We start from the raw sequence: 54132 nt of genomic DNA, 5'->3' as shown, positions 1-54132 counted from the left end.
CTACACGCGCATCCCGCCCTTCATCGCCACGCTCGGCATGATGGTGACCGCGCGCGGCATCGCCAAATGGTGGTCGAAGGGCCAGCCGATCTCGTTCCCGACGGACAGTTTCGCCGCCATCGGCAAGGGCCTGATGCCCGTCATCATCTTCCTGTCGCTGGCCGTGCTGTTCCAGCTGATCATGACCTACACCAGATATGGCAAGCACTGCTACGCGATCGGCTCCAACGAGGACGCCGCGCGCATGTCTGGCATCAAGATCGCCAACCACAAGATCCTCGTCTATGTCATCGCCGGCATTCTCGCCGCGCTCGCCGCCGTCGTGCTCTCCTCCAAGAACCTCACCGCCCAGGCCGGCATGGGCGTCATGTACGAACTCGATGCCATCGCCATGGCGGTCATCGGCGGGGTCTCGCTGTCGGGCGGCCGCGGCTCCATCATCGGCACGGTGATCGGCGCGCTGATCTTCGGCGTCATCATCTCCGGCTTCACCTTCCTGCGCCTCGACGCCTACTACCAGGAGATGGTCAAGGGCGTGATCATCGTCGGCGCGGTCGTTCTCGACCAGTGGCGCCAACGCATGCGGGCATTGAGGGCTTGACCATGCCAGATATCTCCACGACAGACATCGTCCTGAAGACCGAAAACCTGACCAAGCGCTATGGCGGCGTGCATGCGCTTGAAGGCGCCAATTTCGAGCTGCGCAAGGGCGAGCATGTCGCCATCATGGGTGACAACGGCGCCGGCAAGTCGACCTTCGTGCGCCAGATCACCGCCGTCGAGCAGCGGACCAGCGGCCAGGTCTGGTTCGATGGCAAGGAAGTGAATTTCGCCGGACCGATCGAGGCCCGCGAGGCGGGCATCGAGACGGTGTTCCAGAACCTGGCGCTGGCCGACGACCTCGACGTGCCGTCGAACCTGTTCCTCGGCCGTGAAAAGGTGCTGTTCAATCTCGGGCCATTCTCGATCCTCGACCGCAAATACATGCGCAAGGCAACCGAGGCGGCGCTGGTCCGCACCGCGGTCAAGATCCCCAACCTCTCCAACACCATCCGCCATATGTCGGGCGGCCAGCGGCAGTGCGTGGCGATCGCCAGGACGGCGACCTTTGCCTCCAAGCTGATCATCATGGACGAGCCCACGGCGGCCCTCGGCGTGCAGGAGACGGCGCAGGTCGAAAACATCATCCGCACGCTGAAGGACAATGGCGAGCCGCTGATCCTGATCAGCCACAACATGCGCCAGGTGTTCGACCTTTGCGACCGCATCGTGGTGTTCCGGCGCGGCCGCATCGTCGCCAATCTGCGCAAGGAAAATACCGACGGGCAGGACATCGTATCCTATATCACCGGCGCCAAGACCGGCGAGGCGGAACTCGCGGCCTAAGGGCCGGGCTCGGAGGCGATGGTCATCGCCTTCCCGTCGATTTGTCTTGACCGGAAAATCATTCAGCGCCCATGACCGGCGCCCCGCTTCGAACCATCCCCAGAGGAAAATACCCATGACTGTTCGCTTCGCCCTCCTTGGTGCCGGCCGCATCGGCAAGGTCCACGCCCGCGCCGTGGGTTCCAACCCCCAGGCAAAACTGGTCGCCGTGGCCGATGCCTTCGAGAAGGCGGCGAGCGAATTGGCTGTTGCCTATGGCGCCGAGGTGCGCAGCATCGACGAAATCGAGAAGTCCAAGGACATCGACGCGGTCGTCATCTGCACGCCGACCGACACCCATGCCGATTTGATCGAGCGCTTCGCCAAAGCCGGCAAGGCGATCTTCTGCGAGAAGCCGATCGACCTCGACGTCAAGCGGGTCGAGCAGTGCCTGGCCGTTGTCGACAAGGCCAAGGCGACGCTGATGGTCGGCTTCAACAGGCGTTTCGACCCGCATTTCGCCGCCGTGCGCAAGGCGATCGACGACGGAGCCATCGGCACCGTCGAGATGGTCACCATCACCTCGCGCGACCCCGGCGCTCCGCCGCTCGATTATATCAAGCGCTCGGGCGGCATTTTCCGCGACATGACCATCCATGATTTCGACATGGCGCGCTTCCTGCTCGGCGAGGAGCCTGTCGCGGTCAGCGCGCACGCCTCGGTGCTGGTCGACAAGAAAATCGGCGAAGCCGGCGATTTCGACTCGGTCAGCGTCATCCTCGAAACGGCTTCGGGCAAGCAGGCAGTCATCTCCAATTCGCGCCGCGCCACCTATGGCTACGACCAGCGCATAGAGGTGCACGGCTCGAAGGGCATGGTGGCGGCCGAGAACCAGCGGCCGGTGTCGATCGAGCTCGCCAACGAGAAGGGCTACACGCGCCCGCCGCTGCACGACTTCTTCATGACCCGCTACCTCGACGCCTATGCCCTCGAGATCGCCGCCTTCATCGCGGCGGCGACATCAGGCAAGAAGGCGGCGCCGAGCGGCGCTGATGGCCTCGTGGCGCTGAAGCTGGCCGATGCGGCGCTGAAGTCGGCGACCACGGGCAAGACCATTCGTCTCGACAAGTAAGAACCGGACCCAACGCACAGGAGCAGAGCGATGAGCGCATCCGCCGATCGCAATTCGAATACACGCGCCATCGTCACCGGCGGTGCGCAAGGCATAGGATTCGCGGTCGCCGAAGCGCTGGCCGACGAAGGCTGCCGGGCGCTGGCGCTCATCGGCCGCTCGCAGGAGAAGGGCGACAAGGCAGTCGCTCATTTCAAGAAATCAGGTGTCGACGCGATCTTCATCAGCGCCGACGTCTCCAAGGTTGCCGACTGCAAGCGCGCGGTCGCCACCGCGCTCTCGCATTTCGGTACGATCAACGCCCTGGTCAACGCCGCCGCCACCTCGGCGCGCGGCTCGCTGGTCGAGACCTCAGAAGAGCTGTTCGACCAGATCTTCGACACCAATGTGCGCGGCCCGTTTTTCCTGATGCAGGGCGTGGTGGCGCATCTCTTGGAGAAAAAGGCGCCCGGATCGATCGTCAACGTGCTGTCGATGTCGGCGCATACCGGGCAGTCTTTCCTGACGCCCTATTCGACCAGCAAGGGCGCGCTGATGACGCTGACCAAGAACGTCGCCAACGCCTATCGCTTCAACCGCATCCGCTGCAACGCCGTGCTGCCCGGCTGGATGGATACCGAGGGCGAGGACATCGTGCAGAAGAAATGGCACGATGCGCCCGACGACTGGCTGGCGAAGGCCGAAGCCGCGCAGCCGATGGGCCAATTGGTCAAGCCGGACCAGCTCGCGCGGCTGATCAGCTACATGGTCAGCCCGCAATCGGGCGTCATGACCGGATCGCTGGTCGACTACGATCAGAGTGTCGCCGGGTCGTCGCCGGAGTAGGTTCATGCGAGCGATCTGCGTGGCGCACCTTGAACCTATCCTATGTCTGTCTTTGTGAAATCCTGACCGGTGTAGAGCAAAGCCAAATTATATGCCTTGCAACAGGCGTAGGAAAAGCAATCGCCCATATTGAGCTGCGCCGGCGAATCGACACCCTTGCCGTAACTGCGTGCGGCTTCGATGGCGAGCCGCCCGACTTCGGCCGAAATGAGGACCTCGCTGATTCCCAAATCCTGCACGAAACGGTCCACCGCCGCATTCGCCTTTGCGACTGCCGCCGGTTGGATGGGTGAAGGCAGGGGGGTCTTTGAACGCGCCAAGGCCATTGCGGTCTCGAAACGAACGATCGCCGAAATGAAGAAAGGCCCGCCATGGGCATCCATCCGGGCGGCGAGTTCTCCTGCCGTGGACTCCGGACGCAACAGAGCGACGACCGCCGAAGCGTCAATGAACAAGCTCATAGCCCCCCTGAAAGCTCGTCCGAATAGGCTCTCATGTCGAAGTCAGGATTATCCGCTCCGATTTCGCCAGCCATTCTGACTGCCTCCGCCAAGCGTTCCGACACAGTTTGGGCACTGCGGGCGCGCTCAATTTCATGCGTCAGGGCCCGGCGAACCGCCTCGGCTTTGCTCGGCGCCTTCGTGAGGCGCTGCACCTCAAGTACCAGCCGGTCGACTTCCCGGTCCTTCACATAAAGCGGCATTGGAGCATATCCTTTTTGGAATATCCAACATATACCTTCTTACATATTCAAACAAGGTCGCTATCAGGTGCGTGACATTCAACGCAAGTTCAGCTATAGCCGACGCATGATCAACCTGACCGCCACGTATTGGTACTTTAGGAGCTCGCTGGCGGCGGGAGGATTGCGCTCGATCTGAAGATTGCAGCAACAAGATCCGAACAGCCGCCAGACCTGGCGGCTTTTTTGTTTCAGCCGGCAGGTTCCCAAACAGGAGCAGAAAGCCGTGTTGACCACCACAGACGACCTCCGGGTCAAGGAACTGAGACTGCTGAGCACGCCGGACGAGGTGATGCGCGAGATACCGCGCTCACTCACGGCGACACGCACCGTTGCCGCCTCGCGCAACGCCATTCACTCCATCCTCACCGGGGCCGACGATCGGCTTGTTGTCATCGTGGGCCCTTGTTCCATCCACGATCCGGTCGCGGCCGTTGATTATGCCAGCCGTCTGGCGGCGCTGCGCGAGGCTCTGTCCGACCGGCTCGAGATCGTCATGCGCGTCTATTTCGAGAAGCCGCGCACCACGGTCGGCTGGAAAGGCCTGATCAACGATCCCGACCTGGATGGCAGCTTCAACATCGACAAGGGGTTGCGGATGGCACGCAACGTGCTTTCCGCCGTCAACAATCTCGGCCTGCCGGCGGCGACCGAATTCCTCGATATGACCACGCCGCAATACATTGCCGACCTCGTCGCCTGGGGCGCGATTGGCGCGCGCACGACCGAGAGTCAGATCCATCGCGAGCTGGCCTCGGGTCTCTCCTGCCCGGTCGGCTTCAAGAACGGCACCGACGGCAATCTCAGGATCGCCGGCGAGGCGGTGAAGTCGGCCGCCCAGCCGCATCATTTCATGGCGGTGACCAAAGGCGGACGCAGCGCCATCGCGGCGACCACCGGCAATGAGGATTGCCATGTCATCCTGCGTGGTGGCGTTCAGCCCAACTACGATGCGGCACGCGTCGAAGCCGCATCGGTCGAACTCGTCCGCATCGGTATCGCCCCCCGTCTGATGATCGACGTCAGCCATGCCAACTCAGCCAAGAAGCCGGAGAACCAGCCCAAGGTCGCGGCCGATGTCGCGGGCCAAGTGGCGGCTGGCGACGAGCGCATCATCGGCGTCATGATCGAGAGCAATCTCGTCGCCGGCCGGCAGGATGTCGTGCCCGGCAAGCCACTGGTCTACGGCCAGAGCATCACCGATGGCTGCATCGACTGGGCGACCACGGAGACGGTGCTGCACGGCCTTGCCGGCGCCGTGGAATGGCGCCGGTCGGCGCGCCGCAACTTGCTGGACAGCCGGCAAGGCGCCGCCTGATCTGGGGGAGCATAAGGGCGGCGCTTCCAGTTTCAGTCCAGGACCATGCCGCTCCTAGGCCCCGCAGCGCTCACCTCCTTGCATGTCACCGATCCGCGTGTTACATACTGAACCAAATGGTTCAGTATTCTCCTGCCCGCCTGGATGCCTCGTTCGCCGCGCTTTCGGACGCCACCCGACGCGGCGTTTTGGAGCAGCTCGGCCGTGCGGATGCCTCGATCACGGACTTGGCCCAGAAATTCCATATGACCCTCACGGGCATGAAGAAGCATGTCGGCGTTCTGGAGCAGGCAGGCCTCGTCACGACGCGGAAGGTCGGACGCGTGCGGACCTGCAAGCTCGGCCTGCGCCGCCTGGAGGAGGAGACGGCATGGATCGAGAGATACCGCCAGCTCTGGGCCGCACGCTTCGACGAGCTGGACAAGGTTGTCGAGGAAATGAAACGGAAGGAGGAAGCCGATGGACGAAACAAGAGCGAATGAGCCCACCCCCATGCAGAACCGCACGACGGTGGAACGGAAGTCCGACCGCGAGCTGGTCGTCACGCGAAGCTTCGACGCGCCGGCCCGCATCGTGTTCGAGGCCTGGACAAAGCCCGAGCTGTTCAAGCAGTGGTGGACGCCGAAATCGATGGGCATGTTCCTGCGTTCCTGTGAGATGGATGTTCGTGTGGGAGGCGGGTACCGCTTGGTGTTCGGGCATGATGACTCGCACCCCGCCGAGTTCTTCGGCAGGTATCTCGAAGTGACACCGCCCTCTCGCCTCGTCTGGACCAATGACGAAGGTGGTGACGGTGGACCCGTGACCACAGTGACCTTCGAGGAAAAAGGCGGCAAGACGCTGCTGGTCATGCACGAGGTCTATCCCTCGAAGGAGGCCCTCGACGCCGCCGGTACCGGGGCGGCGGATGCGATGGCCGAGACGTTCGGGCAGTTGGACGAGCTTCTCGCCACGCTGCGGCACGGCGCCGCCTGATCCGGCAGGCGCCAGAAGGCGGCGGTTCGGTTCAGCCCGAGACTACGCCGCCCTCAGCCCTTCCCATGCGGTGAACACGGAGACCGCGAAGAGCAGCAGCCCGGCCGCCCGGCCGGCAAGGATGGTCACCCGTGGATTGGCGATCAGAAGCTTGCGGCTGCGGCCGGCCGATATTGCGAGCCCGCCATAGACCGCGGCCTGCGTCAGCACGGTCAGCAGGCCCATGATCGTCGCCTGCATCCAGATCGGGCCGTAGTCCGGTTTCAGGAACTGCGGATAGACGGCGAGCACGAAGAGGTAGGCCTTCGGGTTGATCAGGCAGGTCACCAAGCCCTGGCGAAACGCCTTCCATGCCGAGCGGCTGCCGGCGGGGCTCTCGTTGCCGACGGTGATGGAGCTGCGCATCAGCGTGATGCCGATGAAGGCCATGTAGGCGGCGCCCGCTAACAGCAGCGGCTTGAACAGGATCGGCAAGAAATGCATCAGCAGGCCGACGCCGATAGCGCCGTTCAGCGTGTGCACCATGCCGCCGACCATGATGCCGCCGGTCGCGGCAAGACCCCTGTCGCGGCCGCCGGTCAACGCATTGGCAAGCACGAACAGCATGTCCATGCCTGGAACGGCGATGATGCCGAACAGGAGGATAAAGAACAGCCAGAGATTTTCAGCATAGCCCATGTCAGTTGCCTGTTGTCCCGCTCGGCCAGCCTCGGCGGAACCTGTTGATTTTCAAATCGATAGGCAGTCTTATAGGCAGGCCCAACTGACGATGGTGTGTCAGTTGTGATCGGTACCAGGTCAGAAAAATGCGCAAGGCCTCGCGCCTGTTCGAGATCATCCAGATCCTGCGGCTGGCGCGGCAGCCGGTGACGGCGGCAATGATCGCCGGGCAACTGGAAGTGACGATCCGCTCGATCTATCGCGACATCGCAGCGCTTCAGGCGATGCGCGTGCCGATCGAGGGCGGCCGCGGCATCGGCTATGTCCTGCGCCCCGGCTTCGACTTGCCGCCACTGATGTTTTCGATCGAGGAAATGGAGGCGATCGTCCTGTCGCTGGCGCTGCTGGAGCGCACGGGCGACGACGAGCTCAAGCAGGCGGCCAAGCGCGTCGGCGCCAAGATCGCCGGCGCGGTGCCGCCGCCCTTGCGCCAGACGCTCGACGCCAATGCGCTGCACGCCTGGGGCTTCGCCGCGCCCTCCGCAGGTGCGATCGACCTGGCGCTGGTGCGCCGCGCCATACGCGACGAGGAGAAGCTCGAGCTCTCCTACCGCGACGAGCTCGGCCGCGCTTCCGAGCGCCTCGTCCGCCCGATCGCTCTGATCTATTACGCCGAGACCGCCAACATCGTCGCCTGGTGCGAGCTGCGCCAGGCGATCCGCAATTTCCGCAGCGACCGCATCGAGGATTGCCAGCCGACCGGCCTAGGCTTCAAGGGCGAAGGCGATCGTTTGCGGCAGGTCTGGGTCAATGGGTGGGAAGTCGATGCAGCGGCCGCCGGCTAAAGCGACCAGCGCAGCGAATCCTACCTTACATCCACCCAGCGCTTCTCCTCGAAGGAGCGCGCCATGGCGTGCACGGTGCGCTCGATCTCCAGTCCTTCGGCGAACTCGATGAGCCGGGCCGGCTTGCCGGCAAGCCGGGTCAGCAATTCGTGGCATTCGATGATCTTGAGATCGTTGAAGCCGAGGCTGTGGCCGGGCGCCGGCACGAAGAGGTCATAGGGCCTGTGCTGCGGCGCCACCAGAATGGTGCGGTAGCCCTGTTCGGTGGGTCGGTCGGACGTCAGGTAGAGCTGGAATTCGTTCATCCGCTCCTGGTCGAACAGGATCGATCCCTTGGACCCGAAGATCTGGATGGCGATGCGGCCCTTGCGGCCCCAGGCCGAGCGGTTGACCTGCAGCGTGCCGGCAATGCCGTTCTCCAGATGCATGAGCACGCTGGCAATGTCGTAGGTCTCCACCGCGCGCCGGCCGCCTGAAGCCAGCTTGCGGTCGGCATAGGGCTTGGCCATGTCGCAGATGACGCGGCCGACGCGGCCGAACAGCGCCGAGACCAGCGACAGCGGATGCACGGCGAAATCGTCGAGCGCGCCATAGCCGGAAGTCGCCTCGTGCTTCCAGAAGAACAGCGCCTCGGGATCGGCCATGAAGTCCTCGTCCATCTCGATGCGCAGGTGGTTGACCTCGCCGATGATCTTCTCGTCGAGCAGCGCGCCGATGTGACGGATGGCCGGGCTCTGGATGTAGTTGTAGCCAAGCGCGGCGACCTTGCCTGATTTCTCCGCCGCGCCCGCCATCGCCTCGGCTTCGGCAAAGCTCGGCGCCATCGGTTTTTCGCACCACAGATGCTTGCCGGCTTCGAGGACAGCGATGGCCATTTCCGGATGGAACTGATTGGGGGTTGTCAGCGACACTATATCGACCTCCGGGTCGTCGACGACGGCGCGCCAGTCGCCGGTGGCTCTGGCGAAACCGAACTCGCCTGCCTTGCGCCTGGCGAGATCCTCATTGACCTCGCCCAGATGGACGAGCCGTGGCTTGGCCGCATCGGGGAAGACGGCCCCGACGGCGCTCCACGCGATGGCGTGGCATTTGCCCATGAAACCCGTGCCGATAAGACCGACGCCGACCATTTTTCGTCCTCCGCTGCCATAGAAGCTGAGTGGATGAATTAGTCCATTTTTCCCAGGAATGGAATGTCTGCCTCATTTTTTATGGCGTTCTTGCGCAGGCTCGCTATGATGGGGCAGAGAGGGTGTCCAGACAGGCTTGGGCAGAGGGACGATGGACGAACAGGTACCTCGCGACTTCGAGACGCTGCGTGCCACGATTCTGGACCGGCGCGAGAGCCTGCCCAAGCGCATCGCCCAGATCGCCGCCTACGCGCTCGACAATCCCGACGACATCGCCTTTGGTACCGCCGCCAGCATCGCCGCTTCGGCCGGCGTGCAGCCCTCGACCCTGATCCGTTTTGCCCAGCAACTCGGCTTCGACGGTTTTACCAGCCTGCAGCAGGTGTTCCGCGAGCGGCTGCGCGAGCGCAACTCTTCCTATGACGAGCGGCTGCAGGCGCTGCGCGCCAAGGCCGAGGGCGGTGCCGGCCACCGGGCGATCTTCGACGGCTTCATCGCCGCCGCCAGCACCTCCCTCAACGACATTTCCCGCACGCTGGACGATGCGCATCTGGAAGACGCGATTTCGCTGCTGGCGAAGGCGCAGACCATCTATGTCTTGGCCAAGCGACGCTCCTATCCAGTGGCTTCCTACATCGCCTATGCGCTCGGCAAGCTGAAGATCCGCAACCAACTGATCGAATCGGCCGCCGGCCTGAATGCCGAGATGGTCGGCTTCGCCACACCGGCGGACGCCGTCATCGCCATCAGCTTCTCGCCCTACGCGCCGGCCACGATCGAGGAGGCGCGCGCCATTTCCGAGCAGGGCGTGCCGATCGTCGCCATCACCGACAGCTCGTTCTCGCCGCTCGCCCAGTTCGCCAGGGTCTGGTTCGAGGTTGCCGAGGCGGATTTCGCCGGCTTCCGTTCGCTGTCGGCGACAATGGCGCTGGCCATGGCGCTGACCGTCGGCGTCGGCGAGAAGCGGCGCGACGCGAGCCGTAAGCGCAAAGCTTGATCAGGCGTCCCATCAAGGCAATTTTTTAGCCTAGGGAATGCTCATTCCATATTGACTATGGATTGGAATTATTATTTCATATTGCCGGCGCCACGCAGCCGCTCGCGCGTGTTACCCAAAACAATGTTGTCCATGACGACAAGACCGACGGGAGGTTCCAATGAGCGAAGCCGTGGACGCAAGACAGGTGCCGCTCGATGTCATCACCATCGGCCGCGCGTCCGTCGACCTCTATGGCCAGCAGATCGGCTCGCGGCTGGAGGACATCACCTCCTTCGCCAAGTCGGTCGGCGGCTGCCCGGCCAATATTTCCGTCGGCACGGCGCGGCTCGGGCTGCGCTCGGCTCTGCTGACGCGCGTCGGCGACGAGCAGATGGGCCGCTTCATCCGCGAGCAGCTGAAACGCGAAGGCGTCAACACCGACGGTCTGAAGACCGACAAGGAGCGGTTGACCGCTCTGGTTCTGCTTTCGGTCGAGAGCGAAGGCGTTTCGCCGATGATTTTCTACCGATCCGACTGTGCCGACATGGCGCTGGCCGAAGAGGACATCGATGAGGCGTTTATTGCCTCGGCCCGTTCGATCGTCGTCACCGGCACGCATTTTTCCCGCCCCAATAGCGATGCCGCCCAGCGCAAGGCGATCCGCATCATGAAGGCCAGGGGTGGCAAGGTCGTGTTCGATATCGACTATCGCCCGAATTTGTGGGGCCTTGCCGGCCACGCCGAAGGCTTTGAGCGCTATGTCAAATCCGACCGCGTCTCGGCCCAGTTGAAGACGGTGCTGCCCGATTGCGACCTCATCGTCGGCACCGAGGAAGAGATCATGATCGCGTCCGGCGCCGACGACTGCCTGAGCGCGCTGAAGACGATCCGCTCCCAGTCCTCGGCCACCATCGTCCTGAAGCGCGGCGCCATGGGCTGCATCGTCTATGACGGACCGATCAGCGACGATCTCGAGGACGGCGTCGTCGGCAAGGGTTTCCCGATCGAGATCTACAATGTGCTGGGCGCCGGTGACGCCTTCATGTCCGGTCTGCTGCGCGGCTGGCTCGGCGGTGAAAGCCTTGCCACGGCGGCGACCTGGGCCAATGCCTGCGGCGCCTTCGCCGTGTCGCGGCTGCTCTGCGCGCCGGAATATCCGACCTTCGAGGAGCTGCGGTTCTTCCTCGAGAACGGCAGCAAGCATCGCGCGCTGCGCAAGGACGAGGCGATCAATCACATCCATTGGGCGACGACACGCCGGCGCGACATCCCCTCGCTGATGGCGCTCGCCTGCGACCACCGTGTGCAGCTCGAGGATGTGGCGGCCAAGACCGGCGCCGATCCGGCGCGCATCCGCGATTTCAAGGTGCTGGCGGTCAAGGCAGCGGCCAAGGTCGCCGCCGGCCGCGACGGCTATGGCATGCTGATCGACGAGAAACATGGCCGCGAGGCGATGTTCGAATTCGCTCGCCACCCCTTCGCCTGGCTTGGACGCCCGGTGGAACTGCCGGGCTCGCGGCCGCTGCGCTTCGAATTCTCGCAGGACATCGGCTCGCAGCTTACCGAATGGCCCGTCGATCACTGCATCAAGTGCCTGTGCTTTTATCATCCCGACGATCCGGCGGAACTGAAGGAAGAACAGCAGCAGAAGCTGCGCGCGCTGTTCGAGGCCGCGCGCAAAGTTGGACGCGAACTTCTCATCGAGATCATCGCCGGCAAGCACGGCAAGCTCGACGACACGACGATCCCGCGCGCGCTGGAGGAACTCTATGCGCTCGGCATCAAGCCGGACTGGTGGAAGCTCGAACCGCAGGCGTCGAGCGGCGCGTGGGCCAAGATCGAGGCGGTGATCCTGAAGCACGATCCCTGGTGCCGGGGCATCGTGCTGCTTGGCCTGGAGGCGCCGCAGGACGAGTTGGAGGCCGCTTTTGCCGCCACGGCCAACGCGCCCATCGTCAAGGGCTTTGCCGTCGGGCGCACCATCTTCGTCCACGCAGCCGAACAATGGCTGGCCGGCAGGATGTCGGATGACGAGGCTGTCGCCGACATGGCGTCGCGCTTCGAACAGTTGACCGAAGCGTGGCTTGCCGCGCGCGGCCGCAAGGCGGCATAACAATACGCAACGGCGTAGGGACTGCGGAGGAAAACACCATGAGCCAGACAATCCGCCTGACGATGGCGCAGGCGCTGACCCGCTTCCTGTCCCGCCAGATGACCGAGATCGACGGGAAAAAAACGCCGATCTTCGGCGGCGTCTGGGCGATCTTCGGCCACGGCAATGTCGCCGGGATCGGCGAGGCGCTCTACCAGGTGCGCGACGAATTGCCGACCTTCCGCGCCCACAACGAGCAGGCGATGGCGCATGCGGCGATCGCCTATGGCAAGGCCAATTTCCGCCGCCGCTTCATGGCCGCGACCTCTTCGATCGGTCCCGGCGCGCTGAACATGGTGACGGCGGCGGCCCTTGCCCACGTAAACAGGTTGCCCGTCCTGTTTTTGCCAGGCGACGTCTTTGCCAACCGCATTCCTGATCCCGTGCTGCAGCAGGCCGAGGATTTTTCCGACGGCACGGCGACGGTCAACGACTGCTTCCGCCCGGTGTCGCGCTATTTCGACCGCATCACCCGGCCGGAGCAGATCATCCCGGCGCTGAGCCGCGCCATGCAGGTGCTGACCGATCCGGCCGAATGCGGCCCGGTGACTTTGTCGCTTTGCCAGGACGTGCAGGCCGAGGCCTATGACTATCCCGAGAGTTTCTTTGCCGAGCGGATCTGGCGCCAGCGCCGGCCGCGTCCGGACCGTGACGAACTGGCGGCGGCCGTGGCGGCGCTCAAGGGAGCCAGGAAGCCGCTGATCATCGCCGGCGGCGGCGTGCTCTACTCCCAGGCTTCCGACGAACTGGCCAAGTTCGCCCAAGCCGCCGGCATTCCGGTCTGCGAAACGCAAGGCGGCAAGTCCTCGCTGCCGGACGATCACCAGCTCAACATGGCAGCGGTCGGTGTTACCGGCACTTCGGCCGCCAACCGGCTGGCGGAAGAGGCCGACGTCGTGCTCGCCATCGGTACGCGGCTGCAGGATTTCACCACCGGCTCGTGGGCGCTGTTCAAGAATTCCGGCAAGACCATCATCGGGCTCAACGTGCAGCCCTTCGATGCCGGCAAGCACCGGGCGCTGCCGCTGGTCGCGGATGCCTGGGAAGGGCTGGCCGAGTTGGCAACCGCTCTGCAAGGCTGGAAGGCGCCCGCCGCCTGGACCGACAATGCGGCCGCCGGCAAGAAGGCTTGGCAGGCCGATGCGGCCAAGGTGACGGCCTCGACCAACGCTGCTTTCCCCTCGGATGCGCAGGTGATCGGCGCCGTGCAGCGCGCCATGGGCTCAGGCGTGACGCTGCTGCATGCGGCAGGCGGACTTCCCGGCGAACTGCACAAGCTCTGGCAGGCCGGTGCGCCGGGCTCCTACCACGCCGAATATGGCTTCTCGACGATGGGTTACGAGATCGCCGGCGGGCTCGGCACCAAGATGGCCAAGCCCGACGAGGAGGTCGTCGTCATGATCGGCGACGGCTCCTACTTGATGCTCAACTCCGAGATCGCCACCTCGGTGATGCTCGGCCTGAAGCTGACCGTGGTGCTGCTCGACAATAGGGGTTTTGGCTGCATCAACCGGCTGCAGATGGCGACCGGCGGCGCCAACTTCAACAATCTCTTGCAGGACTCGCGCCATGAAATCCTGCCCGACATCGACTTTGCCGCGCATGCGGCGAGCATGGGCGCGATATCAGAGAAAGTGCCGTCGATCGCCGAGCTGGAAAACGCGCTGCAAAAAGCCAAGAAGAACGACCGCACCACCGTGCTGGTCATCGACACCGATCCGCTGGTTTCGACCGATGCCGGCGGCCATTGGTGGGACGTAGCGGTGCCCGAGGTCTCGGCACGGCCTCAAGTGAACGCCGCGCGCAAGGCCTATGACGAGAAGCGGCGGATGCAGAGCGTCGGCGATTGACGCCAGCTCCCTTCTCCCCGTCACGATACGGGGAGAAGGTGCCGGCAGGCGGATGAGGGGCGGCGCTAGCGCCAAAAAATTGAACTGTCTAATCCCGGAGTGACGACTTGAAAGCCAAATTGGGCATGTCCCCCATCGCGTGGTGGAACGACGATCTTGCCGAACTGAGCGATGACGTGTCGCTGGAGGAATGTCTGCGCCAGTCGCGCTCTGCCGGCTTCACCGGCATGGAGATGGGCCGGCGCTTTCCCAACGACCCCGCCATCATGCTGCCGATCCTGAAGGCCGCCGACGTGACGCTGTGCGGCGGCTGGTTTTCCGGCACGCTGGTCGATGAGGAGATGGCTGCCAACAAGGACCGCATCCAGCCGATGATCGACCTGTTCAAGGCAGTCGACGCGCCCTGCATCGTCTATGGCGAGGTCGGCCGCTCGATCCAGGGCGACCGTTCCAAGCCGCTCGCCACCAAGCCGAAGCTCACTGGCGACGAGATGAAGGCCTACGCGCGGCGCCTGACCGAATTCGGCGAATGGTGCGCCGAGCAAGGCATGCCGCTGTCCTATCACCATCACATGGCGGCTGTGGTCGAGACCGAGCCGGAGCTCGATGCCTTCATGCGCCATTCCGGCGAAGGCATCCCACTGCTGCTCGATGCCGGACACCTCGCCTTTGCCGGCGGCGACGTGCTGCGCGCCATCGACAACCACCACAAGCGCATCAGCCACGTCCATGTGAAGGACGTGCGCATGGGCGTGATCGAGAAGCTCGACCGTACGAAGCAGTCCTTCCTCGATGCCGTGGCGCTCGGCGCCTTCACCGTGCCGGGCGACGGTTCGCTCGATTTCGGCGCCATCGTGCAGCGCTTCGCCGACCACGGCTATGAAGGCTGGTTCGTGGTCGAGGCCGAGCAGGACCCGAAGAAGAACCCGCCGCTGAAGATGGCGCAGGTTGGCCACAAGGAGCTGATGCGGGTGATGACATCAGCCGGTTACACGGTGGAGACGCAAGGGTTTCCGAATGCCTGATCGGGTTCTCGCCAGGCCGGGCTTGCTGTAGGCTGGCCAGATGAAAGATTCCGAGCACCCCTTCTTCCGGCCATTGTGGCGGCGTGTCGCCGTCGTCGCGGTCTGCCTCATCTGGTCGGTCATCGAGTTCGCCACCGGCACGCCGTTCTGGGGCGTCATCGCGCTCGGCTTTGCCGGCTACGGCGCCTGGCAATTTTTTTATCTTTATAAGCCGGCCGACGAGACGAAGCCTCCGGCCGATCCGAAGGAATAGGCGGTCCATGGCGCGAGCAGTTTTGTGGATTGGATACTGCGAGCGTAACGGATCGCACACGTCGGCGATTGGCCGAAACGCCCCTCGCTTCGTCATCCTAGGGTCTTCGCGACGGAGCTTCGCTCCTGCTCCGCCCCAGGATGACGAAGTTGGAAGGCTAGGATAGGAGAGACAAAATGTCGAAACTGCTCGTCAAGGCCGACAAGGGCCATGGCCGCGTCGCCCATGTGACGCCGAAAAGCGCCGGCTGGACCTATGTCGGTTTCGACCTGCATCGGCTGAAGCCGGGCGAAAGCGCCTCGGGAAAGACGGACGACCGCGAAGTCTGCCTGGTGTTCGTGACCGGCAAGGGTACCGCGAAAGCCGGCGGCAAGGATCTCGGCCTGCTCGGCGAGCGCATGTCGCCCTTCGATGGCAAGCCGTGGTCGGTCTACGTGCCGCAGGGATCGGACTGGTCTGTAACGGCCGATACCGAGCTGGAACTTGGCGTCTGCTCGGCGCCTGGTCTTGGCGGTGGCCTGCCGGTCCGGGTGATCGGACCGGACGATCTCGGCCAGGAGGTGCGCGGCAAGGGCACCAATACGCGTTACGTCACCAACATCCTGCCGGAAGGCCAGCCGGCCGACTCGTTGCTGGTCGTCGAGGTCATCACGCCCGGCGGTCACACGTCGAGCTACCCGCCGCACAAGCACGACCAGGACAATCTGCCTGCCGAATCCTATCTCGAGGAAACCTACTACCATCGCCTCAACCCGCCGCAGGGCTTTGCCTTCCAGCGCGTCTACACCGATGCCGACAAAAGCGGACATCGCGCGCTGGACGAAGCCATGGCGATCGAGGACGGCGATGTGGTGCTGGTGCCCAAGGGCTATCACCCCTGTGCCGCCTGCCACGGCTATGACCTCTATTATCTCAATGTGATGGCCGGACCGAAGCGGACCTGGAAATTCCACAATGCGCCCGAGCACGAATGGTTGATGAAGGCCTGACCGTCTCGCATTTCCGGCCGAACTTATTGGTCCAGCTGGGAAAAATCGTCGGCTAAGGACCCCAGGGGCCGATTTGCCTTCTAAAACCCGTCAAAGCTTCGTCAATCCGTCATGGAAATCACCTATGGCAACGGTTCTGACGAGGACTTCCCATGCGTTATGCGATTTATTTCACCCCCCGGCAGGACGAGCCGCTGGCGCGCATCGCCGCCGACTGGCTAGGCCGCGATCCCTTCGGTGCCGCGACCAGGCCGGTTGAGGCCGTTGCCGATCTGTCGGCGGCGGAAGTGGCCTTCCACACGGCCTCGGCACGCCGCTATGGCTTTCACGCGACGCTGAAGGCGCCCTTCCATCTGGCTGCCACGGAGACCGAGACCTCGCTGCGCGCGGCGCTGGATCATTTTGCCGAGGTTACGCCTGTCGTCACGATCCCGCGCCTTATCGTCAGCCAGATCGACAGCTTCTTCGCGCTGGTGCCGGAAGGGCCGCTGCCGCCGCTCAACCGCTTCGCCGACAATGTGGTACGCGATTTCGACCGGTTTCGCGCACCGCTGTCAGAGGCCGAGATCGAGCGGCGCAGCCCGGATTCGCTGAAGCCGGCCGAGTTTCGCAATCTCTGCCAATGGGGCTATCCCTATGTCTTCGAGACCTTCCGCTTCCACATGACCCTGTCCGGCCGGGCCGGCCCACAGGAAAGCCCTCGCCTGCGCGCCGCCATCGACAGCCTTTTCGCCGATGTGTTGCGCCAGCCCGTGCTGGTGGATGCGCTGACATTGTTCGTCGAACCCGAACCCGGCGCGCCATTCATGGTGCTTTCCCAGCACGCGCTCGGACGCCGCCCGGCCCGGAAAACCGCCTGAACGAAACCCGACTGCAAGAACCAAGGACTACCCGCAATGACCGCCGAAACTGTTCTTTCCAACGCCCGCATCGTTCTTGCCGACGAGATCGTCGAAGGGTCACTGGTGCTGCGCGATGGCTTGATCGCCGGCATCGATGGCGATGCTGCCCGAACCGGCGAGGACATGGGCGGCGACTTTATCATTCCAGGGCTGGTCGAACTCCACACCGACCATCTCGAGGGCCATTATGCGCCGCGGCCGAAAGTGCGCTGGAACCCGATCGCCGCGGTGCTCGCCCATGACGCGCAGGTGGCGACCGCCGGCATCACGACCGTGCTCGATGCCTTGCGCGTCGGCATGGACGAGGACGCCGACCTGACATTGGACGACATTCGCAAGCTGGCCGATGCGATCGAGGACAGCGTCGCGCGGGATCGTCTGCGGGCCGATCACTTCCTGCATCTTCGCTGCGAGGTTTCAGCACCGGATTGCCTCGATGCATTCGCCAATTTCGACGGTGACGAACGGGTCAAGCTGGCGTCGCTGATGGACCATGCGCCAGGCCAGCGCCAGTTCGTCAACCTTGAAACCTATGCCTACTACTACCAGCGTAAGCTGAAACTCTCGGATCGCGATTTCCAGAAATTCTGCGAGAAGCGGATGGCCGAATCGGCACGCAACTCTGGGCCGAACCGCGTCTTCATCGCCGCCGCCTGCCAGGAGCGCGGCATCGTGCTCGCCAGCCATGACGATGCGACGTCGGCTCATGTCGATGAGGCCATCGAGCAGGGCGTGCGGGTCGCCGAGTTCCCGACCACCGAGGAAGCGGCGCGGGCCTCGAAGGCCGCCGGGCTCGGCGTGCTTATGGGCGCGCCCAATGTCATGCGCGGCGCCTCGCATTCGGGCAATGTCTCGGCACGCACCTTGGCCAGCGATGGCCTGCTCGACATCCTGTCGTCCGACTACATTCCCTTCAGCCTGATCCAGTCGGCCTTCTTCCTGGGCGACATGGTGGAAGGCATTTCGCTGCCGCAGGCCGTCGCCATGGTTTCCAAAAACCCGGCGGAGGCAGTCGGCCTCGACGACCGCGGCGTCATCGAGCAGGGTCGTCGCGCCGATCTGGTGCGCGTGCGCGTCGACGATCATGTTCCGGTCGTGCGCACCGTCTGGCGGCAGGGGCGCCGGGTGGCATGATGGTGTCGGCCTCGATCGAGCGCGAACTGTCCGCCGAAACCTTTCCGATCCGTCACGGCGTCTTTGTCGCTGTCGTGGGCCCCAGCGGTGCCGGCAAGGACACGGTGATCGGCTATGCCAAGGCGCTCTTTGCCGACGAGACGCAGCTGGAGTTCGTGCGCCGCGTCATCACCAGGCCGAGCGATGCGGCGAGCGAAGACCACGATACGCTGGCCGACGCCGCCTTCGCCGAGGCCGATGCCGACGGCGCTTTCGCCGTCTCCTGGGAAGCGCATGGCCTGCGCTATGGCCTGCCTGCCGATGTCGACTGGTCTGTTTCCAATGGACATGTCGCCGTCGCCAACGTGTCGCGCGCGATCATCCCCACCTTGCGCGAGCGCTATGCCAATCTGGCGATCGTCGAGATCACCGCTTCGCCCGAGGTGCTGGCCGAGCGGCTGGCCATGCGCGGCCGCGAGTCGCGCGGCGAGGTGCTGGCGCGGCTGGCGCGCAGCGCCAATATGAGCTTGTCCGGCCCTGGCGTCACGTCGATCGACAACAGCGGTCCGCGCGAAGTGGCCGGCGAGCGTTTCGCCGAAGTGCTGCGCAAGGCCATGGCGTTTTCCGACATGTCGGGCCTGATCTGATCCGGACTTGTTTCACCCGCCTGCTTGCGCTGTCGCTGGAAATGCTCCGGGCTGCTGGCCGCATAGGGTGATTCTGGATTACGCTCCGGGAATTCGCCCCAGGAATCAGGGGCGAGCCAGACAGGAAGCTTCATGCAGACACTGACACCCATCCTCTCGACAGTCACGGCGGCATTTCTCGCCTCCCTGGTCGAGGTCGTCGAAGCTTTCACCATCGTGCTCGCGGTGGGGGTGACACGCAGCTGGCGCCCGGCATTGACCGGCGCCGCGCTGGCGCTGGCGGTGCTGGCGGCCCTGGTGCTGGCCTTCGGCCCGCTGCTGGCGCTGGTCCCGATCACCACCCTGCAGTTCGTCGTCGGGGTGCTGCTCATCCTGTTCGGCATGCGCTGGCTGCGAAAAGCCATCCTGCGCAGCGTCGGCGTCATTGCCCTGCATGACGAGGGAGCGGCCTTCGCCAAGGAAACCGCGGCCCTGCACCGGCAGGCCGCCGACCGGCGCGCTGACTACCTCGCCGGGCTGGCCTCGTTCAAGGCGGTGCTGCTCGAGGGTGTCGAGGTGGTGTTCATCGTCATTGCCGTCGGCGCCGCGCATGGGCAGACATTTTACGCCAGCATGGGTGCGCTGGCGGCTTTCATCCTGGTGATGCTTGTCGGCCTGGCCGTCCACCGGCCGCTGGCGCGCGTGCCCGAGAATGCGCTCAAATTCGTGGTCGGGCTGATGCTGACCAGCTTTGGCATCTTCTGGACCGGCGAAGGCATCGGCGCCGATTGGCCTGGCGCCGATCTTGCCCTGCTCGCCATCTTCGCCATCGTCGCGCTGGCGTCCTTCGCCATGGTGCGCTGGCTGCGCGGAATCAGTCCAACGGCAGCCGGAGGGCTCGCCCGATGAACGTCCTTCGTCTCGTTGCCAGGGAAGTCTTCGGCATGTTCGTCGACGACGGCAATCTGGCGCTGCTGGCGCTGGTCCTGGTGGCCGCCGTCACCGCGGCGGTGAAGTTGCTCGCGCTGCCGCCGCTGCTTGGCGGCGGGCTGCTGCTGGTCGGCTGCCTTGCCATCCTGTTGCAAAGCGTTCGCCGCGCCGCGCGCCAGGGCGGCAGGTAATTTCAGTCAAGCCGCATGGCTGATAACCAGAGGGTGGCCGCGAAAGGCACGCCACCCCGTCAGCTCCCAGCACCGGTAAGCTATTTCTGCCGGGAGGAACCTATTCGGCGGCGGCGCCGACCGCGCCCTTACGGGCGGCATCGACCATCCGCCGGCGCGCCCGGAACACACCCCATTGCTGGTCGACCAGCACGCCGATGAGGATGACGCCACCCATCACCGCGAAGTTGAGGGAGGAGGGAATGCCGAGCAGGTTGACGAGGTTCTGCAGTTCCTGCAGCAGCACCGTGCCGAGGATGACGCCGATCAGCGAGCCCTCGCCGCCGCGCAGAGAGAAGCCGCCAAGCACCGCGGCCGCAATGGCGTAGAGCTCGTAGAACTGGCCGTGGCTGGCCGGCGAGATCGAGCGCGTGTACATGGCGAAATAGATCGCCGACAGGGCGGTAAGCACGCCGCAGATGACGTAAGCCGCCATGACGACGCGGCCGGTGCGAATGCCGGAATATTTCGCCGCTTCCTCGTTCTTGCCGATGGCGTAGAGATAGCGCCCGAACACCGAGCGGTGCAGCACCACCCACATGACGATGGCGATGACGATCAGCGCGAAGAAGGAGTTCGGCACGCCCCAGGAGCGGCCGGCGGTCAGGAATTCGAGATCGGGAAAATTCTGCCCGAAGGCGAAACCGGCGGTGCCGTCGGCGGTGTAGAAGCGCGCGACGCCGCGATAGATCAAAAGCCCGCACAAGGTGACGACGAAGGGCTGCAGCTTGAGCCGCGTGATCAGCCAGCCATGCGCCAGGCCGATGATGGCGCCGAGCACCAGGATGAGCACGAAGGCAACAGGCCATCCCATGCCGCGCACGGCGATGAAGTCGATGAACAGCGTGCCCAGCAACGCGACAACGGAGCCGACGGACAGTTCGATGCCGCCGGTGATGATGACGAAGGCCTGGCCGATGGAGAGAATGCCGAACAGGCCGATCAGGTTCGAGGTGTTGGCGAGGTTGATCGGCAAGAGGAAGCGCGGATTGATGATGGCGACGATCGCCCCGACCACCAGGATCAGGATCAGCAGGCCGAGATCTTTCTTTGTCATCGTCGTCTCCGCTTACGGCCTGTTCGCCGGTTTGCCCACCGCGAGCAAAAGCACGTTTTCCTGGCTGAACTGATCCTTGTCGAGAATGCCCGAGATCTGGCCCTCATGCATGACGGCGATGCGATCGGAGACGCCGATCACCTCTTCCATGTCGGAGGAGATCATCAGCACGGCGACGCCGGCGTCGGCCAGCGCCCGCATCAGCCCGTAGATCTCGGCCTTGGCGCCGATATCGATGCCGCGCGTCGGCTCGTCGAGGATCATCACCTTCGGGTTCATGGCCAGCCATTTGCCGAGCACGACCTTCTGCTGGTTGCCGCCCGACAGCGTGCCGGTGCGCGTCTGCACCGAGGGCGCCTTGATGCCGAGGTTTTTCTTCTGCTTCTCGGCGGTGGCGGTCTCGGCGCTTGCGGAGACCAGCGAGCGCCTGGCATGCGCCGGCAGATTGGGGAGTGAAATATTCTGCGCGATCGACAGGTCGAGCAGGATGCCGGTCAGCTTGCGGTCTTCCGGCACGAGGAAGATGCCTTGCGTGACTGCGTCCGCCGCGCTGGCCAGCGTTAACGGCTTGCCGTTGAGCTCCAGCGTGCCGCCAAGGCTGGCTTCGATGCCGAAGAACACCCGCGCCAGTTCGGTTCGGCCGGAGCCGACAAGGCCGGCAAGGCCGAGGATTTCGCCGCGCCTGACGTCGAGATCGACCGGCCGGCTGGGGTAGGTGGGGGTGCGGACGGCCTTGGCCGCAAGCGCCACGGCGCCGGGGGCACGCGCCGCCTCGGAGGCCTTTTCGCGCTCCTTCAGCATGCGGCCGATCATCAGCTTGACCATCTGGTCGTGATTGATGTCGCGCTTGCCGAGCGTCCCGGCCAGCATGCCGTCGCGCAGCACCACGACGCGGTCGGCGACGCGCTCGATCTCGTGCAGGCGGTGCGAGATGAAGATGACGCTGATGCCGTCGGCCTTCAGCGCCTTGATGACGTCGAGCAGCTTGTCGGTCTCGGCCAGCGGCAAGCTCGATGTAGGCTCGTCGAGGATCACCAGGCGCGCCTTGATCGACAGCGCCTTGGCGATCTCGACCATCTGCTGCTGCGCCAGCGACAGATCCGCGACCTGCGTGTCGGCGGAGAAGTTGGCGCCGACGCGCTTCAGCAGCGGCGCCACCATGTCGCGCAGTTTCGCGCGGTCGACCAGTCTCAGCGGTCCGGCGCGCAGCGGCTCGCGGCCGAAGAAGATGTTGGCGGCGACGTCGAGGTTTTCGAAGAGGTTGAGTTCCTGGTGGACGAAGGCGATGCCCGAACCCAGGCTCCCCTCCACGCTCAGGCCTTTATGGGCGGTGCCGTCGACCGTGATGGCACCGCTATCGGGCGTGGTGACGCCGCCGAGGATCTTCATCAGCGTCGATTTGCCGGCGCCATTCTCGCCGACCAGGCCGATGACCTCGCCCGGCCTGACCTCCATGGAAAACCCGTCGAGCGCCACGACGCCCGGATAGGTCTTGCGCACGTTCTCGAGGCTGAGAAACGGGGTGGTCGCCGCGATGGATGTGTCGGAATAATTCATCATGCCTGACAGCAGCCGGTGGGCCGACATGACCCGTTCTGCAGACTGACGACCCCGGCAGGGTTCGTCAATGCGAACAGCCGGCTCAAGCGAAGTTGAGCCGGCTGAACTGCTTCTGGTCTTAGTTTCCAGCCATCGCCTTGAGATTGGCGGCGTAAGCGTCGACGTCATCCTTGCCGATGATCTTGGTCGGGATGATGATCAAATTGCCGGCCGGGATGCCCGACTTGTCACCCTTGAGATAGGCGGCCATCAGCCTCATGCCCTGATAGGCCCATTCGAAGGGCTGCTGCACGACGGTGGCGGCAATGGTGCCTTCCTTGACGCCGCCCAGCGTGATCGGATCGTCGTCGAAGCCGACGACGGTGATCGAGCCAAGCTTGCCGGCATCGCGCAGCGCTTCATAGATGCGTGGCGTGTTGTAGGAGTAGAAGCCGACCATGCAGGTGACGTCGGGGCTGGCGACCAGCGCGTCCTCGACATTCTTCTTGGCACGCGCCTGGTCAATGTCGTCGCCGCGCACGTCGACGAGTTCGATCTTGGTGCCGGCGAGGCCGTCCTTCATGCCCTGGATGCGCTCCTTGGCATTGTCGGCGCCGAGCAGGCCGACGAAGCCCAGGCACTTGCCGCCGTCCGGCATCGCCTTCTTGGCGATTTCGGCCGCCTGCTTGCCGGCGTCGACATTGGACGAGCCGATATAGGCGACACGCTTGGTCTGCGGGGCATCGCTATCGGTGGTGAACAGCGCCGTTTGCGAAGCGATCTTGTTCAGGCCATCCGTCGAGGTCTTGGGATCGACGGCCGAGACCATGATGCCCTTGACGCCGGCGGTCACCAGGTCGTCCATCAGCCGCTGCTGGATGGCGACGGAGGATTGTTCGGGATATTTGAGTTCGAGCGTATAGTCGGGCAGTTCGCCCTGCGCCTTCTTGACGCCGGCTTCGGCCGCTTTCCAGAAGTCGGAAGCGCCGTTGACGACGAAGGCCAGCGTCGGCTTGTCGTCGGCGCGCGCGATTGCCGTCGCCGTCAGGCCGACAGCCAGGGCCGCGGCGGCCACGGATGCATTGCGTATCAAGGATTTCATGTTCAACCTCCCGTTTTGGTCAGTCGTAGGACTGGCCGGACTTGCTCACTGGATTGTCTTGCACACTAAATTTGTCTTGCTCACCTGAATTGCCGTCTGCGGCGTGGACGCCCTCCTCCTCAAGGGGTTCCCGGCAGTGAAAGAATGGCGTCGTTACCAGCCACGGCCACGGACTTTAAAGACTCATTCTTCGTTCGTAAATAGTCCGATTTGTCTGACATATCACATATCTGAGACATGGTTTGCGGAAGTCATATCCGCCCCCCATCGGGCCATTCACAGACACTTCCATCGCAGCCGGACCAATCGGGGCCGGCGGCGATGGATTGACGGTATAGCGCATCCTTGTATTAGTAAACACTATTAGCAAACGACCGGTCCGGTGGCGCTCGGGTGTCATGGCCGAATCGATCTACCGACGCGGCGATGGCTGATCGCACGCAGCCAGGGCCTTTGCGACCTCTGGTTTTTGCGGGGGCTCGAGCCGGTGTGTCGGGGATGGGTCTCAAGGATGGTAATAATTATTAGTGCGGTCGATGCGCATGTGAATCGGAAGCGCCGCCTCATCTTGTTGGACCGGGGGGCTGCGGCTAGACAGGCTGGGGATTTGGGGGCGGCATGAGCGAGACGACGGACCAGGCCATCAGGAAGCGCCGCAAGGCGGCGGCAAAGCCCAAGGGCCGCGTCACCATGACCGACATCGCACGCGCCGCCGGCTGCTCGCAGGCGACGGTTTCCTTCGTGCTCAACAATTCGCCTGGCATTCGCCTGTCGCGGCAGACGCGGGAGCGGGTGATCGAGGCGGCGCGGGCGCTCGGCTACAGCGCCCCCGCCTTCTCCGCGCTGAAGCCCGTTGCGGCTTTCGAGGGAATTTTTGATGGCCCCGCCTTCGACGGACTCGACGGCGTGATCGGCTTCGCCGTCGACCAGCTCGCCACCAGCCCGGAAGCCGTGGTCGCCATCGAGGGCGCGCGCCAGGCCTCGTGGAATGCCGGCAACGTGCTTCTGGTGGCGCAGACCATGGGCGACGCCGTGATGGAGCCGCGCGCCATCTCGGCGCTGACCAGGCGCGGCATTTCGGCACTGATCTACATGACCATCTTCACCCGCGAAATCACGGCGCCCGATTTCCTCTATGGCCTCGAGATCCCGGTCATCCTGCTCAACTGCTACACGGCGGACTATGCATTCCCCGCCGTGGTGCCCTCCGAAATCGCCGGCGGCCAGAGCTCGACGCGACACCTGATCAGCCATGGCCACCGCCGCATCGCCACCATCACGGGCGAATCCTGGATGCAGGCAGCGCAGGACCGGCTGAAAGGCTACCGCCGCGCACTCGCCACCGCCGACATCCCCTTCGACCCCGAACTGGTGGTCGAGGGCGACTGGTCGGCCAGCGCCGGCTACGCCGCGACAGTGAAGCTCTTGGCCCTGAAGGACCGCCCGACCGCGATCTTCTGCCAGAACGACCGCACCGCGATCGGCTGCTACGAAGCCCTGAAGGAAGCCGGCCTGCACATTCCCGCCGACATCTCGGTCGTTGGCTATGACGACGAGGAAATCGCCCGGCATTTGTTCCCGCCGCTGACGACGTCGATCCTTCCGCACATGGCCATGGGCCAATGGGCGATCGAGCAGCTGGAAGCGCCTGCGATAGTGGGGCGGGGGCGATATCCAATCACCAAGCTGGAATGCCCGCTGGTGGAGCGCGAGAGCGTGGCGGCATTCAAGGGTGTCGCATAAGAGCCGGACTTTTCCTCCCGCACTCGGAGGCAGGCGTCCGCCGTGCTCCCCTGCCTTGGCTTCATCCTGATAGAGGTCTAGCCTGCGCCCGCAGCCAAGGGAGGGGCATATGACGTCGAGTTTCACCGTTCATGACGCGTCCGGCTATGAGCAACTGATGGGCCGCTGGAGCCGAAAGCTCGCGCCCAGCTTCATCGGCTTCGCCGGGCTCGCCCCCAGCGAAAAGATCCTCGACGTCGGCTGCGGCACCGGCAGCCTGGCGTTCGAACTGGCGAAATCCGCCGACCTCGCGGCGATCGCGGCCATCGACTTTTCGCCTGTTTTGGTCGAGGCCGCAAAGCGACGCAACACCGATCCGCGCATCGAGATATCGCAGGCCGACGCCACCGCCTTGCCGTTCGCCGACAATGCGTTCGACCGCGCGTTGGCGCTGCTGGTGCTTCACTTCGTGCCGGAAGCCGGCAAGGCGGTTGCCGAAATGCGCCGGGTGACGCGGCCGGGCGGCGTGGTCGCGGCCGTGGTGTGGGACCATCTCGGCGGCATGGCGGGCATGCGCATGATGATCGACACGGTCGCCGCGCTCAGCGAGAGCGGGCGCCAGCTGCGCGGCCGCTATTGCTTCCAGCCGATGATGCAGCCCGGCGAAATGAAGCGGACCTTCATCGAGCAGGGGCTGGCCGACGTGACCGAAACCGAGCTGATGATCCGCATGGATTACCAGGACTTCGCCGATTACTGGGCGCCGATTTCAGCCGGCGAGGGCCCGCTCGGCAAATACGTGACCACGCTGGAGGCAGCCGAGCGCGAGCGCACCGAGGCTGCCGTCCGCGATGCCTATCAGGCCGGGCGACCGGACGGCCCGAGGTCGTTCGCCAATGTCGCCTGGGCGTGCAGGGGCGTGGCGCCCTGACCACCCAGGCGGCGAAGCGCCTTTGAACCGCGATCAGGCCTGCCGAGCAACCAGATCGGCATAGCGCTGCAGGTAAAGCGGCCAGCCCTGATCGCCGGCGACGCTGTCGCGCACACCTTCCCAGCCCTGGCCATGGCGCTCCAGGTTGCGGTGCTCGATCTCGACGCGGGTACGCCCAGCCGTTTCGGCGGTGAACCGCACTTCCCACTCGCTGGTCTTGGCCGGATCGGTCTCGATGCGCCATTGCGGGCTGATGTCCCAGCTCAGGAGCACGCGGTTGGGGGGCTCATAGGCCAGCACGCGCGCCCAGCGGCACTCGCTGCCGTCGACGCCGCGGTCATAGACGTGGCCGCCGACGCGAGGCTCGAACACCGTCTCGGCGATCTGGGCTGCAAGCAGGTTATGCTCGGGCGGTTTGAAACTGCCGAAATCCTCGGTGAAGACCTTGAAGGCGCGCTCGATCGGCGCTTCGACGACGACGGATTGTTTCACGGAGGCGATGGGGATCTGGGTGTTCATGGTCACTCCTCTGGTGGGGTCTCGACGGCCAGCTTGTAGGCCGCGAGCGTCTTGCTCCAGAACCGGTCGAGCCAGGCGCGCATCTGGCCCAGCCCGTGCGGATCGATGTGGTAGACGTTGCTGGCGCCCTTCGGCTCCGCGCGCACCAGCCGCGAGTCGCGAAGCACCTTGAGATGCTGCGACACCGCGGACTGCGACACGCTGACCTGCCGCGTGACCTCCGCCACCGAGCGCGGACGCTCCGCGATCAGCTCGAAAATCTGCCTTCGGGTCGGATCGCCCAGGGCGGCAAGCTGTGCGCTATCAACAGTCATGACTTATGATTAGTGCAGACTGATAGTTAAGTCAAGCTACGGTGCCAGCGGCCAGGTGGCGGCGGGGAAATTTCTAACGAGATAGAGGTTACACTTCATTACGGTGAAAGGAGTTGCGCCAAGGTGGAAATCCGCCAAGGCATGAGACTGGCCGCGCCGTCTATCGCTTGCGTTCTTCAAGGCTGTTGCCGCCATCGACCACCAGCAAGGCGCCGTTGATATAGCTGGCGCTCTCGGAAGCCAGGAACACGACCGCCGCCGCGACCTCGTCGGGCCGGCCGGCGCGGCCCGGCGGCGCATGCAGGGCCGCCATCCGCTCCGCCTCGCTCGACGCGCCGGTTTCGATCCAGCCGGGCGCGACGGCATTGGCGGTGATCCCGTGGCGCGCCACTTCCAGCGCCAATGTCCGGGTCAGGCCGACCATGCCGGCCTTCGCCGCGGAATAGGCGGCGGTGCCCTGGTAGGATACCAGCGGCCCGGTCACCGACGCGACGTTGACGATGCGCCCATACCCCGTTTCGACCATCGCCGGCAGAAACGCCCTGGTGACGAGAAACGCGGTCTTCAGGCTGGTCTCGATGCCCCGGTCCCACTCGGCCTCGCTCATCGCCAGGAACGTCTTGTCCACGGACGGCGACGCCAGCGATCCCATGCCGGCATTGTTGACCAGGATATCGACAGCGCCGACCTCGGCCCGCAGCCGCTCCACCTCCGTCGCGATGGTAAGATCGGCGACCGCGGCCGTGGCATCGACGCCATCGCCGCGAAGCTCGCCAGCGCGCTCCAGCACCCGCGCGCTGGCGCCGGTCAGGAAAACCGCATGCCCGGCCCGGCCAAACTGCCGCGCAATGGCAAAGCCGATGCCGTCAGCCGCGCCGGCGCCGGTGATCAGGACACGTCTGGTGGTGGTTGTGGCCAAGTCTGGCTCCAAAACCCGTTCGGGCCAAAAGTGTTACCCATGTCTCCGGTATAAACCGTAACCTATGTGTCCGGAACGGACCCCTTGGAAGCATGGCGCACCCGACAGGATTCGAACCTGTGACCTCTGCCTTCGGAGGGCAGCGCTCTATCCAGCTGAGCTACGGGTGCTTTCAGGGCGAAGAGCCCGGAAAACGACCAGCCGGCGAACCGGCAAGTCACGGCTTCTTAGCGGAAGCGGGCGCGGGCTTCAACGGGCAATTGGCGGCGTTGCGAACTTGGCTTGATGCGTCTGGGCCTCGCGTACGGCATCCTGCCCTTCGCAGGCTCAGGGCGTTCGAAGCTCGAAAGGCCAAGCAGTTGGCTTTTCGTCCGCTACACAGACCACTCCTCACCCCCTCACTGCTCTACCGGGCTCTTCACCGGCCGCCGCCCGCGCACCGCCCGCTTTGCCTTCTTGGCGCTCGCCAGCTCATGCATGGCATCGAGCTGCATCTGCTGCATCTCGGCCAGCCGCGTCCATTGCCGCGAGATGAGGTAGTCGAGCTTTTCGTGCAGGTGGCGGACTTCCAGTTCGGCCTTGAGGTTGACGCGGTAGTCGTTGAAGGAGCGCAGCCGATCCTTGGCCTCCGTCCGTCTCTGGCTCATCATGATGATCGGCGCCTGGACGGCGGCGATGCAGGAGAGCAGCAGGTTGAGCAGGATGAAGGGGTAGGGATCGAAGGCCCCCGCCATGCCGGCAATCAGGTTGATGCCGATCCACACCAGGAGCACACTGGCGAACGAGATCAGGAACCACCAGCTGCCGCCGAAGGCAGCCATGTTGTCGGAAACGCGGTCGGCGAAGGAGCGGTGCTCCTCGAATTCTTCTTCGCTGTTTTCCGAAATCGTGTCCTGCCGGGCGATCGATTCCACCACCTGGCGGTCGAGCTCGGAGAATTCGCCGTGCTCCTGCTGTAAGAGCTCCTCCATGTAGCGCATGCGATAGCGGCCGAGCTCCTCGCGGCTGATGCGCGCGCCCTTGGGCAGGTCGGGGTGGTCCGAATGAATGCGGTCGGCGAGGCTCGGACGCAGCGTGTCGATGCGCACAAGGTCGCGCTTGCGGAATTTGCGGCCCGAGATCGCCGACGGCTTTTTCTTGGGCTTCAGCCGCGATGCGCCGGGACCTGATGGCTCGGAGTCCGGCACTTCGGGCGTGTCGAAATGCTCGTCGGAAACCTCGTGCGAATCCTCTTGCGTGGTCGGCGCCTCGAAATACTCGCCGCCGCTGTCGTTCTCATTGTCGGCCGACTTCTGCTCGGATGCCTTGGGAACGGTGCTCATGATGGGCTCCTGCGCTGTAAGTTAGGATACGCTGAGGCGACGGCGCCTATCCACTGTCGGATTCGCAGCCTATGCCACGTCTTCCGCACGATTGCGTGACAGTCGCAAGACGATAGCCGGCTGCAAGGTTTTTACAGTGACCAAGGCACGACTTGGATGGCGGCCGGCCCTTCGCAGGCTCCTTGCACTTTGGGCGGACCGTGCCTTCACCGTTCGTCGTTCAAAAAGCCAGGCAAGTGGCTTTTTGTCCGCTGCGCGGATCACGCCTCACTTCACTGCTGTTCGGCGAACATCAGCCTGGTCTTGGTGTCGGCCATGGTGGGCGACAGGCTGCGCTGGATCAGCGCTTCGACATGGTCGTTGCGCTGGCGGGCACTGTCGGCGCCCATCACCACCACGATCAACTGGCGGCCGTCGGCATCGTAGGAGGTGACGATGTTGAAGCCGGAAGCCCTGATATAGCCTGTCTTGATGCCGTTCACGCCGCGCACGCGGCCGAGCATGTCATTATGGCCGCGCACCAGCCGGCCGCGAAACATGAAGTCGCTTTCGGAGAAATAGTGGAAGTGCTGCGGGAAGCGCCGCTGCAGCGACATGCCGAGCACCGCCATGTCGTGGGCGGTCGTCATCTGGCCGTCGTCGGGCAGGCCCGATGCGTTGCGGAAGGTGGTGCTGCTCATGCCGAGCTGGCGCGCCTTGGATGTCATCATGGCGGCGAACTGGTCTTCAGAGCCGCCGAGATATTCGCCCACCGCCACCGCCACGTCATTGGCCGATTTGACGACGATGGCGCGGATGGCGGAATCGACATCGATCGTCTCCCCGCGCCGGAAACGCATCTTGGTCGGCGGCTGCGAGGCGGCGTGGTCGGAAACCGGGACCTGCGTTTCCTTGGTGACGCGGCCGGTCTCCATCGCCTCGAACAGCAGATAGAGCGTCATCATCTTGGTCAGCGAGGCCGGATAACGCTGCGCCGTCGAATTGACCTCGAACAGCTGCTTGCCGCTCTTTCCGTCGACGACGATGGCCGCGTATTTCTGCGGCGGCGCCGGCACGGCCAGAACGCTGTCGGGCGGGGCCGTGGTCGAGCAGCCGGCCGTCAGGGCCGCCAGGGCCAGGACAGCCAGGATTTTCTGGAAGAGCGGAAAGAGACGCGGCAAGGACAAGGGCTGGACTGTTCTGGCGATGCTGTTGCTGAGATAAGGCGAAGCTAACGTAACGCGGCGGGTGCGTCCATTTGGTTAATGCCGGTTAGCCCCGGGAATGTCGAGTGCCGGCGCGACCTGTTTCCCCACCCGCCAGAGGCCAGGGAGAGGAACCAAGCCTTGCCACCGCCCCGAAATCGCCCGTTTCCTGTCTTTCCTTGCCAAAGCCGCGTTTCCCGTGGGAAGGAGCGTGGCATCTGGCGGCAGGGGGGCTCGCAAAATGGCTGACATTGGGGCTGGCGCCGCGCCGTCATTGATCAGGGCGTCGCTCAGCCGCACCGGCAAATGGGCCGGCAGCATCGCCTTCATCGGCGGCGCCGTTTCCGACATCCTCAACCCGCTGGCGCCGTTCGCCGCCTATATCGCGCTGGCTGCCTCGATCGCGGCCGTCATCATCGCCATTGCCATCGTGCTCAGGCTCGTGCTGGCGGCCAAGGCGCTGCCGGCGCTGGTGTTCGCCACCAGTGCGGCGGCGGTTGCCGGCGGCGTCTACGCCGTGCAGAAGGAGACCAATTCGCAGAACGGCATCATCGCCAGCCTGGTGCCGGCGATCGCCCAACTGCAGCAGTCGATTGGCATCGTCGCCAAAAAGGTGGCCAGGATCGAGCAGACGGTCACGCAAACCCAGAAGACCGTCGAAGAGGTCAAGAAATCGACCGACACGGTTGCCCAGAAAACCGATCAGATCGCCTCCGCCCAGCAGCAGCAAGCGGCCCAAGGCGCCGCGACGCAAAGGACCGTCGAAGCGGTCAAGCAAACCACCGAGACACTCGTGGGCGGCCAGCAGCAGCAAGTGGCCCAGGCCGAAAAGCTTCAGGCGACGACTGAGCAGATCGCCGCCTCGATCGACACGATAGCCAAGGGGTTTGCCACCTTGGCCGCGCAAGGCGGCGCCATCGCCGAGCCGAAGCGGCCGGACGAGTTCTACCACAATGCCCGCGTCTACGAGCTCTCGGGCGACATGCTCAACGCGCGGCGCTCCTACCTCGCCTTTGCCGGCTTCGATGTCGACGCCATCGACCCCTATACGCGCTTTGCCACACTTCTGCGGGTCCAGGATGGCAAGGCCGGCGCCCGCGAGGTGTTCGGCCAGCTCGCGGAGAAAGCCAAGGCGCCATCGATCAAGCTCGTCCACCTGCTGCAGTTCGACGATACCCAGCGGCTCGACAAGCTCAACGCCTTCATCGCGGCCAATCCGGACTATGCGCCGGCCTATTTCCTGTTGGCGCAGGAGTTCTCGGAGGATCGGCTCGGCAGCCAGACGCTGGCCGATAAGCGCAGCGAAGCCCAGGCGCTGACCAAGTTCGTCTCTTACGAGAAGGATGGCGGGCTGCTCGGATATTTCGTCGACCAGACCCAGCTTGCCGACTGGCTGGACCGCGGCCGCAGCCGGCTGGCGGCCCTTGGCGACGTGCTCGACCCCGCCCGCTTCGCGCCGTCGCTGACGCCGATGCGTTCCAACCAGGGCTGGTCGATGACCATTTCGCTGCCCGAGCCGGCGACCGCGATATCCTGGCGTCTAGGCGGCAGCGGTCCCTTCACCGACACCGGCCTGCTGGCGCTCAACGACCAGCGAACCGGCAAGCCGATGCCCAATCCGAGCTTCGAATTGCCCGACAGCACGGCGCAGACCATGATCGCGATCAAATATCTCGACATCAGGGGGCGCGAGACCGGCCCGTTCGACATAAGCTTCGACCCGGATGCCGCCCTGCAACAGGGCAACAAGCAGATCCTCGACCAGTTCTGGACCTCATGGATCGCCTTCGACGCCAGCGGCAATCATGGACTGGTCTATTTCACGCAGATGCTGTCATACCGCTGCGCCATCAAGGAAGTGCATTACAGCCTGAATGGTGCCGCGCTCGACAAGACCCTTCCCATGCCGCCCTGCAATGCCAGGGACCCCTACGCCATCCCCGATGATTTCCAGCCCTATTTCAAGGTCGTCGAAAGCGTGACTTCGATCTCGGTGCAGGTGACCTATACCGACGGGACGAAATCGCCAGTGCGGGACTACAAGCGGCAATAGAGCTCGCATTTCCGACGACGGCGAGCGCAAAACCGATGCAAAATACGCGCCCGCGCGCTTGCGCGGTGCGCCGAACGGGTTCTTCTTGGCATCCGTCGGATTCGGGTGAGAGATCCATGGATACAGTCACGATCAACGCCAAGGGCATTTCGGTTTCGCTCGACCTCACGGTTGGCCACATCGCCGACATGGTCATCGAGAGCGGCGCGCGCCGGTTGAAGCCGCTGCACCGTGCACCCTGGGTCGACGCGGGCGAGACGCTGCCTCCAGACCTGCCGCGAGGCACCGTCAGGCTCTCCGGCGACTTTCTGTGCGCGCCGTTTTCGCGCAGCGATGTCGAGGAGGCGCCGCTGCATGGCTGGCCGGCCAACAGCGCCTGGGATGTGGTCGACAGCGGCGCCACGGATGGTGGCTGGCGCGCGGTCTTCCGGCTGCGCCATAAGGTGATGGGCGCCAGCGTCGACAAGATTTTCACGCTGCGCGACGGCCATCCTTTCCTCTACCAGGAACATGTGTTTTCCGGCGGGTCCGGCGCGATCTCGGTCGCCCATCACCCGATGACGGCAATGAAAGGCGGCGGCAGGCTGGCTTTCTCGCCGAAGCGGTTTGCCGCCACGCCAGCCGACCCGCTGGAGCCGGACCCCGTGCGCGGCCGCTTCATGCTGGCCTACCCCGGTCGGTCGTCGGACCTCGGGCATTTCCCTGCTGCCGGCGGCGGCACGCTCGATCTGGCGGATTACCGCATGGATGACCGGCGCGAGGATTTCCTCACCCTGGTCGAGGCCGACCATGGCGGGCCGGGCTGGACCGCGCTGGCGCGCCAGGCCGAGGACGATTTGGTGCTGGTGCTGAAGAACCCGGCCGAACTGCCTGTTACCATGCTCTGGTTCAGCAATGGCGGGCGCGACTACGCGCCGTGGAGCGGCCGCCATCTCGGCGTGCTCGGCATCGAGGATGGGCGCACCGCGGTCGGCCACGCCGCCTCGCTTGGCGACAACTGGCTGAAGCGCGAGGGCGTGGCGACCGCGTTCGAGCTCGGCCAGGATCGCGTCTCGTTCCGCCATGTCATCGGTGCGTTGCCCCTGTCGGGTGGCGAGCCTCCGTGGGCGATCACCACGGCGGGTGGCCGCCTGCGGTTGGCTGGCGCCGCGGTATCGGAGGTCCCGTTCGATAGCGAATTTCTGCGTATCGGCCAGCCAGCGGCATGCTGAAGACAAAGCCGTAACGGACTAATCGCAGTCGCCACTGCTGACTCCACAACCGGTCGCTCTAAATCGTGCAAATCGCGGTTTGAAATTTCAAGCGACCGCCGACAAGATGCGTCCAAATCCGCGGAAGGAGCCGAAAAATGTCCGAAATCGCCCACCTCGCCGCCACCATCTTCAAGCGCGCCGGCAAGGCAAATCGCTTCATCGTCGCCATTGCCGGGCCGCCGGGCGCCGGCAAGTCGACACTGTCGGCAAGCCTGCATGACCTTTTGCCGGAAGGCGCGGTGGAGGTCGTGCCCATGGACGGCTTCCACTATGACGACATCGTGCTCGAGCGGCGCGGTCTGCGGGCGCGAAAGGGCGCGCCCGACACGTTCGACTTTGGCGGCTTCGAGACGCTTTTGAAGCGCATCCGCGCCGGCGAGGCCGAGATTGCCATTCCGGTGTTCGACCGCGGCATGGAATTGTCGCGCGCCGCCGCGGCGATTGTCGGCGCCGAGACCAAGTTCATCCTGGTGGAAGGCAATTACCTGCTGCTCGACGAGGAGCCGTGGTTGCGCCTGGCGCCGCTGTTCGATTTCTCGATCTTCGTCGACGTGCCGCGCAACGAGCTCGAACGCCGCCTGATGGAACGCTGGCACGAGCATGGACGTTCCGAGGCGGATGCGCGCGCCTGGATCGCCTCCAACGACATGCCCAACATCGAACGCGTGCTTGCGCGGCGCCGGGCGGCCGACCTGGTCTTTGGTCAACCCGGTTAATTTTCAGTATTTTTCGGCGGGAACCTTAAGACTTACAACGCGTTATCCCGATCAGGCAATCATGCCAGAAGAGGGATTCCGTCCGATGGCAGCAAACACAAAAAAGCCCGCCAGGGGCAAGTCAGCACAACCGAGAGCGCCGCGGTCGACGGCCGGGGCTGGCCCGGCGATCGCCCAGCGCTCCAAGGACGCGAAGGCCTTCGGCAAGGCGGCGCCGAAAAAAGTCGTGCCAGGGTCGAAAGCGACCGTGCCGAAAGCGGCCGCCAAGCCCGCCCAGGCGAAGAAGCCGGCCCCAGCCGGCGGCTCGAAAGCAGGCGGCGGCTCGAAGGTTCGCACCGCGGCCAATGTCGCCGCTGGCGCGGTCGTGGCCACGGCGCGTGGCGTGGCATCCCTTGCCGCCTCCGTGGTCGGCAGGGGCGGACCCAAGGCGAAAGCAAAGTAGGCCGCTCTTCCCGTCGGCTGACGGGTTCAGCCTCGCGCCGGAATGGTCAGGCCTTTCTGCACCGCCGGCCGCGCCAGGCCTCGCTCCAGCCAGGCTGCCAGATTGGCGAAATCGTCGAAGCCGACCAGATCGCGGGCTTCGTAGAAGCCGATCAGGTTGCGCACCCAGCCGAGCAGCGAGATGTCGGCGATGGTGTAGTCATTGTCCATGATCCACTTGCGGCCCTTCAGCCTGACGTCGAGAACGCCGAGCAGGCGGCGCGATTCGTCGCGGTAGCGCTCTAGCGGCCGCTTGTCGGCGATCTCGCGGCCGGCGAATTTGTGGAAGAACCCGACCTGGCCGAACATCGGCCCAATCGCCGCCATCTGGAAGAAGACCCACTGGATCGTCTCGTAGCGCCGCGCCGCGTCGACAGGCATGAGCAGGCCGGTCTTTTCCGCCAGGTAGAGCAGGATCGCACCGGATTCGAACAGGCCGATCGGCGCACCGTCCGGTCCGTCGGGATCGATGATCGCCGGGATCTTGCCGTTGGGATTGAGCGACAGGAATTCCGGGGTCCAGCTCTCGTTCTTGCCGATGTTGATCAGGTGCGGCTCATAGGGCAGGCCGATTTCCTCCAGCGCGATCGAGATCTTCACGCCGTTCGGCGTCGTTGCCGAATAGAGCTGGATCTGGTCCGGATGCTTGGCCGGCCAGCGGCTTGCGATCGGAAAGGCGGACAGGTCGGCCATCGGGAACTCCTGAGCGGGGGGATGCGCACCAAGCGGCGCGATATTGGCGGGTCGGCCAAGAATTAGGGCTGCGGCGAGGCCGGATCAATATGGCGGCGACGCTTTCGCCACGCACGGACAGTCACCCAATTCGCACCGCGCGAACAGTGGTGACCGCGCGGCCAGGTAGTAACCGCCCGGGATCAGATTGCCTTGAAGGCCAGCACCGCATTGGTGCCGCCAAAGGCAAAGCCATTGCTGATGGCGGCGCGCACCTTGCGCTCGCGCGCGACATTCGGCGTCACGTCGAGATCGCAGTCGGGATCGGCCTCGCGGTAATTGGCCGTTGGCGGCACGACGCCTTCGCGGATCGCCATGACGCAGGCGATCATCTCCAGCCCGCCCGAAGCGCCGAGGCAATGCGCGTGCATCGACTTGGTCGAGGAGACGGATAGCGCGCGCGCATGGTCGCCGAAGACGCGCTTGATCGCGAGGGTTTCGATCTGGTCGTTGGCCTTGGTGCCGGTGCCGTGCGCGTTAAGGTAGTCGATGTCTTCGGGATTGAGCCCGGCATCCGCCAGGCAGAAGCGCATCGCCGCTTCCGGCCCCTCGACGGTCGGCGCGACGATATCGGAGGCATCGGCCGAAAGGCCGGCGCCGGCGATTTCAGCCAAAATGGTGGCGCCGCGTGCCATCGCATGATCGTAGCTTTCCAGAACCGCCATGCCGGCGCCTTCGCCCAGCACCAGCCCCTGGCGGTCGGCCGAGAACGGCCTGCATGTGTCGGGCGAAAGCACACGCAGCGCCTCCCAGCCCTTCAGCACGCCCCACACGAGCGGCGCATCGGTGCCCCCGGCCACCATCACGTCGGCGCGCCCGAGCCTGATCTGGTCGACCGCCGATGCGATGGCATGATTGGCCGACGAACAGGCCGAAGTGACGCCGAACACCGGTCCGCGCAAACCCAGATGCATGCTGACCTGACCGGCGGCGGCGCCCGGCATCACTCTTGGAACGGTGAAGATACCGGCGCGATTCTTGCCCTCGAGCAGGATGGCGCGATAATTCTCCTCGACGGTCTCGAAGCCGCAGACGCCAACACCGACAATGGTTCCCATCCGATAGGTGTTGTCCGCATGCGGGACCAATCCGGACTGCCGCATGGCTTCTTTCGCCGCGAGCACCGCCAGCAGGCTGAAGCGATCCATCGACACCAGTTGCTTGCGCTCGATGCCGTGATCCGGCAGGGCTTTGATTTCGCAGCCGGTCTTGACCTTCAGGTCGTGCAGGAAGGGGTTGTCGATCGGGCCAATCGCCGACCGGCCGGCCCGCATCTCGGCCCAGATTGCCTGCGCATCGGTGCCCAATCCGCACAGTCCACCGATGCCGGTAATGACGACGCGCTTCAGCATTCGGTCAGGCTTTTTTCGCGATCAGCGCGCGAACGGCCTCGACCATGTCGCCGACGTTCTTCAGGTTGCTCCAGGCGTCGACCGTGTTCATCTCGATCTCGATGCCATATTGCTCCTCGAGGTCGAAGATGATCTCGGTCAGCTCCAGCGAATGGATGCCGAGCGCCGTCAATTCGGTTGTGGTGGTGATTTCCTCGCCGCCCGGCTCGGCATGGGCCTTGATCTTCTCGATGATGTCCGCTGCCAGCTGGTCAGCCATTCGGTTTCTTCCCCACTGTGTCGTTTCCCGACGCCAACTGAACGGCGCCTTCTTGTCCTCGATCTCAGGCCGCGATCTTCGCCTTATCCCTCCGCCAAGCGTCGCCTGACCGTACCAAGGTGGTTCCCTCTATAGAAACGGAAACGCCATCAAGCAACAAGCTATATGTCGACAAAAGCGCCACAGTGCTTAACCTGACGGCGTGGATACGATCGAAAATACCAGGTTTTCAGGTCAGCTGGCCCAGCGCGCGGCGGGCAAGGCGCGGCTAGGTTGCGCCAGCATTGACGGCCGCACGCGGCTGCGGCGCCTCTATCAGGACGGCTCCGCCAAGATAAGGCTGCCGTATTTTTCGGCCGGCCCGCTGGAGGCCGTCCTGATCAACACCGCCGGCGGGCTGACCGGCGGCGACCGCCTCGGCTGGGATGTCGATGTCGGCCCGCATGCCAGCGCGGGGATAACGACCCAGGCCTGCGAAAAAGTCTATCGCGCCGCATCGGACCATGCCGAAGTCCGGGTCAGGCTGACCGTCGGAGATAACGGCAGCATCGCCTGGCTGCCGCAGGAAACCATCGTCTTCGATCGCGCCGCGTTTGTCCGTACGTTGGACGTCGAGCTTGCCGCGGGGGCCGAGGCGCTGGTGCTGGAAGCGGCCGTCTTCGGCCGTCTGGCCATGGGCGAACGTGCCACACAGGGCACTTTTCGCGACCGCTGGCGTATCCGCAGGGAAGGAACCCTCATCCACGCCGAGGATTTCCGCATCGGACCTGATATCGCCGACATCATGGCCCGTCCGGCGATAGCAAATGGCGCGATCGCCGTGGCTACGCTGCTGCTGGTGTCGCCGCGCGCGGAAGCCCTGCTCGATCAGGCCAGGGAGATCATTGGCGACCGGGGCGGCGCCAGCGTCTGGACCGTGAAGACATCTGGCAAGCTTCTTGCGAGGCTTTACGCCGGGGACGGCTACCAGCTGCGCCAGCGGCTGGTCCCGCTCGTCGGATTGCTCAACGGAAAAGCGGGGCTGCCCAAATTATGGTCACTGTGACTGTGTCCGCATCATTTCAGGAAGACGCATGAACCTGACGCCAAGGGAAAAGGACAAGCTGCTGATCGCCATGGCGGCGATCGTGGCGCGCAAGCGGCTGGAGCGCGGCGTCAAGCTCAATCATCCGGAAGCGATCGCGCTGATCACCGATTTCGTCGTCGAGGGCGCCCGCGATGGCCGCCCGGTGGCCGAGCTGATGGAGGCCGGGGCCCATGTCGTCAGCCGCGCGCAGGTGATGGAAGGCATCGCCGAGATGATCCATGACGTACAGGTGGAAGCGACGTTTCCCGACGGCACCAAGCTGGTGACCGTGCACGAACCGATCCGGTGAGGAGAGACAGACATGCTTGAACTGCGCCCGAACTGTGAATGCTGTGACAAGGATCTGCCGCCGGAAGCGACGGATGCGCGGATCTGCACCTTCGAGTGCACCTTCTGCGCCGGCTGCGTCGAAAACGTGCTTGGCGGCGTCTGCCCGAACTGCTGCGGCAATTTTACGGCCCGGCCGATCCGCCCCGCCGCGATGCTGGAGAAATATCCGGCTTCGACCAAACGCGTGCTCAAGGCCGAGGGCTGCGGCCCCCGCAAGGCCGCGTGACACCGCAAAACGAAAGGCAAGTAAGATGATCCCTGTCAAACGCCTGTGCCTCTCGGCGATCCTGCTCGTGGCGGCGGCGATGCCTGCCTACGCCCATGTCGGCATCGCCACGACCTCCTCCGCCATGACCGGCTTCACGCATCCGCTGTCGGGCCTCGACCATATGACGGTGATGCTCGCCGTCGGTCTGTGGGCGGCCCTCAAGGGCGGTAAGGCGATCTGGGTCTGGCCGGCGGCGTTCGTCGGCGTCATGCTGGGTGGCGCGGCCCTGGGCATGGCCCATGTGCCGCTGCCCTTCGTCGAGCCGGGTATACTGGCCTCCGTCGTGGCGCTCGGCCTGCTGGTGGCGCTGGCGGTCGATCTGCCTGTTTCGGCCGGTGTCGCCATCATCGGCCTGTTCGCGCTGTTGCACGGCCATGCCCATGGCACGGAAGTGCCGGAAAATGCCGGCGGCCTCGAATATATGGCCGGTTTTGCCGTCGCCACCGTGCTGCTCCATGCCATCGGCATCGCCGTCGGGCTTGGCCTCGGCATGAGGTCCCGCGGCGTGGCCCGCGTCATGGGCGCCGCCTGCGCGGCGATCGGCATCGGCCTCGCCTTCGGCGTCGTGTGAGGACCCATGATCCCAGGCGAAATCATCCCCGTTCAAGGCGACATCGAGCTCAACAAGGGTCTGCCGACCGTCATCCTGAAAGTGGCCAACAGTGGCGACCGACCGGTCCAGGTCGGCAGCCACTATCATTTCTACGAAACCAATGAGGCGCTGAAATTCGATCGTGAACGGGCGCGCGGCATGCGCCTCGACATCGCCGCCGGCACCGCCACGCGTTTCGAGCCGGGGCAGGAACGGGACGTCACGCTGGTGCCGCTTGGCGGCAAGCGTGAAATCCATGGCTTCCAGCAGAAGGTGATGGGCAAGCTGTGAGGGCTTCTTATGCATGGCCGGCAAGGCCAGCGCGCGCAAGCGCTGCATGGGGCTCAGCCCGATGGCTTGGCGGCCGCATAGATAACGATCTTTCCGGGATCGTCGAACTCCACGGCGAGAACGTCCTGTGCAAGGACGCGCCGCGAATCAAGGGCATTGAAAAGCAGGGCGTTGGCCTCGATCTCCTTGCGCAGCTCGGTGACATCGTCCTGATGCTGCCGAACCTTGTTCTCGATGGCTGGCGGGGGGCCGCCTTCACTGCGCGCCGCGTCGGTGAGGAACACGATATCGACCTTGTCGAGCTTGGACGTCTTACGCACCGTGCTGATGTTTTCGCGCGTGCGGTCGATCGCCGAACTGACTTTTCCGATTTCAGCGGTCGTCTTGGCTTCTTCCTGGTTGACTTGCGATCCGACGATACGGTCGACGGTCTCGGGACTTTCCAGGCCCTGCGCGTTGAGCGCCGCCTGCGGGACACTCGCCGCCAGAAACGCAGCCGCGGCAATGACATGCAACCATCGCGCATCGCATCGGGGATCGGGCAGGGTGGTGAGGGTCATCGTTCGCTTTCGCAGTTTGCTTCAAGGCCTTTGAAACGAAACGTCCCCAGCCCTGTCACGGTTCCCTCTCCGGTTCGGTGGGCGGACCGGATACCGGCCCGCCGCGCCGGCTCATCAGCTGGCTTTCTTGGTGATCAGGGTCAGCGCGCCGTTCGGCTCCATGCTGGCCGCGACCACCTGGGCCGACGTCATGCCCTTGGCCTGGAGGGCGGATTTCACCTTGGGGGTGGCATCGATCGAACTGCGCAATTTCTGCAGGCCGGCATCGCCACGCTGGGCGATGACCTGGTTGACCTGCGTCTGGGTGTCCTTCGGCAACTCGCTAATGTCGATCACGTTGACGCTCTGGATCGCCGGCGCGGCCTGCTGACCGCCGGGCGCGGCTGGAACCGGCGTAGTCGGGGCGGGCTGTTGCGCGGGCTGCTGCTGGGCGCTGGCGGCACCCGCCAGCATCAGGCTGGCGGCGGCTGCAAGAATTGTCGTTTTGCGCATGGATTTTCCTTCCATCGATTTGGCAAACGGTCGTTTTGGGGTGACCCTTCAACCTCAACCGCCAAATGGGTCCGGAAGGTGTCGCCCAGCGGGTCATTGCGTGACCATGGAGGGCGGCAATGTGCAGCCCGGCTTCACCAACACCGCATTTCGGGAGCAACCGCTGATGGCCAGACTAACGCGTGCCGCCTACGCCCAGATGTATGGCCCGACGGTCGGCGACAAGGTGCGGCTAGCCGACACCGAACTCTTCATCGAGGTCGAGAAGGATTTCACCATCCATGGCGAGGAGGTGAAATTCGGCGGCGGCAAGGTCATTCGCGACGGCATGGGTCAGAGCCAGGTTTCCCGTGCCCAAGGTGCGGTCGACACCGTCATCACCAATGCGCTGGTGATCGATGCCAGCGCCGGCATCTTCAAGGCCGATATAGGTTTGAGGGATGGCCGCATCGCGGCCATCGGCAAGGCCGGCAATCCGGGAACGCAGGACGGCGTCACCATCATCATCGGCCCCGGCACGGAAATTATCGCCGGCGAGGGCAAGATCCTGACCCCGGGCGGCTTCGACGCGCATATCCACTTCATCTGCCCGCAGCAGATCGAGGAAGCGCTTATGTCGGGCATCACCACCATGCTCGGCGGCGGGACCGGTCCGGCGCATGGCACGCTGGCAACGACCTGCACACCGGGGCCGTGGCACATGGCACGCATGATCCAGTCCTTCGACGCCTTCCCGATGAATATCGGCCTGTCGGGCAAGGGCAATGCCTCGCTGCCGGCCGCGCTCGAGGAGATGGTGCTGGGCGGCGCCTGCTCGCTCAAGCTGCACGAGGACTGGGGCACGACGCCGGCGGCGATCGACTGCTGCCTGTCGGTGGCCGACGATTACGATGTCCAGGTGATGATCCACACCGACACGCTCAACGAGAGCGGCTTTGTCGAGAACACGGTGGCGGCGATCAAGGGCCGCACCATCCATGCCTTCCACACCGAGGGCGCCGGTGGCGGCCATGCGCCTGATATCATCAAGGTCTGCGGCCTGCCCAACGTCATCCCGTCCTCGACAAACCCGACGCGGCCCTACACAGTCAACACGCTCGCCGAGCATCTCGACATGCTGATGGTCTGCCACCACCTGTCGCCGTCGATCCCCGAGGACATCGCCTTTGCCGAAAGCCGCATCCGCAAGGAGACCATCGCGGCCGAGGACATCCTGCACGACATCGGCGCCTTCTCGATCATCTCGTCGGACAGCCAGGCCATGGGCCGGGTCGGCGAGGTGGCGATCCGCACCTGGCAGACGGCCGACAAGATGAAGCGTCAGCGCGGGTCATTGCCTCAGGAGACGGGCGACAACGACAATTTCCGCGTCCGCCGCTACATCGCCAAATACACCATCAATCCGGCCATCGCGCACGGCCTGTCGAAGGACATCGGCTCGATCGCGGTCGGCAAACGCGCCGATCTGGTGCTGTGGAACCCGGCCTTCTTCGGCGTCAAGCCGGACATGGTGCTGATCGGCGGCATGATCGCGGCCGCCCCGATGGGCGACCCCAACGCCTCGATCCCGACGCCGCAGCCGATGCACTACCGGCCGATGTTCGGCGCCTATGGCAAAGCCCGGACCAATTCGTCGGTGACCTTCGTTTCGAAGGCCGCGCTCGAGTCCGGTTTGCACGGCCGGCTCGGCGTCGACAAGCAGTTCGTCGCCGTCGAAAACACGCGCGGCGGCATCGGCAAGCACTCGATGGTGCTCAACGACGCCACGCCGCATATCGAGGTCGATCCGGAAACCTACGAAGTTCGCGCCGATGGCGAACTCTTGACCTGCGAGCCAGCGACCGTGCTGCCGATGGCGCAAAGGTACTTTCTGTTTTGAGACGTTCCGCTGAAATTCATGAATGGGCAATGAACTGCCATGAAAGCGCATGCGCTTCGTCAACTGCGGCAGCGGAATGTTGCACCGAAGGGTTCGGATAAGGGTCTACCTTTTCCGTCTGGCTTGGAAATTACGTGCTTTGAGAGCAATATCACTTAAATGAACAAGATTTTTCGAAAACAGCAATTGACGCCCTATGAGGCCGATTATGCTCAGTGGTGCGCCGAGCAAGGCGCGCTGTTGCGCGAAGGTCGCCTCTCAGACCTCGATCGCGATAACCTGGCGGAGGAGATCGAGAGCTTGGGGCGGAGCGACAAAAGAGAAATTGCGAGTAGACTTGGCACCTTGCTCCTGCATTTGCTCAAATGGGAATTTCAGGCCGAAAGGCGCAAAGCTGGATGGTTGCTGACCATCCGCGAGCAGCGATTTCAGATCGAAGATCTGCTCGATGAAAGCCCTAGCTTGAAAGCCTATCCGGGACGGCGGCTCGGACGAGAATTCAAAATAGCGAGATTGAAGGCGGCGGACGAGACCGGCCTGAGGGAGGGCAATTTCCCCGCGGACTGTCCGTATTCGATCAGGGAAATTCTCGACCATGACTATTTTCCCGGCACGCCGTGGTCATCGGATCAGCTTATTCGCGAATAGCACCACGTGGTCCGCTAGAGCTTTTTCATAGCATCGAGAGCATTATTAGCTACCTATGGACCAGCAAATAGCCTCCGCCCACGACATTTTCCCGCATATTCGCATCGTCATGGGCATGGTGATCGGGCTTGGCGTCGCGCGCCTGCTGTCGGGGGTGGCGCGCATTGTGCAGCATCCCGGCCAATACCGTCTCTACCCCGTGCATCTGGCCTGGGTCGCCTCGGTGCTGTTGATGCTGGTGCATTTCTGGTGGTGGGAGTTCGGCCTCTACACCATCGAAACCTGGACCTTCGGCAAGTACCTGTTCATCATTTTCTACGCGATCACCCTGTTCCTGCTCTGCGCGCTGCTGTTTCCGGATTCGATGCTGGACTACACCAGCTACGAGGATTTCTTCTATTCGCGCCGCGCCTGGTTCTTCGGCCTGCTGGCGGCGACCTACCTGCTCGACGTGGTCGACACTTTGCTGAAGGGGCCTGAGCATTTCGCCCGCTTCGGCAGCGAGTATCTGTTCCGCACGCCGGTCTTCGTCGTGCTGTGCGTCGTCGCGATCCTGGTGCGCGACCGCCGGTTCCACATCGCCTTCGTCGCGGCGGCGCTGATCTACCAGATATCGTTCATCCTGCGGCTCTTCGACACGATCGTATGACGGCCGCGGATGCACTAGGCTGCTCGGGAAAGGCAGGGTTCAACGATGTACAAGGCCGTCGGATCGCGCGGATCCCGGGTCAGTCGCGTCCTCTGGATGCTGGAGGAACTCGGCCAGCCCTATGAGTTCGTCGAGGTCAAGCTGCGCTCGCCCGAAGCCTATGCGCTCAATCCCTCGGGCAAGGTGCCGATCCTCATAGACGGTGAATTGACGGTGACGGATTCGGCGGCGATCTGCGTCTATCTCGCCGACAAGCACGCCGATAAAGGCATGGGCGCCAATCCCGGTCTCGCAGGCCGCGCCGAAATGGATTCCTGGATGCATTTTGCCCAGAGCGAGTTCGAGGCGCCGCTGTGGAACAAATTGCGCTACCGTTTCCTCCTGCCCAGGGAAGTGCGGGTCGATGTCGGTCCTGCCGCGGCCTTTGACTTCGCCGCGGAGGTCAAGGCGCTGGAGCGCCGGCTCGGCGACAAGCCCTTCGCGCTCGGCGACCGGTTTTCCGCCGTCGACGTTCTGCTCGGCGACATGGGCGGCTGGGCGCGTGCCGGCCGTTTCCCGATCGACTCCGAGCGCGTCAATGCCTATTTCGATCGCGTTCTGGCGCGGCCAGCCCGGACCCGGGCGCAAGCCAATGCATCGGTCCGAAAATCGGAATCGATTTTCGGAAAGCACGATGCATAGGTTCAAACATGTTAGAGCATCCTTTGCGCGTCCAAGGGGACGCGCGGCGCTCTGATGGAGGTTCCATGAAATGAAGCTCAACCTCAACACCGACTTCACCAAATTCCCGCGCGCCGTCTCCGTATTGCCCGCCGGCGCGGCCGCGACCACCGCGCCGTCCGGCCGTGCCGTTCTCGCCCATGACGAGCGGCATCTGCGCCGTCGCGCCATCGAACTTGCCGACGGCGGCAAGGTGCTGGTCGACCTGCCCGAGCCTGTCGCCCTGAACGATGGCGACCGCCTGGTGCTGGAGGATGGCGGCCACATCGAGATCATCGCGGCGCCCGAAGAGGTCTATGACATCCGCGCCCGCGACGCCGTGCATCTCGCCGAACTCGCCTGGCATATCGGCAACCGCCATCTCGCCGCAGGCATCGAGGCAGACCGCATCCTCATCCTGCGCGACCATGTCATCAAGGCCATGCTGGAGGGGCTAGGCGCCACGGTGCGCGACGTCTCCCAGCCGTTCAAGCCGGTGCGCGGCGCCTATTCCGGCGGGCATGATCACGGCCATGCGCATGCGCATGCGCACAGCCATAGCGAAGCGCATGCGCACAGCCACGCGCATTCGCACGATCACCACCATGATCATGACTGACCAGCCGTCCGGCATCGCCCTGCTGCGGCTGATGGCGTGGCTGTCGCCGGCCTTTCCGGTCGGCGGCTTTGCCTACAGCCATGGCCTCGAGCGCGCGGTGCATGATGGGCTGGTGACCAATGCCGCCGGCCTTGCCGGCTGGCTGGAGGCGCTGGTCGAGATGGGCTCGGGCTGGAACGATGCCGTGCTGTTCGCCGAAAGCTGGCGCCGCGCCCGTAAAGGTGGCGATCTGGCCGAGGTTGTCGCACTGGCCGAGGCACTGGCCGGCTCGCGCGAACGCCACGCCGAGACCATGCTGCAAGGCGCGGCCTTCCTCAAAGCAGCCGCCGCCTGGCCCACTGCCGTGCTGGAGCGCTTGCCGGCCGATTGCGCCTACTGCGTCGCCGTCGGAGCCGTGGCCGGCGGCAATGGCATTGCGCTGCACGACGCGCTGTCCGCCTTCCTGCAAGCCTTCTTCTCCAACCTCGTCCAGGCCGCGATCCGGCTCGGCATGATCGGCCAGAACGAGGCGACGACGCTGCTCGCGGGTTTCGAGCCGCTGGCGCTCTCGACCGCTGCCCGCGCGTCCCGCTCGACATTGGACGACCTCGGCGGCTGCGCCTTCGTCTCCGACGTCATGGCGATGAAGCACGAAACCCAGTATTCGCGATTGTTCCGCTCATGATCCTCCTCGCCTTCGTCCTCTCCTTCGTCCTGCTGCTGATCACGGCACTGCATGTCTATTGGGGCATAGGCGGCGTCTGGCCGGGCAGGGACGCGGCGTCCTGCGCCCACGCTGTCGTCGGCTTTCGCGGCGTCAACGAAATGCCGACGCCGTTCGCCAGTTTCGCCGTTGCCGCCTGCCTCGGCCTGGCAACGCTGTGGCCGCTGGCGCTCATCGGTTTCTTTGCCTCGCCGTTTCCCAAGCAGGGCCTCGCGGCCACCGCGATGCTGATCGGACTGGTGTTCCTGGGGCGCGGCATTGCCGGTTTCACGCCCTGGTGGCGCCGGCTGGCGCCGCAACAGCCTTTCGCTCGGCTCGATTCCAGTTTCTATTCGCCGCTCTGCCTGTTGATCGGGCTCGGCTTCGCAGTCCTTGCCATCACGGAGTTTCCGACATGACACAACCCAACGGCCCCCTTCGTATCGGCATTGGCGGCCCCGTCGGTTCCGGCAAGACGACGCTCACCGAAAAACTCTGCAAGGCGCTGCGCGACGAGTTCTCCATCGCCGTCGTCACCAACGACATCTACACCAGGGAGGACGCCATGATGCTGGCCCGGCTGCAGGCGCTGCCGGAGGATCGCATCGTTGGCGTCGAGACCGGCGGCTGCCCGCACACCGCCATCCGCGAGGATGCCTCGATCAATCTGCAGGCGATCGCCGAGCTCAACCGCAAGTTTCCCGACCTCGACATCATCTTCATCGAATCCGGTGGCGACAACCTTGCCGCCACTTTCTCGCCGGACCTTGCGGATCTCACGCTCTACGTCATCTCGGTGTGCCAGGGCGAAGAAATCCCGCGCAAAGGCGGCCCGGCGATCACGCGGTCCGATTTCCTGGTCATCAACAAAAGCGATCTGGCGCCCTATGTGAACGTCAATCTCGATGTCATGGAGAGCGACGCCGGCCGCATGCGCGGCAAGCGACCGTTCGGCTTCACCGATCTTTCGCGCGGCAAGGGCCTGCGGGAAGTGATCGATTTCATCGTCGAGCACGGCGGACTGCGAACCGTTGGCGCCGCAAGCACCGCGGCATAACTGGCCTTCTGCACCAAGCGAAAGCGGTTGCGGGCACCAGCGGCGCGCGGCATTCTGGGCCAAACTGGAGGATCTTTTCGATGAGCATCGCCCGCCTGCAGAAGGAAACGCTCACCAACCTGCCCTTCTACGAAGAGCGCGTCGATCTCGCCTGCGCCTTCCGCTGGACGGCGCGGCTCAACATGCATGAGGCGGTGGCCAACCATTTCTCGCTGGCGGTCAACGACGACGGCACCAAGTTCCTGATGAACCCGAACCAGGTGCATTTCTCGCGCATCAAGGCCAGCGACCTGATCGAGATCGACGCCAACGACCCCGAGACGCTTTCCGGGCCGAATGCACCCGACCCCACGGCATGGGGCCTGCACGGCGCCGTCCATCGCAACGTGCCGCACGCGCGCTGCGTCATGCACGTCCATTCGATCCACGCCACCGTACTGGCCTCGCTTGCCGACTCGACGCTGCCGCCGATCGACCAGAATTCGGCGATGTTCTTCAACCGTCACGTCGTCGACGCCCATTATGGCGGACTGGCCTTCGAGGAAGAGGGCGAGCGCTGCTCGCAGCTTCTCGCCGACCCCAAGGTCAAGGTGATGGTGATGGGCAACCATGGCGTGCTGGTCATCGGCGACACCGTCGCCGACGCCTTCAACCGCATGTTCTATTTCGAGCGTGCCGCCGAGACCTACATCAAGGCCCTGTGGACGGGCCGGCCGCTGCGCACCCTGTCCGACCCGATCGCCGAGAAGGCGGCGAGCGAGATGGACAACTATCCCGGCCAGGCCGAACGTCATCTCGCCGAGTTGAAGGCGATCCTCGACGAGCAGGAGCCGGTGTACCGGAACTGAACGCTACAGTCCGAGCTGAGCCCGCAATTCCCCGGCGCTGTTGATGACAATGGCGCCGGGCGGTCCTTCCATCGGCTTTTCAGGCCAGAAGATCGTCTTCATTCCCGCCGCCAGGCCCGCCATGGCGCCCGGCCAGCTGTCGTCGACCGCGACGGCGTGCGCGGGATCGACGTCTGCCAGATAGGCGGCGCGAAGGAAAGGCTCCGCGTGCGGCTTGCCCTCCCGCACATCGTTGCGGCTGATCGTCTTCATGCCGGGGTAGGTCAGCCCGACCATATGCAGATTGGCGTCGACGATCATCCGATCCGAGTTTGAGACCACCGCCTGCTGCACCCCGAGCGCGCGCAACTCCTTGAAGACCTCGATGGCGCCTGGGCGCGGCTTCAGCCCCTCGACCAGCGGCAGGTAATGCTCATATTTGTGAACGATCCATTCGTCGAAGGGCAGTTGCAGCCCGAACTCGTCGCGCATCATTTCGTAGACCGGCCAGGCGGCGACGCCGAGCACGCGTTCGTGCAGATCGGCCGGAGGCGTGAGGCCGGCATTGCGCATCGCTGCGATGAGGGCTGCCTCATGCAGCGGTTCGCTGTCGACCAGCGTCCCGTCCATGTCCCAGAAAACCGCCTTCGGTGTCATGCAGCGCTCCTTTTTTCGATCCCTTAAAGGGTTTGCGCCGCGAGATAAACCTTTGGCGGCCATTGAACATGCCTTCAGATGGGGAAACGGACCCGCGACGCTTTCTCCGACAGGATGTTTGCGGAGAAATCACCGCTGCTTCGGCGCAAGCATTTGCTCTTTAGATTGACAATTGCGCAGGCGGTCATTCCCTGCGAAACTGATACGACCGCCTGATGATCGGCGGTTTCGGGAGGCAGGACGTGAATACCCGGCAGGATGGCGGCAGCAACAGGCTGGACGACGCGGCGCGCGCCGGCTGGCTCTATTATGTTGCCGGCAACACACAGGACCAGATCGCCGCTACGCTCGGCATATCGAGGCAGACGGCGCAGCGTCTGGTGTCGCTGGCGGTGTCGGAAGGCCTGATCAAGGTCCGCGTCGATCATCCGATCGCCAACTGCCTTGATCTCGCGGCACGGCTGAAATCGCGCTTCGCGCTCGACCTGGTCGAGGTGGTGCCGAGCGACCCCAATTCATCCTCCACCACCATCGGCATCGCCGAAGCGGCGGCCGCCGAGATCGAGCGGCGGCTGCGGTCGCCGACGCCGATCGTCATGGGCATCGGCACCGGACGGACGCTGAAGGCGGCGATCGAACAATTACCACCGATGGAATGCCCGCAGCACAAGGTGGTGTCCTTGACCGGCAACATCTCGCCAGATGGCTCGGCCGCTTTCTACAACGTCATCTTCACCATGGCCGACAGGGTCAAGGCGCGGTCCTTCCCGATGCCGCTGCCGGTCATCGCCTCTTCGCCGCAGGAGCGCGAGATGCTGCTCAACCAGCCGATGATCCAGCCGACACTGGTGCTTGCGGCGGAGGCCGACGTCACCTTCATCGGTATCGGCGACCTCGGCCCGAAGGCGCCGCTCTACGAGGATGGCTTCATTTCCGAAAGCGAACTGAAAGCCTTGCAGAAGGCCGGCGGCGTCGCTGAAATCGTTGGCTGGGTGTTCGATCGCGAGGGCCGCATGATCGACGGCATCACCAATGACCGGGTGTCGTCGGCGGCGCTCCCGTCGCGCGAGAAGTCGCTGGTGATCGCGCTCGCCATGGGCGAGCGCAAGCTGCCCGGCATCCTGGCGGCGGTCAACCGACGGCTGGTCAACGGGCTCATCACCGACGAGCGGACGGCGGCCGCCCTGCTGGCCAGTATCTGACGGCTTCGCGATAAAGCCAGCAAGGCTATTGGTGCCGGCCGAAAGGGTCGTTGCCATCGAGGAAACCGAGGTCGCGCTGCAGATGCGGTGACAGGTCCCTGACGTCGAGATGCGCCCTTTTTCGGGTCGCGAACCAGCCGAATCCGTCCGCAAGCCACGAAATCCAGCGATGATCGGGGGCGGGAGTGCATTTTTGCTGCGCCATGGTCATGATCGTCAACCTTCGTTATCCTGAACCCGAATGACGGGTTGAGGATGAATGTCGGCCTTGCCGGCCGCTTTTGCCAATCGAACGTCGATAACGATCCATAAGGAGGCTTTATGCCTGATCTCAGCGCGCCGCAGGTTTCGCAGCTGCCGCCGTTACAGGCGGTCCGGGTGTTCGAGGCGGTGGCGCGGCATCTTTCCTTCACCAAGGCCGCTGGCGAACTCGCCATGACGCAAGCGGCGGTCAGCTATCAGATCAAGGTGCTGGAGGAGCGCGTCGGCGCTCCGCTGTTCCTGCGCCGGCCGCGGCAGATCGAACTGACCGAAGCCGGCCAGCGCCTGGCGCCGGCGGTCAGCGAGGCCTTTGCCATTCTTAGCCAGGCCTATGCCGCCGCGCGCGGCGGGGCGGACGGGTTGTTGTGCGTCACCACGGTGCTGACTTTTGCCTCGAACTGGCTGGCGCACCATCTGGGCGCATTCCAGATCGCGCATCCCTCGCTTGCCGTGCGGCTCGACACGTCGAGCCGGCTGACGGATTTCGCCCGCGAGGATGTCGACCTCGCCATTCGTTCTGGCGGCGGCAAATGGCCGGGGCTGGAAGCCCACAAGCTGCTCGATGCCGATTTCACGCCCATGCTGAGCCCGAAGCTCGCTGCGAGCATCGGCGGCATCAACGAACCGGCCGACCTGCTCAAGCTGCCGATCCTCGATCCCAGCGATATCTGGTGGACGCAATGGTTCGAGGCCGCCGGCGTGCACAGCCACGACCTTGCCAGGCGGCCCGGCAGCAGCATGGGCGCGCAGGCCTATGAAGCCAACGCGGCCATATCGGGCCATGGCGTGGCGATCCTGACCCGGGCGCTGTTCAAGGCCGAACTCGCCGACGGCCGGCTGATCCAGCCATTCGAGCTGGTCGGCGACGACGGGCACGCCTACTGGCTGGTCTACCCCGAGGCGCGCCGCAACGTGCCCAAGATCCGCGCCTTCCGCGACTGGCTGCTGGCCGAGATCGCCTGCTGACCGGCATATAAACCGACGTCAGACCGGGGCGACAAACGACATCCCGTTCGAGAGGCTTTGGCCCCGCTGCCTGGACTCCAGACGGCTGCAATCCGAGCCCTGTCGCCGAACCTCCGTACCATTCACCGGCCGTGTGCTGCGCTGCAGCATCGAATCCGGCTTGACATAGTTAAGACTAAGTGAGTAATTGCTCACAGCCAAGGCAAATGCTCAACTTGGTTCATGGGAGGAATTTGATGAAACTTCGCACGCTCACCCTGGGCTTGTTGTCGGCCAGCACGCTTGCGTTCGCCGCACACGCCGAATCCATCACCATCGCCACCGTCAACAATGGCGATATGGTCCGCATGCAGAAGCTGACCGACGACTTCACCAAGGCTAACCCGGACATCCAGCTCAACTGGGTCACGCTCGAAGAGAACGTGCTGCGCGAGCGCGTCACCACCGACATCGCCACCAAGGGTGGCCAGTATGACGTGATGACCATCGGCACCTACGAGGTTCCGATCTGGGCCAAGCAGAGCTGGCTCCTGCCGCTCGACAAGCTCGGCGACGACTATGACGCCAAGGACATCATCCCGGCCATCGCCGGCGGCCTTTCGGTCGATGGCAAGCTCTATGCCGCGCCCTTCTACGGCGAGAGCTCCTTCGTCATGTACCGCAAGGACCTGATGGAGAAGGCTGGGCTGAAAATGCCCGACGCCCCGACCTGGGATTTCATCAAGCAGGCGGCCGACAAGATGACCGACCGCGCCAATGGCGTGAACGGCGTCTGCCTGCGCGGCAAGGCCGGCTGGGGCGAGAACATGGCTTTCCTGACCGCCATGTCGAACTCCTTCGGCGCCCGCTGGTTCGACGAGAACTGGAAGCCGCAGTTCGACCAGCCGGAATGGAAGAAGACGCTGCAGTTCTATGTCGACCTGATGAAGGCCGACGGTCCCGAGGGCGCCTCGTCCAACGGCTTCAACGAGAACCTGGCGCTCTTCCAGCAGGGCAAGTGCGGCATGTGGATCGACGCCACCGTCGCCGCCTCCTTCGTCTCCGACCCGAAGAACTCCACCGTCGCCGACAAGGTCGGCTATGCCCTGGCGCCGGATAATGGCTTGGGCAAGCGGGGCAACTGGCTGTGGGCGTGGTCGCTGGCGATCCCGGCCGGCACGCAGAAGGCCGACGCCGCCGAGAAGTTCGTGTCCTGGGCGACCAGCAAGCACTATGCCGAGCTCGTCGCGTCGAAGGAAGGCTGGGCAAACGTGCCTCCGGGCACGCGTTCCTCGCTCTACGCCAATCCCGAGTACCAGAAGGCGGCTCCGTTCGCCAAGATGACCCTGGACTCCATCAATGCCGCCGACCCGACGCATCCGACCGTCAAGCCGGTGCCTTATGTCGGCGTGCAGTTTGTCGCCATCCCTGAATTCCAGGGCCTTGGCACCACCGTCGGCCAGCTCTTCTCGGCGGCTCTTGCCGGCCAGTCGAGCGTCGACGATGCGCTGAAGCAGGCCCAGGACGCCTCCACCGCGGCGATGACCGAGGGCGGCTACATCAAGTAAGGCTCCTCCCGGTGCCGAACGCCGGTCACCTCCTCGACCGGCACCGGCCGCCCGAAACCCAGTTCGGGCGGCCGCCTTTCCAGAGCCTGTGAAAATTCAGCCTGATCCTTGAAGGGTGACCGTCATGGCTACTCAGCAGACCCGTTCGCTTGCCCGATTCATGATGGCGCCTTCCGTGGTGCTGCTGTTCGTCTGGATGATCGTGCCGCTGGTCATCACGATCTGGTTCTCCTTCCAGCAGTACAATCCGCTCAACCCAATGCGCGACGGGTTCGTCGGCTTATCCAACTACGCGCTGTTCTATTCCAATCCGGCCTTCCTGCAGTCGATCCTCAACACGCTTGTCCTGGTGGTCAGCGTGCTGCTGATCACGGTGATCGGCGGCATCCTGCTGGCGTTGCTCATCGATCAGCCGATGTGGGGCCAGGGGATCGTGCGCATCCTCGTCATCTCGCCGTTCTTCGTCATGCCGCCGGTGGCCGCATTGGTGTGGAAGAACATGATCATGCACCCGCAATATGGCGTGTTCGCCGACATAGCGCGCTTCTTCGGAGCACAGCCGATCGACTGGTTCGGCCAGCATCCGATGACGGCGATCATCATCATCGTCGCCTGGCAGTGGCTGCCTTTCGCGACATTGATCCTCTTGACCGCGCTGCAGTCGCTCGACGGCGAGCAGAAGGAAGCCGCCGAGATGGACGGCGCCGGCTTCATCAGCCGCTTCATCTATCTGACGCTGCCGCACATGTCGCGGGCGATCACCGTCGTCATCCTGATCCAGACGATCTTCCTGCTCTCGGTCTACGCCGAGATCCTGGTCACCACCAATGGCGGCCCTGGATACGCCTCCACCAACCTGCCCTTCCTCGTCTACCAGAAGGCGTTGCTGGAATTCAAAATCGGCCAGGCATCCGCGGGCGGTGTGATCGCCGTCATTCTCGCCAACATCGTCGCCTTCTTCGCCATGCGCGCCGTCGGCAAGAACCTGGACAAGTAAGGGAGGATACGATGGCACGCTCAGTCACCACCCAGCACAAGACAATCGCGACAATTGCCGCCTGGACCGTCGCGCTGCTGATCTTCTTTCCGATCCTCTATACGATCATCACCTCGTTCAAGTCGGAACAGGAGGCAATCCAGGGCTTCAACCTGATCCCGTCCGGGACTTTCGAGAGCTATGCCGAGGTCCAGGCGCAGAGCGGTTACTTCAAGTTCTTCCTGAACTCGGTGCTGCTTTCTGTCGGCTCGACCATCCTGGCGCTGTTGGTCGCCATTCCGGCGGCATGGTCGATGGCGTTTTCGCCGACCAAGCGGACCAAGGACA

Annotated in this window: 63 protein-coding genes and 1 tRNA gene (2 of these 64 cut by a window edge); 44 read left to right on the top strand and 20 right to left on the bottom strand. The window is 64.2% G+C overall.

Annotation, left to right across the window (positions count from 1 at the left end; translation table 11 throughout):
- The 4 genes from LB554_RS09230 to LB554_RS09215 form a co-directional block, all read left to right on the top strand.
- Positions 1-601 carry the 3' portion of an ABC transporter permease gene (locus LB554_RS09230; protein ID WP_224525057.1) on the top strand. It extends 476 nt beyond the left edge of the window, so only the last 601 of its 1077 coding nucleotides appear in the window; the start codon falls outside the window, past its left edge; it ends in the stop codon at positions 599-601.
- Between the two features lie 2 nt (positions 602-603).
- The gene (locus LB554_RS09225) at positions 604-1386 is read left to right on the top strand and encodes an ATP-binding cassette domain-containing protein (RefSeq protein WP_015314568.1); all 783 of its coding nucleotides are present in this window, start codon (positions 604-606) and stop codon (positions 1384-1386) included.
- A gap of 115 nt (positions 1387-1501) precedes the next feature.
- Positions 1502-2497 (top strand): inositol 2-dehydrogenase, encoded by a 996-nt coding sequence (iolG, locus tag LB554_RS09220; protein ID WP_140791873.1) that lies wholly within the window; start codon positions 1502-1504, stop codon positions 2495-2497.
- 30 nt (positions 2498-2527) lie between these two features.
- A complete protein-coding gene (locus LB554_RS09215; protein WP_224584200.1) occupies positions 2528-3322 on the top strand; it encodes an SDR family oxidoreductase in 795 nt (264 codons plus the stop codon).
- A gap of 35 nt (positions 3323-3357) precedes the next feature.
- On the opposite strand, the gene LB554_RS09210 is transcribed toward LB554_RS09215, so the two are convergent.
- Together LB554_RS09210 and LB554_RS09205 are read right to left on the bottom strand one after the other, a co-directional pair.
- On the bottom strand, positions 3358-3783 hold the full coding sequence (locus tag LB554_RS09210; RefSeq protein WP_224584198.1) for a type II toxin-antitoxin system VapC family toxin: 426 nt from the start codon (positions 3781-3783) through the stop codon (positions 3358-3360).
- Positions 3780-4025 carry a type II toxin-antitoxin system VapB family antitoxin gene (locus LB554_RS09205; RefSeq protein ID WP_015314564.1) on the bottom strand — a complete coding sequence of 82 codons (246 nt, stop codon included), beginning with the start codon at positions 4023-4025 and terminating at the stop codon, positions 3780-3782. Before LB554_RS09205 ends, LB554_RS09210 begins: the two co-directional genes overlap by 4 nt.
- Before the next feature lie 265 nt (positions 4026-4290).
- Between LB554_RS09205 and LB554_RS09200 the strand changes: the two genes are divergently transcribed.
- From LB554_RS09200 to LB554_RS09190, 3 genes are all read left to right on the top strand, one after another.
- The gene (locus LB554_RS09200; RefSeq protein ID WP_224584196.1) at positions 4291-5382 is read left to right on the top strand and encodes a 3-deoxy-7-phosphoheptulonate synthase; all 1092 of its coding nucleotides are present in this window, start codon (positions 4291-4293) and stop codon (positions 5380-5382) included.
- Between the two features lie 116 nt (positions 5383-5498).
- On the top strand, positions 5499-5864 hold the full coding sequence (locus tag LB554_RS09195; RefSeq protein ID WP_140615371.1) for an ArsR/SmtB family transcription factor: 366 nt from the start codon (positions 5499-5501) through the stop codon (positions 5862-5864).
- A complete protein-coding gene (locus LB554_RS09190) occupies positions 5842-6357 on the top strand; it encodes an SRPBCC family protein (RefSeq protein WP_140824246.1) in 516 nt (171 codons plus the stop codon). Before LB554_RS09195 ends, LB554_RS09190 begins: the two co-directional genes overlap by 23 nt.
- Positions 6358-6399: 42 nt before the next feature.
- Here LB554_RS09190 and LB554_RS09185 read toward each other — a convergent pair whose 3' ends face one another.
- The gene (locus LB554_RS09185) at positions 6400-7035 is read right to left on the bottom strand and encodes a LysE family translocator (protein WP_224584194.1); all 636 of its coding nucleotides are present in this window, start codon (positions 7033-7035) and stop codon (positions 6400-6402) included.
- Between the two features lie 128 nt (positions 7036-7163).
- Here LB554_RS09185 and LB554_RS09180 point away from each other — a divergent pair, with 128 nt between their 5' ends.
- Positions 7164-7862 carry a helix-turn-helix transcriptional regulator gene (locus LB554_RS09180; protein ID WP_224584193.1) on the top strand — a complete coding sequence of 233 codons (699 nt, stop codon included), beginning with the start codon at positions 7164-7166 and terminating at the stop codon, positions 7860-7862.
- 20 nt (positions 7863-7882) lie between these two features.
- Here LB554_RS09180 and LB554_RS09175 read toward each other — a convergent pair whose 3' ends face one another.
- A complete protein-coding gene (locus LB554_RS09175) occupies positions 7883-8992 on the bottom strand; it encodes a Gfo/Idh/MocA family protein (RefSeq protein ID WP_224584191.1) in 1110 nt (369 codons plus the stop codon).
- Positions 8993-9143: 151 nt separating this feature from the next.
- Between LB554_RS09175 and LB554_RS09170 the strand changes: the two genes are divergently transcribed.
- The 11 genes from LB554_RS09170 to LB554_RS09120 all read left to right on the top strand — a co-directional run bounded on the left by LB554_RS09170 (position 9144) and on the right by LB554_RS09120 (position 20002).
- The gene (locus LB554_RS09170; RefSeq protein WP_015314557.1) at positions 9144-9989 is read left to right on the top strand and encodes a MurR/RpiR family transcriptional regulator; all 846 of its coding nucleotides are present in this window, start codon (positions 9144-9146) and stop codon (positions 9987-9989) included.
- 160 nt (positions 9990-10149) lie between these two features.
- Complete coding sequence (locus LB554_RS09165) at positions 10150-12084, top strand: bifunctional 5-dehydro-2-deoxygluconokinase/5-dehydro-2-deoxyphosphogluconate aldolase (RefSeq protein WP_224584189.1); 1935 nt, start codon at positions 10150-10152, stop codon at positions 12082-12084.
- Between the two features lie 38 nt (positions 12085-12122).
- Entirely contained in the window at positions 12123-13973 is a 1851-nt protein-coding gene (gene iolD / locus LB554_RS09160; protein WP_224584187.1) for a 3D-(3,5/4)-trihydroxycyclohexane-1,2-dione acylhydrolase (decyclizing), read from the top strand.
- Between the two features lie 107 nt (positions 13974-14080).
- The gene (iolE, locus tag LB554_RS09155; protein ID WP_015314554.1) at positions 14081-14998 is read left to right on the top strand and encodes a myo-inosose-2 dehydratase; all 918 of its coding nucleotides are present in this window, start codon (positions 14081-14083) and stop codon (positions 14996-14998) included.
- Between the two features lie 40 nt (positions 14999-15038).
- Positions 15039-15251, top strand: coding sequence for a DUF3329 domain-containing protein (locus tag LB554_RS09150; RefSeq protein ID WP_015314553.1), 213 nt, complete (start codon positions 15039-15041; stop codon positions 15249-15251).
- Between the two features lie 176 nt (positions 15252-15427).
- A complete protein-coding gene (gene iolB / locus LB554_RS09145) occupies positions 15428-16240 on the top strand; it encodes a 5-deoxy-glucuronate isomerase (protein ID WP_140711811.1) in 813 nt (270 codons plus the stop codon).
- A 152-nt stretch (positions 16241-16392) separates the two neighbouring features.
- Positions 16393-17100 carry a DUF1045 domain-containing protein gene (locus tag LB554_RS09140; RefSeq protein WP_015314551.1) on the top strand — a complete coding sequence of 236 codons (708 nt, stop codon included), beginning with the start codon at positions 16393-16395 and terminating at the stop codon, positions 17098-17100.
- 36 nt (positions 17101-17136) lie between these two features.
- Complete coding sequence (locus tag LB554_RS09135) at positions 17137-18276, top strand: alpha-D-ribose 1-methylphosphonate 5-triphosphate diphosphatase (RefSeq protein ID WP_224584185.1); 1140 nt, start codon at positions 17137-17139, stop codon at positions 18274-18276.
- Entirely contained in the window at positions 18273-18902 is a 630-nt protein-coding gene (gene phnN / locus LB554_RS09130) for a phosphonate metabolism protein/1,5-bisphosphokinase (PRPP-forming) PhnN (RefSeq protein ID WP_015314549.1), read from the top strand. The genes LB554_RS09135 and phnN overlap by 4 nt, the downstream gene beginning before the upstream one ends.
- 132 nt (positions 18903-19034) lie before the next feature.
- On the top strand, positions 19035-19790 hold the full coding sequence (locus tag LB554_RS09125; RefSeq protein ID WP_140719309.1) for a COG4280 domain-containing protein: 756 nt from the start codon (positions 19035-19037) through the stop codon (positions 19788-19790).
- Positions 19787-20002 carry a hypothetical protein gene (locus tag LB554_RS09120; RefSeq protein WP_140824239.1) on the top strand — a complete coding sequence of 72 codons (216 nt, stop codon included), beginning with the start codon at positions 19787-19789 and terminating at the stop codon, positions 20000-20002. The genes LB554_RS09125 and LB554_RS09120 overlap by 4 nt, the downstream gene beginning before the upstream one ends.
- Before the next feature lie 100 nt (positions 20003-20102).
- On the opposite strand, the gene LB554_RS09115 is transcribed toward LB554_RS09120, so the two are convergent.
- The 3 genes from LB554_RS09115 to LB554_RS09105 form a co-directional block, all read right to left on the bottom strand.
- Complete coding sequence (locus tag LB554_RS09115) at positions 20103-21098, bottom strand: ABC transporter permease (RefSeq protein WP_015314546.1); 996 nt, start codon at positions 21096-21098, stop codon at positions 20103-20105.
- 12 nt (positions 21099-21110) lie between these two features.
- Positions 21111-22655, bottom strand: a complete 1545-nt coding sequence (locus tag LB554_RS09110) for a sugar ABC transporter ATP-binding protein (RefSeq protein ID WP_140876194.1) — start codon at positions 22653-22655, stop codon at positions 21111-21113.
- Positions 22656-22776: 121 nt separating this feature from the next.
- On the bottom strand, positions 22777-23739 hold the full coding sequence (locus LB554_RS09105) for a sugar-binding protein (protein WP_140875893.1): 963 nt from the start codon (positions 23737-23739) through the stop codon (positions 22777-22779).
- Positions 23740-24357: 618 nt separating this feature from the next.
- Between LB554_RS09105 and LB554_RS09100 the strand changes: the two genes are divergently transcribed.
- The gene (locus LB554_RS09100) at positions 24358-25482 is read left to right on the top strand and encodes a LacI family DNA-binding transcriptional regulator (protein WP_181173985.1); all 1125 of its coding nucleotides are present in this window, start codon (positions 24358-24360) and stop codon (positions 25480-25482) included.
- Positions 25483-25591: 109 nt separating this feature from the next.
- Positions 25592-26392, top strand: a complete 801-nt coding sequence (locus LB554_RS09095; protein ID WP_140875891.1) for a class I SAM-dependent methyltransferase — start codon at positions 25592-25594, stop codon at positions 26390-26392.
- 33 nt (positions 26393-26425) lie between these two features.
- On the opposite strand, the gene LB554_RS09090 is transcribed toward LB554_RS09095, so the two are convergent.
- The 6 genes from LB554_RS09090 to LB554_RS09065 form a co-directional block, all read right to left on the bottom strand.
- Positions 26426-26911 (bottom strand): SRPBCC family protein, encoded by a 486-nt coding sequence (locus LB554_RS09090; protein ID WP_015314541.1) that lies wholly within the window; start codon positions 26909-26911, stop codon positions 26426-26428.
- Positions 26912-26913: 2 nt separating this feature from the next.
- Positions 26914-27225 carry an ArsR/SmtB family transcription factor gene (locus LB554_RS09085; protein WP_015314540.1) on the bottom strand — a complete coding sequence of 104 codons (312 nt, stop codon included), beginning with the start codon at positions 27223-27225 and terminating at the stop codon, positions 26914-26916.
- A gap of 160 nt (positions 27226-27385) precedes the next feature.
- Positions 27386-28144 carry an SDR family oxidoreductase gene (locus LB554_RS09080; RefSeq protein ID WP_224584183.1) on the bottom strand — a complete coding sequence of 253 codons (759 nt, stop codon included), beginning with the start codon at positions 28142-28144 and terminating at the stop codon, positions 27386-27388.
- Between the two features lie 93 nt (positions 28145-28237).
- A tRNA-Arg gene (locus LB554_RS09075) sits at positions 28238-28314 on the bottom strand.
- Between the two features lie 228 nt (positions 28315-28542).
- The gene (locus tag LB554_RS09070; protein ID WP_224525170.1) at positions 28543-29466 is read right to left on the bottom strand and encodes a DUF1003 domain-containing protein; all 924 of its coding nucleotides are present in this window, start codon (positions 29464-29466) and stop codon (positions 28543-28545) included.
- A 272-nt stretch (positions 29467-29738) separates the two neighbouring features.
- Positions 29739-30632: a D-alanyl-D-alanine carboxypeptidase family protein gene (locus LB554_RS09065; protein ID WP_224584181.1), complete on the bottom strand. Its 894-nt coding sequence runs from the start codon at positions 30630-30632 to the stop codon at positions 29739-29741.
- Positions 30633-30891: 259 nt separating this feature from the next.
- Between LB554_RS09065 and LB554_RS09060 the strand changes: the two genes are divergently transcribed.
- The 4 genes from LB554_RS09060 (at position 30892) to LB554_RS09045 (ending at position 35114) form a co-directional block, all read left to right on the top strand.
- A complete protein-coding gene (locus LB554_RS09060; RefSeq protein ID WP_224584179.1) occupies positions 30892-32703 on the top strand; it encodes a methyl-accepting chemotaxis protein in 1812 nt (603 codons plus the stop codon).
- Between the two features lie 116 nt (positions 32704-32819).
- The gene (locus LB554_RS09055; RefSeq protein ID WP_224584177.1) at positions 32820-33914 is read left to right on the top strand and encodes a hypothetical protein; all 1095 of its coding nucleotides are present in this window, start codon (positions 32820-32822) and stop codon (positions 33912-33914) included.
- Positions 33915-34051: 137 nt separating this feature from the next.
- Entirely contained in the window at positions 34052-34672 is a 621-nt protein-coding gene (locus LB554_RS09050; RefSeq protein WP_015314516.1) for a nucleoside triphosphate hydrolase, read from the top strand.
- Between the two features lie 85 nt (positions 34673-34757).
- The gene (locus tag LB554_RS09045) at positions 34758-35114 is read left to right on the top strand and encodes a hypothetical protein (protein WP_140791851.1); all 357 of its coding nucleotides are present in this window, start codon (positions 34758-34760) and stop codon (positions 35112-35114) included.
- Positions 35115-35140: 26 nt separating this feature from the next.
- Here LB554_RS09045 and LB554_RS09040 read toward each other — a convergent pair whose 3' ends face one another.
- The 3 genes from LB554_RS09040 to LB554_RS09030 form a co-directional block, all read right to left on the bottom strand.
- Complete coding sequence (locus tag LB554_RS09040; protein WP_140615337.1) at positions 35141-35845, bottom strand: glutathione S-transferase family protein; 705 nt, start codon at positions 35843-35845, stop codon at positions 35141-35143.
- A gap of 182 nt (positions 35846-36027) precedes the next feature.
- Entirely contained in the window at positions 36028-37236 is a 1209-nt protein-coding gene (locus tag LB554_RS09035; protein ID WP_015314513.1) for a beta-ketoacyl-[acyl-carrier-protein] synthase family protein, read from the bottom strand.
- Positions 37237-37240: 4 nt separating this feature from the next.
- Positions 37241-37495 (bottom strand): acyl carrier protein, encoded by a 255-nt coding sequence (locus LB554_RS09030; protein ID WP_015314512.1) that lies wholly within the window; start codon positions 37493-37495, stop codon positions 37241-37243.
- A gap of 202 nt (positions 37496-37697) precedes the next feature.
- Between LB554_RS09030 and LB554_RS09025 the strand changes: the two genes are divergently transcribed.
- From LB554_RS09025 to LB554_RS09005, 5 genes are read left to right on the top strand one after another with little or no spacing between them, the layout of a single operon-like run.
- Entirely contained in the window at positions 37698-38540 is an 843-nt protein-coding gene (locus LB554_RS09025) for an urease accessory protein UreD (protein WP_224584175.1), read from the top strand.
- Positions 38541-38568: 28 nt separating this feature from the next.
- Entirely contained in the window at positions 38569-38871 is a 303-nt protein-coding gene (locus LB554_RS09020) for an urease subunit gamma (protein ID WP_015314510.1), read from the top strand.
- Positions 38872-38883: 12 nt separating this feature from the next.
- On the top strand, positions 38884-39138 hold the full coding sequence (locus LB554_RS09015; protein ID WP_224584174.1) for a DUF1272 domain-containing protein: 255 nt from the start codon (positions 38884-38886) through the stop codon (positions 39136-39138).
- A 25-nt stretch (positions 39139-39163) separates the two neighbouring features.
- Positions 39164-39751 carry a HupE/UreJ family protein gene (locus LB554_RS09010; protein ID WP_224584171.1) on the top strand — a complete coding sequence of 196 codons (588 nt, stop codon included), beginning with the start codon at positions 39164-39166 and terminating at the stop codon, positions 39749-39751.
- Between the two features lie 6 nt (positions 39752-39757).
- Entirely contained in the window at positions 39758-40063 is a 306-nt protein-coding gene (locus tag LB554_RS09005; RefSeq protein ID WP_015314507.1) for an urease subunit beta, read from the top strand.
- 53 nt (positions 40064-40116) lie between these two features.
- On the opposite strand, the gene LB554_RS09000 is transcribed toward LB554_RS09005, so the two are convergent.
- The gene (locus LB554_RS09000) at positions 40117-40623 is read right to left on the bottom strand and encodes a hypothetical protein (RefSeq protein WP_224584169.1); all 507 of its coding nucleotides are present in this window, start codon (positions 40621-40623) and stop codon (positions 40117-40119) included.
- Positions 40624-40737: 114 nt separating this feature from the next.
- Positions 40738-41115, bottom strand: coding sequence for a hypothetical protein (locus LB554_RS08995; RefSeq protein ID WP_224584167.1), 378 nt, complete (start codon positions 41113-41115; stop codon positions 40738-40740).
- A gap of 166 nt (positions 41116-41281) precedes the next feature.
- Between LB554_RS08995 and ureC the strand changes: the two genes are divergently transcribed.
- The 9 genes from ureC (at position 41282) to LB554_RS08950 (ending at position 48196) form a co-directional block, all read left to right on the top strand.
- On the top strand, positions 41282-42994 hold the full coding sequence (ureC, locus tag LB554_RS08990) for an urease subunit alpha (RefSeq protein ID WP_411962621.1): 1713 nt from the start codon (positions 41282-41284) through the stop codon (positions 42992-42994).
- A gap of 159 nt (positions 42995-43153) precedes the next feature.
- Positions 43154-43642, top strand: coding sequence for a DUF29 domain-containing protein (locus LB554_RS08985; RefSeq protein ID WP_140660193.1), 489 nt, complete (start codon positions 43154-43156; stop codon positions 43640-43642).
- A gap of 55 nt (positions 43643-43697) precedes the next feature.
- On the top strand, positions 43698-44291 hold the full coding sequence (locus LB554_RS08980; RefSeq protein WP_140711782.1) for a hypothetical protein: 594 nt from the start codon (positions 43698-43700) through the stop codon (positions 44289-44291).
- A gap of 45 nt (positions 44292-44336) precedes the next feature.
- Complete coding sequence (locus tag LB554_RS08975; protein WP_224584165.1) at positions 44337-44972, top strand: glutathione S-transferase family protein; 636 nt, start codon at positions 44337-44339, stop codon at positions 44970-44972.
- 70 nt (positions 44973-45042) lie between these two features.
- Positions 45043-45609, top strand: coding sequence for an urease accessory protein UreE (ureE, locus tag LB554_RS08970; protein WP_224584163.1), 567 nt, complete (start codon positions 45043-45045; stop codon positions 45607-45609).
- On the top strand, positions 45560-46273 hold the full coding sequence (locus LB554_RS08965; protein WP_411962620.1) for an urease accessory protein UreF: 714 nt from the start codon (positions 45560-45562) through the stop codon (positions 46271-46273). The genes ureE and LB554_RS08965 overlap by 50 nt, the downstream gene beginning before the upstream one ends.
- The gene (locus tag LB554_RS08960) at positions 46270-46710 is read left to right on the top strand and encodes a DUF3995 domain-containing protein (protein WP_140615316.1); all 441 of its coding nucleotides are present in this window, start codon (positions 46270-46272) and stop codon (positions 46708-46710) included. The genes LB554_RS08965 and LB554_RS08960 overlap by 4 nt, the downstream gene beginning before the upstream one ends.
- Positions 46707-47348, top strand: coding sequence for an urease accessory protein UreG (gene ureG / locus LB554_RS08955; RefSeq protein ID WP_023772208.1), 642 nt, complete (start codon positions 46707-46709; stop codon positions 47346-47348). The genes LB554_RS08960 and ureG overlap by 4 nt, the downstream gene beginning before the upstream one ends.
- 80 nt (positions 47349-47428) lie before the next feature.
- Entirely contained in the window at positions 47429-48196 is a 768-nt protein-coding gene (locus LB554_RS08950; protein WP_224584162.1) for a class II aldolase and adducin N-terminal domain-containing protein, read from the top strand.
- A 3-nt stretch (positions 48197-48199) separates the two neighbouring features.
- On the opposite strand, the gene LB554_RS08945 is transcribed toward LB554_RS08950, so the two are convergent.
- Positions 48200-48832: an HAD family hydrolase gene (locus LB554_RS08945; protein WP_224584161.1), complete on the bottom strand. Its 633-nt coding sequence runs from the start codon at positions 48830-48832 to the stop codon at positions 48200-48202.
- 242 nt (positions 48833-49074) lie between these two features.
- Between LB554_RS08945 and LB554_RS08940 the strand changes: the two genes are divergently transcribed.
- A complete protein-coding gene (locus LB554_RS08940) occupies positions 49075-50034 on the top strand; it encodes a sugar-binding transcriptional regulator (protein WP_140615310.1) in 960 nt (319 codons plus the stop codon).
- A 25-nt stretch (positions 50035-50059) separates the two neighbouring features.
- Here the strand turns inward: LB554_RS08940 and LB554_RS08935 are convergent, their stop codons facing one another.
- The gene (locus tag LB554_RS08935) at positions 50060-50245 is read right to left on the bottom strand and encodes a hypothetical protein (RefSeq protein WP_015314493.1); all 186 of its coding nucleotides are present in this window, start codon (positions 50243-50245) and stop codon (positions 50060-50062) included.
- Between the two features lie 110 nt (positions 50246-50355).
- On the opposite strand from LB554_RS08935, the gene gcvA reads away from it, so the two are divergent.
- The 4 genes from gcvA to LB554_RS08915 all read left to right on the top strand — a co-directional run.
- Positions 50356-51261: a transcriptional regulator GcvA gene (gene gcvA, locus LB554_RS08930; RefSeq protein ID WP_224584160.1), complete on the top strand. Its 906-nt coding sequence runs from the start codon at positions 50356-50358 to the stop codon at positions 51259-51261.
- A 236-nt stretch (positions 51262-51497) separates the two neighbouring features.
- Positions 51498-52808 carry an ABC transporter substrate-binding protein gene (locus LB554_RS08925; RefSeq protein WP_015314491.1) on the top strand — a complete coding sequence of 437 codons (1311 nt, stop codon included), beginning with the start codon at positions 51498-51500 and terminating at the stop codon, positions 52806-52808.
- 124 nt (positions 52809-52932) lie between these two features.
- Complete coding sequence (locus tag LB554_RS08920) at positions 52933-53805, top strand: carbohydrate ABC transporter permease (RefSeq protein ID WP_015314490.1); 873 nt, start codon at positions 52933-52935, stop codon at positions 53803-53805.
- An 11-nt stretch (positions 53806-53816) separates the two neighbouring features.
- Positions 53817-54132, top strand: the start of a protein-coding gene (locus LB554_RS08915; protein WP_015314489.1) for a carbohydrate ABC transporter permease. The gene runs 509 nt beyond the window's last position; 316 of the gene's 825 nt are visible here — the first part of the coding sequence; the start codon lies at positions 53817-53819; its stop codon lies beyond the right edge, outside the window.

It is taken from the genome of Mesorhizobium sp. CO1-1-11 (assembly GCF_020164995.1).
GTDB classification, from domain to species: Bacteria; Pseudomonadota; Alphaproteobacteria; order Rhizobiales; family Rhizobiaceae; genus Mesorhizobium; species Mesorhizobium australicum.
This window is presented reverse-complemented; position numbering and strand designations above follow the sequence as displayed.

Excerpts from the sequence above, each read along its gene's own strand:
- LB554_RS09055 (WP_224584177.1), top strand. The coding sequence starts at position 32,820 with ATGGATACAGTCACGATCAACGCCAAGGGCATTTCGGTTTCGCTCGAC.
- LB554_RS09095 (WP_140875891.1), top strand. The coding sequence starts at position 25,592 with ATGACGTCGAGTTTCACCGTTCATGACGCGTCCGGCTATGAGCAACTG.
- LB554_RS08925 (WP_015314491.1), top strand. The coding sequence starts at position 51,498 with ATGAAACTTCGCACGCTCACCCTGGGCTTGTTGTCGGCCAGCACGCTT.
- LB554_RS09170 (WP_015314557.1), top strand. The coding sequence starts at position 9,144 with ATGGACGAACAGGTACCTCGCGACTTCGAGACGCTGCGTGCCACGATT.
- LB554_RS09135 (WP_224584185.1), top strand. The coding sequence starts at position 17,137 with ATGACCGCCGAAACTGTTCTTTCCAACGCCCGCATCGTTCTTGCCGAC.
- LB554_RS09140 (WP_015314551.1), top strand. The coding sequence starts at position 16,393 with ATGCGTTATGCGATTTATTTCACCCCCCGGCAGGACGAGCCGCTGGCG.
- LB554_RS09015 (WP_224584174.1), top strand. The coding sequence starts at position 38,884 with ATGCTTGAACTGCGCCCGAACTGTGAATGCTGTGACAAGGATCTGCCG.
- LB554_RS09190 (WP_140824246.1), top strand. The coding sequence starts at position 5,842 with ATGGACGAAACAAGAGCGAATGAGCCCACCCCCATGCAGAACCGCACG.
- ureC (WP_411962621.1), top strand. The coding sequence starts at position 41,282 with ATGGCCAGACTAACGCGTGCCGCCTACGCCCAGATGTATGGCCCGACG.
- LB554_RS08965 (WP_411962620.1), top strand. The coding sequence starts at position 45,560 with ATGCGCACAGCCACGCGCATTCGCACGATCACCACCATGATCATGACT.
- LB554_RS09020 (WP_015314510.1), top strand. The coding sequence starts at position 38,569 with ATGAACCTGACGCCAAGGGAAAAGGACAAGCTGCTGATCGCCATGGCG.
- LB554_RS09085 (WP_015314540.1), bottom strand. The coding sequence starts at position 27,225 with ATGACTGTTGATAGCGCACAGCTTGCCGCCCTGGGCGATCCGACCCGA.
- LB554_RS09205 (WP_015314564.1), bottom strand. The coding sequence starts at position 4,025 with ATGCCGCTTTATGTGAAGGACCGGGAAGTCGACCGGCTGGTACTTGAG.
- LB554_RS09000 (WP_224584169.1), bottom strand. The coding sequence starts at position 40,623 with ATGACCCTCACCACCCTGCCCGATCCCCGATGCGATGCGCGATGGTTG.
- LB554_RS09050 (WP_015314516.1), top strand. The coding sequence starts at position 34,052 with ATGTCCGAAATCGCCCACCTCGCCGCCACCATCTTCAAGCGCGCCGGC.
- LB554_RS08920 (WP_015314490.1), top strand. The coding sequence starts at position 52,933 with ATGGCTACTCAGCAGACCCGTTCGCTTGCCCGATTCATGATGGCGCCT.
- LB554_RS09195 (WP_140615371.1), top strand. The coding sequence starts at position 5,499 with ATGGTTCAGTATTCTCCTGCCCGCCTGGATGCCTCGTTCGCCGCGCTT.
- LB554_RS09100 (WP_181173985.1), top strand. The coding sequence starts at position 24,358 with ATGAGCGAGACGACGGACCAGGCCATCAGGAAGCGCCGCAAGGCGGCG.
- LB554_RS08980 (WP_140711782.1), top strand. The coding sequence starts at position 43,698 with ATGGACCAGCAAATAGCCTCCGCCCACGACATTTTCCCGCATATTCGC.
- ureG (WP_023772208.1), top strand. The coding sequence starts at position 46,707 with ATGACACAACCCAACGGCCCCCTTCGTATCGGCATTGGCGGCCCCGTC.
- LB554_RS08995 (WP_224584167.1), bottom strand. The coding sequence starts at position 41,115 with ATGCGCAAAACGACAATTCTTGCAGCCGCCGCCAGCCTGATGCTGGCG.
- LB554_RS08975 (WP_224584165.1), top strand. The coding sequence starts at position 44,337 with ATGTACAAGGCCGTCGGATCGCGCGGATCCCGGGTCAGTCGCGTCCTC.
- phnN (WP_015314549.1), top strand. The coding sequence starts at position 18,273 with ATGATGGTGTCGGCCTCGATCGAGCGCGAACTGTCCGCCGAAACCTTT.
- LB554_RS09165 (WP_224584189.1), top strand. The coding sequence starts at position 10,150 with ATGAGCGAAGCCGTGGACGCAAGACAGGTGCCGCTCGATGTCATCACC.
- LB554_RS09175 (WP_224584191.1), bottom strand. The coding sequence starts at position 8,992 with ATGGTCGGCGTCGGTCTTATCGGCACGGGTTTCATGGGCAAATGCCAC.
- LB554_RS09150 (WP_015314553.1), top strand. The coding sequence starts at position 15,039 with ATGAAAGATTCCGAGCACCCCTTCTTCCGGCCATTGTGGCGGCGTGTC.
- LB554_RS09035 (WP_015314513.1), bottom strand. The coding sequence starts at position 37,236 with ATGCTGAAGCGCGTCGTCATTACCGGCATCGGTGGACTGTGCGGATTG.
- LB554_RS09110 (WP_140876194.1), bottom strand. The coding sequence starts at position 22,655 with ATGAATTATTCCGACACATCCATCGCGGCGACCACCCCGTTTCTCAGC.
- iolG (WP_140791873.1), top strand. The coding sequence starts at position 1,502 with ATGACTGTTCGCTTCGCCCTCCTTGGTGCCGGCCGCATCGGCAAGGTC.
- LB554_RS09070 (WP_224525170.1), bottom strand. The coding sequence starts at position 29,466 with ATGAGCACCGTTCCCAAGGCATCCGAGCAGAAGTCGGCCGACAATGAG.
- LB554_RS09090 (WP_015314541.1), bottom strand. The coding sequence starts at position 26,911 with ATGAACACCCAGATCCCCATCGCCTCCGTGAAACAATCCGTCGTCGTC.
- iolD (WP_224584187.1), top strand. The coding sequence starts at position 12,123 with ATGAGCCAGACAATCCGCCTGACGATGGCGCAGGCGCTGACCCGCTTC.
- LB554_RS08950 (WP_224584162.1), top strand. The coding sequence starts at position 47,429 with ATGAGCATCGCCCGCCTGCAGAAGGAAACGCTCACCAACCTGCCCTTC.
- LB554_RS09125 (WP_140719309.1), top strand. The coding sequence starts at position 19,035 with ATGCAGACACTGACACCCATCCTCTCGACAGTCACGGCGGCATTTCTC.
- LB554_RS09185 (WP_224584194.1), bottom strand. The coding sequence starts at position 7,035 with ATGGGCTATGCTGAAAATCTCTGGCTGTTCTTTATCCTCCTGTTCGGC.
- LB554_RS09115 (WP_015314546.1), bottom strand. The coding sequence starts at position 21,098 with ATGACAAAGAAAGATCTCGGCCTGCTGATCCTGATCCTGGTGGTCGGG.
- LB554_RS08935 (WP_015314493.1), bottom strand. The coding sequence starts at position 50,245 with ATGACCATGGCGCAGCAAAAATGCACTCCCGCCCCCGATCATCGCTGG.
- LB554_RS09105 (WP_140875893.1), bottom strand. The coding sequence starts at position 23,739 with ATGAAATCCTTGATACGCAATGCATCCGTGGCCGCCGCGGCCCTGGCT.
- LB554_RS09060 (WP_224584179.1), top strand. The coding sequence starts at position 30,892 with ATGGCTGACATTGGGGCTGGCGCCGCGCCGTCATTGATCAGGGCGTCG.
- LB554_RS09040 (WP_140615337.1), bottom strand. The coding sequence starts at position 35,845 with ATGGCCGACCTGTCCGCCTTTCCGATCGCAAGCCGCTGGCCGGCCAAG.
- LB554_RS09045 (WP_140791851.1), top strand. The coding sequence starts at position 34,758 with ATGGCAGCAAACACAAAAAAGCCCGCCAGGGGCAAGTCAGCACAACCG.
- iolB (WP_140711811.1), top strand. The coding sequence starts at position 15,428 with ATGTCGAAACTGCTCGTCAAGGCCGACAAGGGCCATGGCCGCGTCGCC.
- LB554_RS09215 (WP_224584200.1), top strand. The coding sequence starts at position 2,528 with ATGAGCGCATCCGCCGATCGCAATTCGAATACACGCGCCATCGTCACC.
- LB554_RS09225 (WP_015314568.1), top strand. The coding sequence starts at position 604 with ATGCCAGATATCTCCACGACAGACATCGTCCTGAAGACCGAAAACCTG.
- LB554_RS08985 (WP_140660193.1), top strand. The coding sequence starts at position 43,154 with ATGAACAAGATTTTTCGAAAACAGCAATTGACGCCCTATGAGGCCGAT.
- LB554_RS09010 (WP_224584171.1), top strand. The coding sequence starts at position 39,164 with ATGATCCCTGTCAAACGCCTGTGCCTCTCGGCGATCCTGCTCGTGGCG.
- LB554_RS09030 (WP_015314512.1), bottom strand. The coding sequence starts at position 37,495 with ATGGCTGACCAGCTGGCAGCGGACATCATCGAGAAGATCAAGGCCCAT.
- LB554_RS09120 (WP_140824239.1), top strand. The coding sequence starts at position 19,787 with ATGAACGTCCTTCGTCTCGTTGCCAGGGAAGTCTTCGGCATGTTCGTC.
- ureE (WP_224584163.1), top strand. The coding sequence starts at position 45,043 with ATGAAGCTCAACCTCAACACCGACTTCACCAAATTCCCGCGCGCCGTC.
- LB554_RS09180 (WP_224584193.1), top strand. The coding sequence starts at position 7,164 with ATGCGCAAGGCCTCGCGCCTGTTCGAGATCATCCAGATCCTGCGGCTG.
- LB554_RS09210 (WP_224584198.1), bottom strand. The coding sequence starts at position 3,783 with ATGAGCTTGTTCATTGACGCTTCGGCGGTCGTCGCTCTGTTGCGTCCG.
- LB554_RS09005 (WP_015314507.1), top strand. The coding sequence starts at position 39,758 with ATGATCCCAGGCGAAATCATCCCCGTTCAAGGCGACATCGAGCTCAAC.
- gcvA (WP_224584160.1), top strand. The coding sequence starts at position 50,356 with ATGCCTGATCTCAGCGCGCCGCAGGTTTCGCAGCTGCCGCCGTTACAG.
- LB554_RS08960 (WP_140615316.1), top strand. The coding sequence starts at position 46,270 with ATGATCCTCCTCGCCTTCGTCCTCTCCTTCGTCCTGCTGCTGATCACG.
- LB554_RS08945 (WP_224584161.1), bottom strand. The coding sequence starts at position 48,832 with ATGACACCGAAGGCGGTTTTCTGGGACATGGACGGGACGCTGGTCGAC.